Origin of the sequence: Pseudomonas sp. PA-1-6B (genome assembly GCF_021609545.1) — a bacterium.
Classification (GTDB): domain Bacteria; phylum Pseudomonadota; class Gammaproteobacteria; order Pseudomonadales; family Pseudomonadaceae; genus Aquipseudomonas; species Aquipseudomonas fluorescens_BV.
This window is the reverse complement of sequence record NZ_WJZM01000012.1, coordinates 57,672-108,971: the sequence shown is the minus strand read 5'-3', so window position 1 is coordinate 108,971 and position 51,300 is coordinate 57,672. Positions and strand designations below refer to the sequence as shown.

The 51,300-nt window shown below is 60.6% G+C and carries 53 protein-coding genes (1 of these 53 cut by a window edge); 23 read left to right on the top strand and 30 right to left on the bottom strand.

Features of this window, described 5'->3' with window-relative positions:
* Positions 1 to 243: 243 nt before the first annotated feature.
* The 9 genes from aceA to GIV35_RS08795 form a co-directional block, all read right to left on the bottom strand.
* Positions 244 to 1,569, bottom strand: coding sequence for an isocitrate lyase (gene aceA, locus GIV35_RS08835; RefSeq protein WP_003174717.1), 1,326 nt, complete (start codon positions 1,567 to 1,569; stop codon positions 244 to 246).
* A 493-nt stretch (positions 1,570 to 2,062) separates the two neighbouring features.
* Complete coding sequence (locus GIV35_RS08830; protein WP_014718909.1) at positions 2,063 to 2,800, bottom strand: secretin N-terminal domain-containing protein; 738 nt, start codon at positions 2,798 to 2,800, stop codon at positions 2,063 to 2,065.
* 142 nt (positions 2,801 to 2,942) lie between these two features.
* On the bottom strand, positions 2,943 to 3,365 hold the full coding sequence (locus tag GIV35_RS08825) for a GNAT family N-acetyltransferase (RefSeq protein ID WP_003192105.1): 423 nt from the start codon (positions 3,363 to 3,365) through the stop codon (positions 2,943 to 2,945).
* Positions 3,358 to 4,524 (bottom strand): ribosomal protein uL16 3-hydroxylase, encoded by a 1,167-nt coding sequence (locus tag GIV35_RS08820; RefSeq protein ID WP_014718907.1) that lies wholly within the window; start codon positions 4,522 to 4,524, stop codon positions 3,358 to 3,360. The genes GIV35_RS08825 and GIV35_RS08820 overlap by 8 nt, the downstream gene beginning before the upstream one ends.
* 84 nt (positions 4,525 to 4,608) lie before the next feature.
* Entirely contained in the window at positions 4,609 to 5,979 is a 1,371-nt protein-coding gene (gene purB, locus GIV35_RS08815; RefSeq protein WP_223023839.1) for an adenylosuccinate lyase, read from the bottom strand.
* Positions 5,980 to 6,104: 125 nt separating this feature from the next.
* On the bottom strand, positions 6,105 to 6,728 hold the full coding sequence (hflD, locus tag GIV35_RS08810) for a high frequency lysogenization protein HflD (RefSeq protein ID WP_003192101.1): 624 nt from the start codon (positions 6,726 to 6,728) through the stop codon (positions 6,105 to 6,107).
* The gene (gene mnmA / locus GIV35_RS08805; protein ID WP_054917266.1) at positions 6,725 to 7,849 is read right to left on the bottom strand and encodes a tRNA 2-thiouridine(34) synthase MnmA; all 1,125 of its coding nucleotides are present in this window, start codon (positions 7,847 to 7,849) and stop codon (positions 6,725 to 6,727) included. The genes hflD and mnmA overlap by 4 nt, the downstream gene beginning before the upstream one ends.
* Positions 7,850 to 7,908: 59 nt before the next feature.
* The gene (locus GIV35_RS08800) at positions 7,909 to 8,355 is read right to left on the bottom strand and encodes an NUDIX hydrolase (protein WP_223023840.1); all 447 of its coding nucleotides are present in this window, start codon (positions 8,353 to 8,355) and stop codon (positions 7,909 to 7,911) included.
* 204 nt (positions 8,356 to 8,559) lie between these two features.
* On the bottom strand, positions 8,560 to 10,785 hold the full coding sequence (locus GIV35_RS08795) for an NADP-dependent isocitrate dehydrogenase (RefSeq protein WP_223023841.1): 2,226 nt from the start codon (positions 10,783 to 10,785) through the stop codon (positions 8,560 to 8,562).
* A gap of 483 nt (positions 10,786 to 11,268) precedes the next feature.
* On the opposite strand from GIV35_RS08795, the gene icd reads away from it, so the two are divergent.
* Complete coding sequence (icd, locus tag GIV35_RS08790) at positions 11,269 to 12,525, top strand: NADP-dependent isocitrate dehydrogenase (RefSeq protein ID WP_005789095.1); 1,257 nt, start codon at positions 11,269 to 11,271, stop codon at positions 12,523 to 12,525.
* A 74-nt stretch (positions 12,526 to 12,599) separates the two neighbouring features.
* On the opposite strand, the gene cspD is transcribed toward icd, so the two are convergent.
* On the bottom strand, positions 12,600 to 12,875 hold the full coding sequence (gene cspD / locus GIV35_RS08785) for a cold shock domain-containing protein CspD (protein ID WP_213153758.1): 276 nt from the start codon (positions 12,873 to 12,875) through the stop codon (positions 12,600 to 12,602).
* Between the two features lie 225 nt (positions 12,876 to 13,100).
* Here cspD and clpS point away from each other — a divergent pair, with 225 nt between their 5' ends.
* Both clpS and clpA read left to right on the top strand, forming a co-directional pair.
* The gene (gene clpS / locus GIV35_RS08780) at positions 13,101 to 13,469 is read left to right on the top strand and encodes an ATP-dependent Clp protease adapter ClpS (RefSeq protein ID WP_005789091.1); all 369 of its coding nucleotides are present in this window, start codon (positions 13,101 to 13,103) and stop codon (positions 13,467 to 13,469) included.
* Between the two features lie 29 nt (positions 13,470 to 13,498).
* On the top strand, positions 13,499 to 15,769 hold the full coding sequence (clpA, locus tag GIV35_RS08775; RefSeq protein ID WP_003192090.1) for an ATP-dependent Clp protease ATP-binding subunit ClpA: 2,271 nt from the start codon (positions 13,499 to 13,501) through the stop codon (positions 15,767 to 15,769).
* Positions 15,770 to 16,013: 244 nt separating this feature from the next.
* On the opposite strand, the gene infA is transcribed toward clpA, so the two are convergent.
* The 3 genes from infA to aat all read right to left on the bottom strand — a co-directional run bounded on the left by infA (position 16,014) and on the right by aat (position 17,777).
* Positions 16,014 to 16,232, bottom strand: a complete 219-nt coding sequence (infA, locus tag GIV35_RS08770; RefSeq protein ID WP_002553999.1) for a translation initiation factor IF-1 — start codon at positions 16,230 to 16,232, stop codon at positions 16,014 to 16,016.
* Between the two features lie 100 nt (positions 16,233 to 16,332).
* Positions 16,333 to 17,040 (bottom strand): arginyltransferase, encoded by a 708-nt coding sequence (locus GIV35_RS08765; protein ID WP_236264901.1) that lies wholly within the window; start codon positions 17,038 to 17,040, stop codon positions 16,333 to 16,335.
* Between the two features lie 56 nt (positions 17,041 to 17,096).
* Entirely contained in the window at positions 17,097 to 17,777 is a 681-nt protein-coding gene (gene aat / locus GIV35_RS08760) for a leucyl/phenylalanyl-tRNA--protein transferase (RefSeq protein WP_034127879.1), read from the bottom strand.
* A 476-nt stretch (positions 17,778 to 18,253) separates the two neighbouring features.
* On the opposite strand from aat, the gene ftsK reads away from it, so the two are divergent.
* From ftsK to cysG, 6 genes are read left to right on the top strand one after another with little or no spacing between them, the layout of a single operon-like run.
* A complete protein-coding gene (gene ftsK, locus GIV35_RS08755) occupies positions 18,254 to 20,662 on the top strand; it encodes a DNA translocase FtsK (protein WP_032896677.1) in 2,409 nt (802 codons plus the stop codon).
* Between the two features lie 54 nt (positions 20,663 to 20,716).
* Entirely contained in the window at positions 20,717 to 21,340 is a 624-nt protein-coding gene (gene lolA, locus GIV35_RS08750) for an outer membrane lipoprotein chaperone LolA (RefSeq protein WP_003174700.1), read from the top strand.
* A gap of 27 nt (positions 21,341 to 21,367) precedes the next feature.
* Positions 21,368 to 22,693: a replication-associated recombination protein A gene (locus GIV35_RS08745; RefSeq protein WP_105227158.1), complete on the top strand. Its 1,326-nt coding sequence runs from the start codon at positions 21,368 to 21,370 to the stop codon at positions 22,691 to 22,693.
* Positions 22,690 to 23,064 (top strand): fluoride efflux transporter CrcB, encoded by a 375-nt coding sequence (gene crcB / locus GIV35_RS08740; RefSeq protein ID WP_236264899.1) that lies wholly within the window; start codon positions 22,690 to 22,692, stop codon positions 23,062 to 23,064. The genes GIV35_RS08745 and crcB overlap by 4 nt, the downstream gene beginning before the upstream one ends.
* Before the next feature lie 15 nt (positions 23,065 to 23,079).
* On the top strand, positions 23,080 to 24,360 hold the full coding sequence (serS, locus tag GIV35_RS08735) for a serine--tRNA ligase (protein ID WP_032896683.1): 1,281 nt from the start codon (positions 23,080 to 23,082) through the stop codon (positions 24,358 to 24,360).
* Complete coding sequence (gene cysG, locus GIV35_RS08730) at positions 24,361 to 25,755, top strand: siroheme synthase CysG (protein ID WP_054898296.1); 1,395 nt, start codon at positions 24,361 to 24,363, stop codon at positions 25,753 to 25,755.
* A 110-nt stretch (positions 25,756 to 25,865) separates the two neighbouring features.
* Here the strand turns inward: cysG and GIV35_RS08725 are convergent, their stop codons facing one another.
* The 6 genes from GIV35_RS08725 to tusD form a co-directional block, all read right to left on the bottom strand.
* A complete protein-coding gene (locus GIV35_RS08725) occupies positions 25,866 to 26,861 on the bottom strand; it encodes a glutathione S-transferase family protein (RefSeq protein ID WP_236265837.1) in 996 nt (331 codons plus the stop codon).
* Positions 26,862 to 26,949: 88 nt separating this feature from the next.
* Positions 26,950 to 27,951 carry a glycosyl transferase family protein gene (locus GIV35_RS08720; protein ID WP_236265838.1) on the bottom strand — a complete coding sequence of 334 codons (1,002 nt, stop codon included), beginning with the start codon at positions 27,949 to 27,951 and terminating at the stop codon, positions 26,950 to 26,952.
* Positions 27,948 to 28,283, bottom strand: coding sequence for a TusE/DsrC/DsvC family sulfur relay protein (locus tag GIV35_RS08715; protein ID WP_014718893.1), 336 nt, complete (start codon positions 28,281 to 28,283; stop codon positions 27,948 to 27,950). The genes GIV35_RS08720 and GIV35_RS08715 overlap by 4 nt, the downstream gene beginning before the upstream one ends.
* Positions 28,280 to 28,558 (bottom strand): sulfurtransferase complex subunit TusB, encoded by a 279-nt coding sequence (gene tusB, locus GIV35_RS08710; RefSeq protein WP_054898293.1) that lies wholly within the window; start codon positions 28,556 to 28,558, stop codon positions 28,280 to 28,282. Before tusB ends, GIV35_RS08715 begins: the two co-directional genes overlap by 4 nt.
* Positions 28,558 to 28,908, bottom strand: a complete 351-nt coding sequence (gene tusC, locus GIV35_RS08705) for a sulfurtransferase complex subunit TusC (protein ID WP_105227154.1) — start codon at positions 28,906 to 28,908, stop codon at positions 28,558 to 28,560. Before tusC ends, tusB begins: the two co-directional genes overlap by 1 nt.
* Position 28,909: 1 nt before the next feature.
* Complete coding sequence (tusD, locus tag GIV35_RS08700) at positions 28,910 to 29,302, bottom strand: sulfurtransferase complex subunit TusD (RefSeq protein ID WP_236265839.1); 393 nt, start codon at positions 29,300 to 29,302, stop codon at positions 28,910 to 28,912.
* Positions 29,303 to 29,459: 157 nt separating this feature from the next.
* On the opposite strand from tusD, the gene GIV35_RS08695 reads away from it, so the two are divergent.
* On the top strand, positions 29,460 to 30,635 hold the full coding sequence (locus GIV35_RS08695; protein WP_236265840.1) for a CaiB/BaiF CoA transferase family protein: 1,176 nt from the start codon (positions 29,460 to 29,462) through the stop codon (positions 30,633 to 30,635).
* 93 nt (positions 30,636 to 30,728) lie between these two features.
* On the opposite strand, the gene GIV35_RS08690 is transcribed toward GIV35_RS08695, so the two are convergent.
* Together GIV35_RS08690 and GIV35_RS08685 are read right to left on the bottom strand one after the other, a co-directional pair.
* Entirely contained in the window at positions 30,729 to 31,223 is a 495-nt protein-coding gene (locus GIV35_RS08690) for a SprT family zinc-dependent metalloprotease (RefSeq protein WP_003192067.1), read from the bottom strand.
* A gap of 128 nt (positions 31,224 to 31,351) precedes the next feature.
* Complete coding sequence (locus GIV35_RS08685; protein ID WP_236265804.1) at positions 31,352 to 31,954, bottom strand: Yip1 family protein; 603 nt, start codon at positions 31,952 to 31,954, stop codon at positions 31,352 to 31,354.
* 281 nt (positions 31,955 to 32,235) lie between these two features.
* Here GIV35_RS08685 and ttcA point away from each other — a divergent pair, with 281 nt between their 5' ends.
* Entirely contained in the window at positions 32,236 to 33,060 is an 825-nt protein-coding gene (ttcA, locus tag GIV35_RS08680) for a tRNA 2-thiocytidine(32) synthetase TtcA (protein WP_014718888.1), read from the top strand.
* A 67-nt stretch (positions 33,061 to 33,127) separates the two neighbouring features.
* Positions 33,128 to 33,799, top strand: coding sequence for a DNA-3-methyladenine glycosylase I (locus tag GIV35_RS08675; protein WP_034127867.1), 672 nt, complete (start codon positions 33,128 to 33,130; stop codon positions 33,797 to 33,799).
* A 94-nt stretch (positions 33,800 to 33,893) separates the two neighbouring features.
* Here the strand turns inward: GIV35_RS08675 and GIV35_RS08670 are convergent, their stop codons facing one another.
* From GIV35_RS08670 to arsC, 3 genes are read right to left on the bottom strand one after another with little or no spacing between them, the layout of a single operon-like run.
* Positions 33,894 to 34,313 carry a DUF2069 domain-containing protein gene (locus GIV35_RS08670; protein WP_198716324.1) on the bottom strand — a complete coding sequence of 140 codons (420 nt, stop codon included), beginning with the start codon at positions 34,311 to 34,313 and terminating at the stop codon, positions 33,894 to 33,896.
* Complete coding sequence (gene wrbA / locus GIV35_RS08665; protein WP_014718885.1) at positions 34,297 to 34,911, bottom strand: NAD(P)H:quinone oxidoreductase; 615 nt, start codon at positions 34,909 to 34,911, stop codon at positions 34,297 to 34,299. The genes GIV35_RS08670 and wrbA overlap by 17 nt, the downstream gene beginning before the upstream one ends.
* Complete coding sequence (gene arsC, locus GIV35_RS08660) at positions 34,908 to 35,261, bottom strand: arsenate reductase (glutaredoxin) (protein WP_198716323.1); 354 nt, start codon at positions 35,259 to 35,261, stop codon at positions 34,908 to 34,910. Before arsC ends, wrbA begins: the two co-directional genes overlap by 4 nt.
* Positions 35,262 to 35,376: 115 nt before the next feature.
* Between arsC and GIV35_RS08655 the strand changes: the two genes are divergently transcribed.
* A complete protein-coding gene (locus GIV35_RS08655; protein WP_003192057.1) occupies positions 35,377 to 35,838 on the top strand; it encodes a TlpA disulfide reductase family protein in 462 nt (153 codons plus the stop codon).
* Positions 35,839 to 36,500: 662 nt separating this feature from the next.
* On the opposite strand, the gene GIV35_RS08650 is transcribed toward GIV35_RS08655, so the two are convergent.
* From GIV35_RS08650 to GIV35_RS08635, 4 genes are all read right to left on the bottom strand, one after another.
* On the bottom strand, positions 36,501 to 36,905 hold the full coding sequence (locus GIV35_RS08650; RefSeq protein ID WP_202692000.1) for an META domain-containing protein: 405 nt from the start codon (positions 36,903 to 36,905) through the stop codon (positions 36,501 to 36,503).
* The gene (locus GIV35_RS08645; RefSeq protein ID WP_003192054.1) at positions 36,902 to 37,342 is read right to left on the bottom strand and encodes a hypothetical protein; all 441 of its coding nucleotides are present in this window, start codon (positions 37,340 to 37,342) and stop codon (positions 36,902 to 36,904) included. Before GIV35_RS08645 ends, GIV35_RS08650 begins: the two co-directional genes overlap by 4 nt.
* Before the next feature lie 71 nt (positions 37,343 to 37,413).
* Entirely contained in the window at positions 37,414 to 38,403 is a 990-nt protein-coding gene (locus GIV35_RS08640) for a 2-hydroxyacid dehydrogenase (protein ID WP_236265337.1), read from the bottom strand.
* A gap of 100 nt (positions 38,404 to 38,503) precedes the next feature.
* A complete protein-coding gene (locus GIV35_RS08635) occupies positions 38,504 to 41,257 on the bottom strand; it encodes a response regulator (protein WP_197881729.1) in 2,754 nt (917 codons plus the stop codon).
* 205 nt (positions 41,258 to 41,462) lie between these two features.
* On the opposite strand from GIV35_RS08635, the gene GIV35_RS08630 reads away from it, so the two are divergent.
* Both GIV35_RS08630 and GIV35_RS08625 read left to right on the top strand, forming a co-directional pair.
* A complete protein-coding gene (locus tag GIV35_RS08630; RefSeq protein ID WP_213153755.1) occupies positions 41,463 to 42,191 on the top strand; it encodes a response regulator transcription factor in 729 nt (242 codons plus the stop codon).
* On the top strand, positions 42,178 to 43,536 hold the full coding sequence (locus GIV35_RS08625; RefSeq protein WP_236265336.1) for a sensor histidine kinase: 1,359 nt from the start codon (positions 42,178 to 42,180) through the stop codon (positions 43,534 to 43,536). The genes GIV35_RS08630 and GIV35_RS08625 overlap by 14 nt, the downstream gene beginning before the upstream one ends.
* A 3-nt stretch (positions 43,537 to 43,539) precedes the next feature.
* Here GIV35_RS08625 and GIV35_RS08620 read toward each other — a convergent pair whose 3' ends face one another.
* Positions 43,540 to 44,055, bottom strand: a complete 516-nt coding sequence (locus tag GIV35_RS08620; RefSeq protein ID WP_003192045.1) for a DUF2062 domain-containing protein — start codon at positions 44,053 to 44,055, stop codon at positions 43,540 to 43,542.
* Between the two features lie 135 nt (positions 44,056 to 44,190).
* Between GIV35_RS08620 and GIV35_RS08615 the strand changes: the two genes are divergently transcribed.
* The 8 genes from GIV35_RS08615 (at position 44,191) to murB (ending at position 51,046) form a co-directional block, all read left to right on the top strand.
* Complete coding sequence (locus tag GIV35_RS08615; RefSeq protein WP_236304381.1) at positions 44,191 to 46,416, top strand: DNA internalization-related competence protein ComEC/Rec2; 2,226 nt, start codon at positions 44,191 to 44,193, stop codon at positions 46,414 to 46,416.
* Positions 46,417 to 46,524: 108 nt separating this feature from the next.
* On the top strand, positions 46,525 to 47,160 hold the full coding sequence (locus GIV35_RS08610; protein ID WP_034128146.1) for a MotA/TolQ/ExbB proton channel family protein: 636 nt from the start codon (positions 46,525 to 46,527) through the stop codon (positions 47,158 to 47,160).
* Entirely contained in the window at positions 47,157 to 47,585 is a 429-nt protein-coding gene (locus GIV35_RS08605) for an ExbD/TolR family protein (RefSeq protein ID WP_014718877.1), read from the top strand. The genes GIV35_RS08610 and GIV35_RS08605 overlap by 4 nt, the downstream gene beginning before the upstream one ends.
* A complete protein-coding gene (gene lpxK, locus GIV35_RS08600) occupies positions 47,585 to 48,595 on the top strand; it encodes a tetraacyldisaccharide 4'-kinase (protein WP_105227142.1) in 1,011 nt (336 codons plus the stop codon). The genes GIV35_RS08605 and lpxK overlap by 1 nt, the downstream gene beginning before the upstream one ends.
* A 24-nt stretch (positions 48,596 to 48,619) precedes the next feature.
* Positions 48,620 to 48,805, top strand: a complete 186-nt coding sequence (locus GIV35_RS08595; RefSeq protein ID WP_003174668.1) for a Trm112 family protein — start codon at positions 48,620 to 48,622, stop codon at positions 48,803 to 48,805.
* A complete protein-coding gene (kdsB, locus tag GIV35_RS08590; protein ID WP_105227141.1) occupies positions 48,802 to 49,566 on the top strand; it encodes a 3-deoxy-manno-octulosonate cytidylyltransferase in 765 nt (254 codons plus the stop codon). Before GIV35_RS08595 ends, kdsB begins: the two co-directional genes overlap by 4 nt.
* Positions 49,566 to 50,030 (top strand): low molecular weight protein-tyrosine-phosphatase, encoded by a 465-nt coding sequence (locus tag GIV35_RS08585; protein WP_054917236.1) that lies wholly within the window; start codon positions 49,566 to 49,568, stop codon positions 50,028 to 50,030. The genes kdsB and GIV35_RS08585 overlap by 1 nt, the downstream gene beginning before the upstream one ends.
* Complete coding sequence (gene murB, locus GIV35_RS08580; protein ID WP_105227140.1) at positions 50,027 to 51,046, top strand: UDP-N-acetylmuramate dehydrogenase; 1,020 nt, start codon at positions 50,027 to 50,029, stop codon at positions 51,044 to 51,046. Before GIV35_RS08585 ends, murB begins: the two co-directional genes overlap by 4 nt.
* A gap of 71 nt (positions 51,047 to 51,117) precedes the next feature.
* Here murB and GIV35_RS08575 read toward each other — a convergent pair whose 3' ends face one another.
* Positions 51,118 to 51,300, bottom strand: the final stretch of a protein-coding gene (locus GIV35_RS08575; protein WP_003192030.1) for a Bax inhibitor-1/YccA family protein. The gene runs 489 nt beyond the window's last position; only the last 183 of its 672 coding nucleotides appear in the window; its start codon lies beyond the right edge, outside the window; the stop codon is at positions 51,118 to 51,120.

The window sequence follows — 51,300 nt, the reverse complement described above, 5'->3', positions numbered from 1 at the left end:
GTTTAACGGGGCGCCTAAGATCAAAAGCAGATCAAGATCAAGAGCGGCTCGCTTCGCATCGTGGTTACCGTTGAGCTAACAGAGTTATGTAGATACCTATGGCCATCGCAGGCAAGCCAGCTCCCACCATTGATTTTCGGTGATTCCCAGGCAAAAAAACGCCCCGAACCAGTCGGGGCGTGATTGTTGCGCGGCACTGCGGTTAGGTCTTCCGTGGGGCCGCAGTGGCCGTGTACGCGGTGCTTAGTGGAACTGCTCTTCTTCGGTCGAACCGGTCAGCGCGGTCACGGACGAGGTGCCGCCCTGGATCACGGTGGTCATGTCGTCGAAGTAGCCGGTGCCCACTTCCTGCTGGTGCGCCACAAAGGTGTAGCCTTTGGCGGCGTCAGCGAATTCCTGCTCCTGCAGCTTCACGTAGGCCGTCATGTCGTTGCGGGCGTAGTCGTGCGCCAGGTTGAACATGCTGTGCCACATGTTGTGGATGCCGGCCAGGGTGATGAACTGGTGCTTGTAGCCCATGGCTGACAGTTCGCGCTGGAACTTGGCGATGGTCGCGTCGTCCAGGTTCTTCTTCCAGTTGAAAGAAGGCGAGCAGTTGTAGGACAGCAGTTGGTCCGGGTATTCCTTTTTGATCGCCTCGGCGAAACGACGGGCTTCGTCCAGGTCCGGCTTGGCGGTTTCGCACCAGATCAGGTCGGCGTACGGCGCGTAGGCCAGGCCACGGGCGATTGCCTGGTCGAGGCCGGCGCGCACTTTATAGAAGCCTTCCTGGGTGCGCTCGCCGGTAACGAATGGTTGGTCGTACGGGTCGCAGTCCGAGGTCAGCAAGTCTGCCGCGTTGGCGTCGGTACGGGCCAGGATGATGGTCGGTGTGCCGGCAACGTCAGCGGCCAGGCGGGCAGCGGTCAGCTTCTGCACGGCTTCCTGGGTCGGTACCAGTACCTTGCCGCCCATGTGGCCGCATTTTTTCACCGAAGCCAGCTGGTCTTCGAAGTGCACGCCGGCAGCGCCTGCCTCGATCATGCTCTTCATCAGCTCGTAGGCGTTGAGTACGCCGCCGAAACCGGCCTCGGCATCAGCCACGATTGGCGCGAAGTAGTCGATGTAGCCTTCATCGCCTGGGTTCTTGCCGGCTTTCCACTGGATCTGGTCGGCACGACGGAACGAGTTGTTGATGCGCTTGACCACGGTTGGCACCGAGTCCACCGGGTACAGCGATTGGTCGGGGTACATGGATTCAGCGGAGTTGTTGTCCGCTGCCACTTGCCAGCCGGACAGGTAGATCGCCTGGATACCGGCTTTTACCTGCTGGACTGCCTGGCCGCCAGTGAGGGCGCCCATGCAGTTGACGAAATCTTTGTCGGGACGGAAAGAAGGCTTGGCACCTTGGGTGACCAGGTTCCACAGCTTCTCGGCGCCGAGTTTTGCAAAGGTGTGCTCAGGTTGGACCGAGCCACGCAGGCGGACGACGTCAGCAGCGGAATAAGCGCGGGTCACGCCTTTCCAGCGTGGGTTTTCAGCCCAGTCTTTTTCAAGGGCTGCAATTTGCTGTTCGCGTGTCAGTGCCATGGGGAAAAACCTCGTCGCGTCTTATTTGAAGTATCCGTTTGCCAGCCCGGCATTCGTTGCCTGGGTAGGGTTGCTCGCTGACCAGAAGCTTTGGTGTTCAAGTCAAATCTGACGGAGGTAGGCGACGGGATGAACGATGGGGCTCAAGGGAGAGTTGAGCAGGTAAGGGCAAACTGCGAACGGTCTTCGGGCGTCGTGGGCCTTTGTACGATCCATCAGTGTGTAGCCGGGTTACCTGGTTGGCTTCCGTCCCTCGGGACAACTTCGTTCCAGTCGCAACCAACGTCAAACACACCTTGTGGGCGGTACAGACACGAATCGGCTCAGGTGGGTAGCTTAGAGCGGCGATCCGAAGGCCCTTGCCAGGGCCCCTGATTAGCGGGAGCGAGGCCATCATGCCCATGCTTTTTTGGCTCGTCAAATGTTTTGTAGTGCTTTTTTTTAGGCACTACATCTTTAGTCTAATGCGACTTGCCAGTCAGTTTTCGGTGCTTCAGTTCAGGGTGTCGACCTTGACCCGTAAAGTCAGGTCATCGCGGCCCTGAGTAGAGTAGCTGCGGGTTGTAGAGGATTTGTCCGCCTGGGTTTCACGATTGATGCCGGCTAGGGGGATCCACTCGCCCAAGCGGCCGCTGACGGTTGTGTCGGTGCTTTGCACGTTCACTACATCGGGACGTTCCTGGCTCATGCGGTCACGGTTGGTACTGATGGCCAGGTGCACGGTCTCGCCAGTGACGCTGGCGGTCACGTAAAAGCCTTGGGTGACGTTGCGATACTGGGTCTGGTTTTGCAGGCGGCCATAGCTGTCCTGCTGCGTGGTGGTCAGCGGCACGCTCTGGCCGACCTGTATGAGCGCGGGCACGCCTTCGCTGGCCTGAATCTGCTGCACGCCACCGTCGCGGCTGGCAGTGCCGTAGCTGATGATGCGGGTCTGGCTGTCGCCGCTGTTCTGCTGGTTGTTCTCGTTGGTATCGACGGTGATCAGCAAGCGTTTGGCCGGTGTATCCAATTGGCCGAGCAGTGCGCGCAAGCCCTCGATCCTGGCGGGCTCGGCGTTAACGATAAGCTGGTTGCCGTAGGCGCTGACGGTGCCGTCCTTGCCAATGAAGTTCTGCGCCACGGGCAGCAGGTCGGCACTGGTGCGGTTGTTCAGGTTGACGACTTCAGTGGCGGCCATGGCGCAAGCGCTGACGGTCATCACGAGGGCGGTGAGCAGGGTGCGTAGGGACATGTCCGTTATCTCTGCGAGTCATTTGCTTGATAGTGCCAGTTTGTCGGCCTGGTGGGGCGCAAGTTGAATCGTAGACAGCAAAATGCCCTGGCAGGCAGGGCATTTGTGGTGTTCCTGAGATAGTCTTCGCGAGCAAGCCCGCTCAGCCCTCGCGCACCATATCCACATGCGGAATCCCGACCTCAAGAAACTCATCGCTGACGATCTTGAATCCCAGTCGCTCATAGAACGGTGCCGCATACACCTGCGCACTCAGGAATTGCCGGGTCTGGCCGCGTTTCACGGCCTCGCCAATCACTGCTTCCATCAGCTTGTCGCCGACTTTCAGTCCGCGCCAGTCCTTGAGCACCGATACCCGACCGATCTCGCCGCTGGGCAGCAATCGAGCGGTGCCAATCGGGAAGTCGCCTTCGTATGCAAGAAAATGCATGGCGCCGGCATCGTCCGCGTCCCACTCCAATTCAGGCGGGACCGATTGTTCAGCGATGAATACCGCTTCACGAATGCGCCGAATCTCGTCGATATCCTTTCGCCAGTCCGCGACACTTACGTGAATTTTATTCATCCGCGAACCCCAGGCTGCCTTGCTTGACCAGTTCGCACAGCAGGTCGCGACCGTCTTCGTCGGCCAGCCACTCGCCCAGGTTTTCGCTGTGCAGTGCATCGGCCGAGCACACCAGCTTCAACAGTTCACGCAGTTTGCCCGGCAGGTAACGGCTCTGGCCGCTGGCGAACAGCAGTACGTCGTCATCCACTTCGGACCAGGCCAGGCGTGCGCTCGGGTTGCGCACCAGGATCGCGCCGTCTTGCAGGCTGTTGATGAAGTCTTCTTCGCCCAACTCTTCGCCGGCCACCAGTTCCGGGTAGCGTGGCTCGGTCATGAACTGGCCGAACCAGGTCAGCAGCATGCGCTCATCGCTCATGTGCTCGGCGAGCAGGCCCTTGAGGCGGTCCAGTGCGTCGCCCTGGATCTGGTGCGGGTCGCTGACCGGCTGGGCGTCGGCGTCGGTGTAGCGCTCTTCGTCGGTCAGGTACTGGCTGAGGAAGTCGGTGAAGTGGGTCAGCACTTCAGCGGCGCTCGGTGCACGGAAACCTACGGAATAGGTCATGCAGTCGTCTTCAGCAATACCGAAATGGGCCAGGCGCGGCGGCAGGTAGAGCATGTCGCCCGGCTCGAGCACCCATTCGGCGCTTTCTTCGAATTCGGCGAGGATGCGCAGGTCGGCGTGTTGCAGCAACGGGCTTTCGGAATTGCACATCTGGCCGATCTTCCAGTTGCGCTTACCCTGGGCTTGCAGCAGGAACACATCGTAGTTATCGAAATGTGGACCGACGCTGCCACCCGGCGCGGCGAAGCTGATCATCACATCATCGATACGCCAGCTCGGCAGGAAGCGGAAGTGCTCCAGCAGCTCAGCCACCTCCGGCACGAACTGGTCGACTGCCTGCACCAGCAGGGTCCACTCGCGCTCGGGCAGGGTGCTGAAAGCGTCTTCGGCGAACGGGCCGCGACGCAGTTCCCACGGGCGCTCGCCGTGTTCGATCACCAGGCGCGACTCGACTTCTTCTTCCAGGGCCAGGCCTGCCAGTTCGTCGGCGTCGATCGGGCTTTCGAAGTCAGGGATGGCCTGGCGGATCAGCAGCGGTTTTTTCTGCCAGTAGTCGCGCAGGAATTCCCGTGCCGTGATGCCGCCCAGAAGTTGAAGAGGGATATCAGGATTCATGTGTAACCTATTGAAAAAAAGCACTTTTAAGACAGGAATAAAAACGCCCGGCGCGGCCGGGCGTCTCAAAGGAGCTTGCTTGGATCAGATGCGCTTGGCTTGTTCTACAGCGTTGCCGATGTAGTTGGCCGGGGTGAGCAGTTTCAGCTGGGCCTTGGCTGCGGCTGGCATGTCCAGGCCGTCGATGAAAGTTTGCAGCGCTTCGGGGCTGATGCCCTTGCCGCGCGTCAATTCTTTCAGCTTCTCGTAGGGGTTTTCGATGTTGTAGCGGCGCATCACAGTCTGGATCGGCTCGGCCAATACTTCCCAGCACGCGTCCAGGTCAGCGGCAATCTTCTGCTCGTTGAGCTCCAGCTTGCTGATGCCTTTGAGGCTGGCTTCGTACGCGATCACGCTGTGGGCAAAACCGACGCCGAGGTTACGCAGTACGGTGGAGTCGGTCAGGTCGCGCTGCCAGCGGGAGATCGGCAACTTGCTGGCCAGGTGCTGGAACAGGGCGTTGGCGATACCCAGGTTGCCTTCGGAGTTTTCGAAGTCGATCGGGTTGACCTTGTGCGGCATGGTCGACGAACCGATTTCGCCTGCAATAGTGCGCTGCTTGAAGTAGCCCAGGGAGATGTAGCCCCAGATATCGCGATCGAAATCGATCAGGATGGTGTTGAAGCGTGCAATCGCGTCGAACAGCTCGGCGATGTAGTCGTGGGGTTCGATCTGCGTGGTGTAGGGGTTGAAGCCCAGGCCCAATTCGTCTTCGATGAAGGCGCGGGCGTTGGCTTCCCAGTCGATCTCAGGGTAGGCCGACAGGTGGGCGTTGTAGTTGCCTACGGCGCCGTTGATCTTACCCAGCAATGGCACGGCGGCGACTTGGGCGATCTGGCGCTCCAGGCGGTACACCACGTTGGCCAGTTCTTTGCCCAGGGTGGTCGGCGAGGCCGGCTGGCCGTGGGTGCGCGACAGCATCGGCACGGCAGCGAAACGGATCGCCAGCTCGCGGATGGCTTCGGCGGTCTGGCGCATCAGCGGCAGCATCACGTCATCACGGCCTTCGCGCAGCATCAGGGCGTGGGACAGGTTGTTGATGTCCTCGCTGGTGCAGGCAAAGTGGATGAACTCGCTGACCTGGGCCAGTTCCGGCAGTTGGGCCGCTTGCTCTTTGAGCAGGTATTCGATGGCTTTGACGTCGTGGTTGGTGGTGCGCTCGATCTCTTTCACACGCTCGGCGTGCTCCAGCGAGAAGTTTTCCGCCAGGGTGTTCAATACAGCGTTGGCCTCGGCGGAAAACGCCGGCACTTCGCTGATGGCGGGGTGAGTGGCCAGGCGCTGGAGCCAGCGCACTTCAACCAGGACACGGGCACGGATCAGGCCGTACTCGCTGAAAATAGGGCGCAGGGCCTGGGTTTTGCCGGCGTAGCGGCCGTCAACAGGGGAAACCGCAGTGAGCGAAGAGAGCTGCATGGGGTGTTCTCGGACAGTCGGGCAACGAAATGGGGCGCGTATCATACATGAAAAAATCCGCCGGTCCGTCGCCAACTGACCGGCGTATTACGCGTAATGGCTTGAAAACAGCCTGCTGGTGCGACTTATTCGTTGCGCATCAACGGGTAAAGCTCTTTGAGTAATTTGCGTCGGCTGATTACCAACTGCCAGCGATGACCGCCCAGTTGGCGCCACAAGCGTGCCGAACGAATACCGGCCAGAAGCAGGGCGCGGATTTTCGACGCGTTGTTGGGTTGCTGCAGGTTGCGCATGTCGCCATGCACCTGGATGCGCTGGCGCAGGGTGCTCAAGGTGTCCTGGTACAGCGCACCACAGGCGGCGATCACGTTTTCGTGGGCCGGGCCGAAGTGTTCTACCTGGGACTGGATCTGCGGCAAGCGCTTGCCGATGGTGTCCAGCAGGTCGTCGCGCTTGGCCAACTGGCGCTCAAGGCCGAGCATCGACAGGGCATAACGCAACGGCTCGCGCTGCAAAGTACTTGGGTCGCGCTCCAGGGCGCCGATCAGGGCGCGATAGCCTTCACGCAGGGCCAGGTCGTCGCCGCCGTAAACCTCAAGGGTGTCCTTGGGGTCGCGGATCAGCAGGCTGCCGAGCATGCAGGTCAGGCCGGCTTCAGTGACCTGGCCGGTCTTGGCGATCTTGTCCACCAGTACCGCAGCGAGAAAGACACCGCCAAGGGCTGTCAACTGCTCCTGGGTCGGGCTCATGCCGGGTTGCTCCAGGCTTGCGCGACTTCAATCACGCCGCCGCCCAGGCAGATCTCGCCGTCATAGAACACCACGGACTGGCCAGGGGTGACCGCGCGTTGCGGGTCATCGAAGGTGGCACGGTAGCCGGTGGCGGTCTTTTCCAGGGTGCAGGGCTGGTCGCTCTGGCGATAACGCACTTTGGCGGTCAGGCGGCGCGGGGTGCTCAGGTCGATAGGGTTGACCCAATAAATCTCGGAAGCGAGCAGGGCGCCGGAGAACAGCAGCGGGTGCTCGTTGCCCTGTCCGACCACCAGCACGTTGTTTTCCAGGTCTTTGACCAGCACGTACCACGGCTCAACACCTGCGTCTTTCAAGCCGCCGATGCCCAGGCCCTGGCGCTGGCCGATGGTGTGGTACATCAGGCCGTGGTGGCGGCCGATCACTTCACCCTCGGTGGTCTTGATCTCGCCCGGTTGCGCCGGCAGGTATTGCTTGAGGAAGTCGCTGAAGCGCCGCTCGCCGATAAAGCAGATACCGGTGGAGTCTTTCTTCTTGGCGGTGGCCAGGCCGTGTTTCTCGGCAATCTTGCGCACTTCGGGTTTTTCCAGCTCGCCGACCGGGAACAGAGTCTTGGCGATCTGTTCACCGCCCACGGCGTGCAGGAAGTAGCTCTGGTCCTTGTTCGGGTCCAGGCCCTTGAGCAGTTCGGTGCGGCCATCGATATCGCGACGGCGCACGTAGTGGCCGGTAGCTATCAGGTCGGCGCCGAGCATCATGGCGTAGTCGAGGAAGGCCTTGAACTTGATTTCGCGGTTACACAGGATGTCCGGGTTGGGCGTTCGGCCGGCCTTGTATTCGGCCAGGAAGTGCTCGAACACGTTGTCCCAGTACTCGGCGGCGAAGTTGGCGGTGTGCAGCTTGATGCCGATCTTGTCGCACACGGCCTGGGCGTCCGCGAGGTCGTCCATGGCGGTGCAGTATTCGGTTCCATCGTCTTCTTCCCAGTTCTTCATGAACAGGCCTTCCACCTCATAACCCTGCTCCATGAGCAGAACGGCGGAAACGGAAGAATCCACGCCGCCGGACATGCCGACGATGACGCGCTTCTTTTGTGTGTCAGAAGGGGCTGGATCACGCATAGGGTTTCAACGGGTGTCTTGAAAAAGGACGCGATTCTAGCAGGCCTGGGCCCGCAAGGCTAAAGAGAAGGGCGGATCAATTCGAGACTGTGGCGTTGGCCGGCCAGATAATCATCGATGCAACGGATAATCAGCTCGCTGCGCCAGTCGTCGCGCACGGCCATTAGCTCGTCACGGGTCAGCCAGCGGGCGCGCAGGATGCCTTCGTCAAGTTGATAGTCCGGGTGGTGTTTCAGTGCCTTGGCGATAAAGCAGACGCGTTGATAGGTAACCCCATTGCTGGGTGCAGTGTAGAGGTAGATGCCGACAATACCGCTGGCCTCGACATCCCAGCCGGTTTCTTCAAGGGTTTCACGCACGGCGGCTTCGGTCAGGGTTTCGTTCGGGTCCAGATGGCCGGCGGGCTGGTTGAGCACGGCGCGGCCGCCCTTGAGTTCTTCGACCATCAGGAAGCGGCCGTTGTCTTCGACGATGGTGGCGACGGTGATGTGGGGGAGCCAGGTCATTGCGAACCTCGGTATCTGGAAGGTGGCATGCTCAATGTGGGAGCTGGCTTGCCTGCGATGGCGGTGGGTCAGCTACGCCTGTATGAACTGACAGGCTGCAATCGCAGGCAAGCCAGCTCCCACATTGGATTGGGTTTCTTCAATGAAATCCCTACAAGCAGAAACCCCGGCACTTGGCCGGGGCTTCTTTGCATCCTTACAACCTTACTTCAACTTGGCAATCGCCGCATTGAGGGTGTTGCTCGGGCGCATGGCTTTGCTGGTCAGCTCAGGGTTCGGCGCGTAGTAGCCGCCGATGTCCACTGGCTTGCCCTGTACGGCGTTGAGTTCGGCAACGATGGTTGCTTCGTTCTCGGCCAGGGTTTTGGCCAGTTCGCCAAACTGCGCTTGCAGTGCAGTGTCTTCAGTCTGGGCGGCCAGGGCTTGTGCCCAGTACAGCGCCAGGTAGAAGTGGCTGCCGCGGTTGTCGATGTTGCCGACCTTGCGCGATGGCGACTTGTTGTTGTCCAGGAACTGGCCGGTGGCCTGGTCCAGGGTCTTGGACAGTACCAGGGCTTTCGGGTTGTTGTACGTCACACCCAAATGCTCAAGGGACGCGGCCAGGGCCAGGAACTCGCCCAGGGAATCCCAGCGCAGGAAGTTTTCTTCCAGCAGTTGCTGCACGTGCTTTGGAGCCGAACCGCCAGCGCCGGTTTCGAACAGGCCACCGCCATTCATCAGCGGCACGATCGACAGCATCTTGGCGCTGGTGCCCAGTTCCATGATCGGGAACAGGTCGGTCAGGTAGTCGCGCAGTACGTTGCCGGTCACCGAGATGGTGTCCAGGCCCTTGCGGGTGCGCTCCAGGGTGAACTTCATCGCATCGACCGGGGCCATGATGCGGATGTCCAGGCCTTCGGTGTTGTGGTCTTTCAGGTAAGCCTGAACTTTCTCGACCACTACGCCATCGTGGGCGCGCTTGGGGTCCAGCCAGAAAATGGCCGGGGTGTTGCTGGCGCGGGCACGGTTGACGGCGAGCTTGACCCAGTCCTGGATCGGCGCGTCTTTGGTCTGGCACATGCGGAAGATGTCGCCAGCTTCGACGTTCTGTTCCATCAGCAGGTTGCCCTGGCTGTCGGTGACGCGGACAACGCCGTCAGCCTTGATCTGGAAGGTCTTGTCGTGGGAGCCGTATTCTTCGGCTTTCTTCGCCATCAGGCCAACGTTTGGCACGCTGCCCATGGTGGTTGGGTCGAAGGCGCCATTGGCCTTGCAGTCTTCGATGACCGCCTGGTAGATGGTGGCGTAGCAGCGATCCGGGATCACAGCCTTGGTGTCGTGCAACTGGCCGTCGGTGCCCCACATCTTGCCGGAGTCACGGATCATCGCTGGCATCGAGGCGTCGACGATGACGTCGCTTGGCACGTGCAGGTTGGTGATGCCTTTGTCGGAGTTGACCATCGCCAGGGCAGGGCGAGCAGCGTAGACCGCCTGGATGTCGGCTTCGATCTGCGCTTGCTGGTCGGCCGGCAGGGCCTTGATGCGGGCGTACAGGTCGCCGATGCCGTTGTTCAGGTTGAAGCCGATCTGTTCCAGCACGGCCGCGTGCTTGGTCAGGGCGTCTTTATAGAACTCGGCAACGATCTGGCCGAACATGATCGGGTCGGAGACCTTCATCATGGTGGCTTTCAAGTGAACCGACAGCAGCACGCCTTGCTTCTTGGCGTCTTCGATTTCAGCGGCAATGAAGCTGCGCAGGGCTTTCTTGCTCAGCACGGCGGTGTCGATGATTTCGCCGGCCTGAACGCTGGTTTTTTCCTTCAGGACGGTGGTGGTGCCGTCCTTTGCAACCAGCGCAATTTTGACCGCGTCAGCGGTTTCGATCTGCACGGCTTTTTCGCTGCCGTAGAAGTCGCCGTTGTTCATGTGGGCAATGTGCGACTTGGAGTCGGCAGCCCAGGCGCCCATCTTGTGCGGGTGCTTGCGTGCATAGTTCTTGACCGACAGCGGTGCGCGACGGTCGGAGTTGCCTTCGCGCAGTACCGGGTTCACGGCGCTGCCCTTGACCTTGTCGTAACGTGCACGGGTTTCTTTTTCCGCGTCGGTGGTTACGGTTTCAGGGTAGTCCGGCAGGGCGTAGCCCTGGGCCTGCAGTTCCTTGATCGCGGCTTGCAGCTGCGGGGTCGAGGCGCTGATGTTGGGAAGCTTGATGATGTTGGCTTCAGGCGTGACGGCCAGGTCGCCCAGTTCGGCGAGGTGGTCCGGGATGGCCTTGGTGCCCAGTTGCTCGGGGAAGCTTGCGAGGATGCGCCCGGCGAGGGAAATGTCGCGGGTTTCCACGGCAATATCAGCGGAAGCGGTGAAGGCCTCTACGATAGGCAGCAGTGAATAGGTGGCGAGGGCTGGGGCTTCGTCGGTGAAGGTGTAGATGATCTTCGAGCGGGTGGGCATATTCGGATTAACTCTCTTCTTTGCTGAAAGCGTGCGCAGAAACTCGAGATGCGCCGGGTAGAGCGCGTTCGTTCAAAGTCATCCATGAGCGAAATGTCGAGGTTTCTTCGCGGTGATGTTGGTTTGCATCAGTCGAGCGTCAAGCGGGTGGGCTATGGTAATAGTCCGGCTTTCTGGCGAAAGGCTACGTTCTAGAGCGGTCCGCCGTCGTGACTCTTTGGTCAGCGGCGGCATTATACATAGGTCGCTATGCTTACGCTGAGCCTTCATACAAAAGGGGGCTCGTCCATTGGTCTAAAGGTCGCAGGTGCGTGGGGTGGTGAGATGTGCTCAAGATTGGCGCTTTTCCCTTTGCTTTCAGGCTTGTAGGCCACCAAATGTGCTGTTTTCGATGCAAATGAGCATGGCGTGAGGTTTCAGTCGCCATTTATCTGGAGTAGGCTCGAACGCAGCCAGATGTTCAATCCATAGATGGAGTTCAGCATGGGATACAAGAAGATTCAGGTTCCGGCAGTCGGCGACAAAATCACCGTCAATGCAGACCATTCTCTCAATGTTCCTGACCAACCGATCATCCCCTACATCGAAGGAGACGGTATTGGCGTCGACATCAGCCCGGTGATGATCAAGGTGGTCGATGCCGCTGTTGAAAAGGCTTACGGCGGCAAGCGCAAAATCTCCTGGATGGAGGTGTACGCTGGTGAAAAGGCCACGCAAGTCTACGACCAGGACACCTGGCTGCCCCAGGAAACCCTGGATGCGGTCAAGGATTACGTGGTTTCCATCAAGGGCCCGCTGACAACGCCAGTCGGTGGCGGTATCCGTTCGCTGAACGTGGCCCTGCGCCAGCAGCTCGACCTGTATGTGTGCCTGCGCCCTGTGCGCTGGTTCGAAGGCGTGCCCAGCCCGGTGAAAAAACCAGGCGACGTGGACATGACCATTTTCCGTGAGAACTCCGAGGATATTTACGCGGGCATCGAGTGGAAGGCCGGTTCGCCGGAAGCGATCAAGGTGATCAAGTTCCTCAAGGAAGAAATGGGCGTTACCAAGATCCGTTTCGACCAGGATTGCGGGATTGGCGTCAAGCCGGTCTCCAAAGAGGGTACCAAGCGCCTGGCGCGCAAGGCCCTGCAATATGTGGTGGATAACGATCGCGACTCGCTGACCATCGTGCACAAAGGCAACATCATGAAGTTCACCGAGGGTGCCTTCAAGGAGTGGGCCTATGAGGTGGCGGCTGAAGAGTTCGGTGCGACTTTGCTCGATGGCGGGCCGTGGATGCAGTTCAAGAACCCCAAGACCGGCAAGAATGTGGTGGTCAAAGATGCTATTGCCGACGCCATGCTCCAGCAGATCCTGCTGCGCCCGGCCGAATATGACGTGATCGCCACGCTCAACCTCAATGGTGATTACCTGTCCGACGCCCTGGCGGCTGAAGTGGGCGGTATTGGTATTGCGCCGGGGGCCAACCTGTCGGACACCGTGGCAATGTTTGAAGCCACCCACGGCACTGCGCCTAAATATGCGGGCAAGGATCAGGTCAACCCTGGGTCATTGATCCTGTCTGCGGAAATGATGCTGCGGCATATGGGGTGGGTCGAGGCAGCGGATCTGATCATCAAGGGCACCAATGGCGCGATTTCAGCCAAGACCGTGACCTATGACTTCGAGCGCCTGATGGATGGCGCTACGTTGGTGTCGTCGTCGGGCTTTGGTGATGCGTTGATCAAGCATATGTAAACAGGCACACAAAATCGGCCGCCCTGGTGATTCGGGGTGGCCGGTTTGCTTTCAGTGCTTTGTTCTGTGACTGGTCAGGCCTGCTGCTTTTCTTGTCGTGATTTCTGGCCGGGCGCCGCAACGTTTTCAACGGCAGGGCTACTAGCGGTGATTCCTTCGATCTTCACCGCATGCAAGCCCTTTGGGCCCTGGGTAATCTCAAAGGAGACCACTTGACCCGCTTTCAGCGTTTTGTACCCATCCATATTGATCGCTGAGAAATGCGCAAAGAGGTCTTCACTCTTTCCGTCTTCATTAATGAAGCCGTAACCCTTGGCATTGTTGAACCACTTGACCTTACCACTAGCCATTCCCTTATCCCTCTGCACCAGACTCCATCACTGGAGTATCATCCTGTCTATCCGTCCTAACCCGAATAAATAAGGTTGACTGCGCGGACCTTTTTTACCCACTGTGGGCTCTATTTGTTGTAACACCGATTCGCCGATAGTCAAGGTGACCCAAGAGTCAGAGTTGAAATTCTGACAGGTCGCCCCCACCACTGTAATTGAACCACTGACGAACCTTTCTTTCCCATGCATGCAAACAGCCAGATTCGACTAACATTCAATCAGGATCGCCCGGATCAGGAACATGACGACGACGGTTCTGCAGGCATTGCTGTTCAGGAGGCCAAGCCTGCTTTACAGGCGCCGCCGATGTACAAGGTGGTTTTGTTCAATGATGACTACACACCGATGGATTTCGTCGTCGAAGTGCTCGAGGTGTTTTTTAACCTGAACCGCGAGTTGGCGACCAAGGTAATGCTGGCCGTTCACACAGAAGGACGGGCAGTATGTGGAGTGTTTACCCGCGACATCGCCGAGACAAAGGCCATGCAGGTCAACCAGTACGCCAGGGAAAGCCAGCATCCGCTACTCTGTGAAATCGAGAAGGACGGTTAACGCCGACCACTTGGGTATGAGGTGAAGCTATGTTAAACCGCGAGCTCGAAGTCACCCTCAATCTTGCCTTCAAGGAGGCTCGTTCGAAGCGTCATGAATTCATGACCGTCGAACACCTGCTGCTGGCACTTTTGGATAACGAAGCTGCCGCCACCGTTCTACGTGCGTGCGGCGCCAACCTCGACAAGCTCAAGCATGACCTGCAGGAGTTTATCGACTCCACCACGCCACTGATCCCCGTGCATGACGAGGACCGCGAAACCCAGCCAACCCTGGGGTTCCAGCGGGTATTGCAGCGTGCTGTGTTCCACGTACAGAGCTCCGGTAAGCGTGAAGTCACGGGCGCGAATGTGCTTGTGGCAATTTTCAGCGAACAGGAAAGCCAGGCCGTGTTCCTGCTCAAGCAGCAGAGCGTTGCCCGTATTGATGTAGTCAATTACATCGCCCACGGTATCTCTAAAGTGCCTGGGCACGGCGATCATTCCGAGGGTGAGCAGGATATGCAGGACGAGGAGGGCGGTGAGTCTTCTTCTTCAAGCAATCCGCTGGATGCCTATGCCAGCAACCTCAATGAAATGGCGCGCCAGGGGCGGATCGATCCGCTGGTGGGGCGTGAGCATGAGGTTGAACGTGTAGCGCAGATACTTGCGCGTCGTCGCAAGAACAACCCGTTGCTGGTGGGCGAGGCGGGCGTGGGTAAGACCGCGATTGCCGAAGGCCTGGCCAAGCGCATTGTCGACAACCAGGTGCCAGACCTGCTGGCCAGCAGTGTCGTCTATTCCCTTGACCTGGGCGCGTTGCTCGCCGGGACCAAGTACCGTGGCGATTTCGAGAAACGCTTCAAGGCGTTGCTCGGTGAGTTGAAAAAGCGTCCACAGGCCATCCTGTTCATCGACGAGATCCATACCATCATTGGCGCCGGTGCAGCTTCCGGTGGGGTGATGGACGCTTCCAACCTGCTCAAGCCACTGCTGTCCTCGGGTGATATCCGTTGCATTGGCTCGACCACGTTCCAGGAATTCCGCGGCATCTTCGAAAAAGACCGTGCCCTGGCGCGTCGCTTCCAGAAAGTCGACGTGTCCGAGCCGTCGGTTGAAGACACCATCGGTATCCTGCGCGGGCTCAAGGGGCGTTTTGAAGCGCACCATGGCATCGAATACACCGATGAGGCCTTGCGTGCGGCGGCTGAGCTGGCGTCGCGCTACATCAATGACCGGCATATGCCTGACAAGGCCATCGATGTGATCGACGAAGCGGGTGCCTACCAGCGCCTGCAGCCGGTCGAGAAGCGCGTGAAGCGCATCGACGTGCCTCAAGTCGAGGACATCGTGGCCAAGATCGCGCGGATTCCGCCAAAACACGTCACCAGTTCCGACAAGGAGTTGCTGCGTAACCTGGAGCGCGACCTCAAGCTCACTGTGTTTGGCCAGGATGCGGCCATCGACTCGCTGTCCACGGCGATCAAGTTGTCGCGTGCTGGCCTCAAGTCGCCGGACAAGCCAGTCGGTTCGTTCCTGTTTGCAGGCCCGACTGGCGTCGGCAAGACCGAGGCGGCTCGCCAGCTGGCCAAGGCCATGGGCATCGAACTGGTCCGTTTCGACATGTCCGAGTACATGGAGCGCCACACTGTGTCGCGCTTGATCGGTGCGCCTCCGGGCTATGTCGGCTTCGACCAGGGCGGCCTGTTGACCGAGGCGATCACCAAGCAGCCACATTGCGTATTGCTGCTCGATGAAATCGAAAAGGCTCACCCGGAAGTCTTCAACCTGCTATTGCAGGTCATGGACCACGGGACCCTGACCGACAACAACGGGCGCAAGGCGGACTTCCGCAACGTGATCGTGATCATGACCACCAACGCCGGTGCCGAAACAGCGGCGCGGGCTTCGATCGGCTTTACGCATCAGGATCACTCCTCCGATGCCATGGAAGTCATCAAGAAGAGCTTCACGCCGGAGTTCCGCAACCGCCTGGACACCATTATCCAGTTTGGTCGCCTCAGCCATGAGGTCATCAAAAGCGTGGTGGACAAGTTCCTCACCGAGCTTCAAGCGCAGTTGGAAGACAAGCGCGTGCAGCTGGATGTGACGGAAGCGGCTCGCAGTTGGATCGCAGAGGGCGGCTACGATGCGGCAATGGGCGCACGCCCAATGGCGCGTCTGATCCAGGACAAGATCAAGCGGCCGCTGGCCGAAGAGATCCTGTTCGGCGAACTCTCCGACCATGGTGGGGTGGTACACATCGACCTGAAGGACGGCGAGCTGACCTTCGAGTTCGAGACCACGGCTGAAATGGCCTGATCGTTAGCTGCAACATTGCAAGAGGCGCCGAAAGGCGCCTTTTTGCTGTCTGAAATACGGTTACGAGACAATGACGGTCAACTGTGGGAGCTGGCTTGCCTGCGATAGCGGCGGGTCAGATATAGATGTGCTATTGAAGGGCCGCCATCGCAGGCAAGCCAGCTCCCACGCAGTCAAGTGGTGACTGTTAAATCCTGCGCGCACAAAAACGCCCGGCATAACCGGGCGTTTTGTATTGACTTGCTTAGCGAGCGCGGTAAGTGATGCGCCCTTTGCTCAAGTCATAGGGCGTCAGCTCGACGCGCACTTTGTCACCGGTAAGAATACGAATGTAGTTCTTGCGCATCTTGCCGGAGATATGCGCGGTTACGACGTGCCCATTTTCCAACTCCACACGAAACATGGTGTTGGGCAGGGTGTCGACGACAGTGCCTTCCATTTCGAAGCTGTCTTCTTTCGACATGCAGTAAAGCCCTCGGTATCCAGTGAATGGCCCGGTGCAACTGCGCCAGGCAAAAGCGGCGTGCATTGTGCCCGAAAAAGGGTGTTCAAGCCAAGGGGTTCTAGTTAAGCGTGACCCATCTTTGATTAATCAGCAGTTCAATGGGCCGATATTGGGTCTTGTAGTTCATCTTTTTGCAGTTCTTGATCCAGTATCCGAGGTACACCGCGTCCAGCTCCAGGCGCAGCGCTTCGCCTATTTGCCAGAGGATGGCGAAGCGCCCGAGGCTGCGGCGTTCTTCGGTCGGTTCATAGAAGGTGTACACCGCCGAGAGGCCGTTGGGCAGTAGGTCGGTCACCGCCACGGCCAGCAGGCGGCCGTCGAGGCGGAACTCGTAGAAACGCGAAAAAGGCAAGTCACGCACCAGGAATGTGGAGAACTGGTCGCGGCTGGGCGGATACATATCGCCGTCGGCATGACGCTGCTCGATATAGCGTTGGTAGAGATCGAAATATTCTTCGCTGTATTGGGGTTTGGTGGCTTGTACTGTCAGGTCAGCGTTGCGCTTTAGAATGCGTTTCTGATTACGGTCGGGCGAAAACTGCGCAACCGGGATACGCGCAGGCACGCACGCGTTGCAGTTCTGGCAATGGGGGCGATACAGGTGATCGCCGCTGCGCCGGAAGCCCATCTCGGACAGGTCGGCATACACATGCACGTCCATGGGCTGGCTGGGATCGAGGAACAGCGTGGTGGCCTGCTCGTCGGGCAGATAGCTGCATGAGTGGGCTTGAGTGGCATAGAACTTCAAGCGCGCCAGCTCGGTCATGATCAACCCTCGGGATAAGCTTTGAAATAAGTGTAAGCCACGTGCGCGAAAGTCGCCTAGGAAACCCACGGCCCAGCGTTGGGTTGGTCCAGATGTTTATGCAGGAAGTCAGCGAAGACGCTGCGGGGTATGCCGCGGGCACCCAGGCTGTGCAAGTGATCGTTGGGCATCTGGCAATCGATCAGCACAAATCCCCAGGCTTGCAGTTGCCGGGTCAATGTGGCGAAACCGAATTTGGAGGCGTTGTCGGCGCGGCTGAACATGGACTCGCCAAAAAACAACTGGCCCATCGCCAGGCCATACAGGCCACCCACCAGTTCGCCCTGGTCCCAGACCTCGACGGAATGCGCGTAGCCGCGCTGGTGCAGCTCCAGATAAGCCTTCTGGATACCTTCGGTGATCCAGGTGCCATCGGCGTAGGCACGGGGCGCTGCGCAGGCTTGGATGACGGCGGCGAAATCCTGGTCGAAGGTCACGGTATAGCGCTGCTGGCGCAATAATTTGCCCAGGCTGCGGGAAACATGCAGCTCGTCGGGGAATATCACTGTGCGAGGGTCGGGTGACCACCAGAGGATAGGCTGGCCTTCGGAGAACCAGGGGAAGCAGCCATGGCGATAGGCCTGGATCAGTCGTTCTGCCGACAGGTCGCCACCGGCGGCGAGCAGGCCGTTGGGTTCGCGCATGGCCTTGGCCAAGGGAGGGAACGTCAGGGTGTCGCGTTGTAACCAGGTCAGCATGGCATCCAGGCTTACGGAAGGGGAGGGGAGTGGCAGGTCATGCACCTGCGCCGCAAGCGTTGATTATTGACGACCCTGCGCCATGGAGCCAGCCCGAATAGGCGATTGACGAGGATTAGCATGAACGGGTGTTTCTGCAACTCTGTACACAGGGTGTGGTCGTAATCGGGTCTGGTGCATGCCGGCCATTTGCCAAGCTTGCCTGGATTGCTAAATACAGCTCATAAGCCTTTGTCAGCAAAGGCAATGCATGCTCAAATTGTCCGTGCAGTCAGGTGAAGGGCAAGTGTGTGGCATCGCGCACGCAAACCCGTACAATGCGGCCATTGTGGCGTTATCGCCATTTCACCTATCCGTCACCGGGTGTTAAAAGTAGATTCAGCAACATTCGTTCATTTTTCAACTGTTCCGGATAGAACAGTCGTGTGTAGTCATTCAACAGATGGACGCGCTAAAGGCGCAGGAATAGACCCGTTTTGAAGAAATCCGCCGCAGCACCTAAAGCAGCAGTCGTACCGGCCTGGCGCCAGCACCTGCATTACCGACTCAAGGAAGGCGCACTGATTGCCATCGGTGCGCTGTGCCTGTTCCTGATGATGGCCTTGCTGACCTATGGCAAGGACGATCCGGGCTGGAGCCATAACAGCAAGATCGATGACGTGCAGAATTTCGGCGGCCCTGTAGGTTCCTACAGCGCCGATATCCTCTTCATGATCCTGGGTTACTTTGCCTACATTTTCCCGCTGTTGCTGGCGATCAAGACCTGGCAGATCTTCCGCCAGCGTCACGAGCCGTGGCAGTGGAGCGGCTGGCTGTTCTCCTGGCGCCTGATCGGCCTGGTGTTCCTGGTATTGTCGGGCGCTGCGCTGGCGCATATTCACTTCCATGCCCCGACCGGTCTGCCGGCGGGCGCGGGCGGGGCCCTGGGCGAAAGCCTTGGCGACCTGGCGCGCAGGACCCTGAATATCCAGGGCAGCACCCTGATGTTCATCGCGCTGTTCCTGTTCGGCCTCACGGTATTCACCGACCTGTCATGGTTCAAGGTGATGGACGTGACCGGCAAGATCACCCTCGACCTGTTCGAATTGTTCCAGGGCGCCGCCAACCGTTGGTGGGCCGCCCGTGTCGAGCGCAAGCAAATGGTTGCGCAGCTGCGTGAGGTCGACACCCGTGTCAACGAGGTGGTGGCCCCAAGCACGCCGGATCGGCGCGAGCAAGCCAAGGTCAAGGAGCGCTTGATCGAGCGCGAGCAGGCCCTGAGCAAGCACATGTCGGACCGTGAAAAGCAGGTGCCGCCCGTGATCGCCCCGGCACCGCCCAAGGCGCCGGAGCCGAGCCATCGCGTGCAAAAAGAGAAGCAGGCACCGCTGTTCATCGACAGCGCCGTCGAAGGCACCTTGCCGCCGATCTCGATTCTGGACCCGGCCGAAAAGAAACAACTCAACTATTCCCCCGAATCCCTGGCGGCCGTCGGCCACCTGCTGGAAATCAAGCTCAAGGAATTCGGCGTCGAAGTGTCGGTGGACTCGATCCATCCGGGCCCGGTGATTACCCGTTACGAAATCCAACCGGCCGCCGGGGTAAAAGTCAGCCGCATTTCCAACCTGGCCAAAGACTTGGCACGTTCCCTGGCCGTGACCAGCGTGCGTGTGGTGGAAGTGATCCCGGGCAAGACCACCGTGGGTATCGAGATTCCCAACGAAGACCGCCAGATCGTGCGCTTCTCCGAAGTGCTGTCGACGCCGGAATACGACAACTTCAAATCACCGGTCACCCTGGCGCTCGGCCATGACATCGGCGGCAAGCCGGTGATTACCGACCTGGCGAAAATGCCGCACCTGCTGGTAGCCGGTACCACCGGTTCCGGTAAATCGGTGGGTGTGAACGCCATGATCCTGTCGATCCTGTTCAAGTCCGGGCCGGATGACGCCAAGCTGATCATGATCGACCCGAAGATGCTGGAACTGTCGATCTACGAAGGCATCCCGCACCTGCTGTGCCCGGTGGTCACCGACATGAAGGACGCCGCCAACGCCCTGCGCTGGAGCGTTGCCGAGATGGAGCGCCGCTACAAGCTGATGGCGAAGATGGGCGTGCGGAACCTGTCGGGCTTCAATGCCAAGGTCAAGGAAGCCCAGGACGCCGGCACACCGCTGACCGACCCGCTGTACAAGCGCGAAAGCATTCACGATGAAGCACCACTGCTGACCAAGTTGCCGACCATCGTGGTGGTGGTCGATGAATTTGCCGACATGATGATGATCGTCGGCAAGAAGGTTGAGGAGCTGATCGCCCGTATCGCCCAGAAGGCGCGGGCGGCGGGTATCCACTTGATCCTCGCGACACAGCGGCCGTCGGTGGACGTGATCACCGGCCTGATCAAGGCCAACATTCCGACGCGCATGGCGTTCCAGGTCTCCAGCAAGATCGACTCGCGCACTATCATTGACCAGGGTGGCGCCGAGCAACTGCTGGGCCACGGTGACATGCTCTACATGCCGCCGGGCACCAGCCTGCCGATCCGCGTTCACGGCGCCTTTGTTTCCGATGACGAAGTCCACCGTGTGGTCGAAGCCTGGAAACTGCGCGGCGCGCCCGAGTACAACGACGACATCCTCAACGGCGTCGAAGAAGCCGGCAGCGGCTTTGAAAATGGCGGCGGTGGCGGTGATGACGATGCCGAGACCGACGCTTTGTATGACGAAGCCGTGGCCTTCGTACTGGAAAGCCGCCGTGCCTCGATTTCGGCGGTGCAGCGCAAGCTTAAAATCGGCTACAACCGCGCCGCCCGCATGATCGAAGCCATGGAAATGGCCGGCGTGGTGACCGCAATGAACACCAATGGCTCGCGTGAAGTCATCGCCCCCGGGCAGATGCGCGACTGATTCCGCGCCGCGTGGCAACACGCAGCGTGCCCTGACTACTCAATGAGGACTCCCATGCGCTTTATCCGCATGCTGTTGTTGCCAGCCCTGGCCTTGACCGCTGTTTCGGCTCACGCTGACCCGGCTTCCGTCGCCAGCCTGAAGAACCTGTTGGACAAATCCCAGACCCTCACCGCGCGCTTCTCCCAGCTGACCCTGGATGCCGGCGGCACCCAGTTGCAGGAAACAGCCGGTGAAATGGCCGTGCAGCGCCCAGGGCTGTTCTACTGGCATACCGAAGGCAAGGCGGAGCAGACCATCGTTTCCGACGGCCAGAAAGTCACGCTGTGGGACCCGGACCTGGAACAGGCGACCATCAAGAAGCTCGATCCGCGCCTGAACCAGACCCCGGCACTGCTGCTGTCGGGTGATGTGTCGAAAATCAACGACAGCTTCGACATCACCTCCAAGCAGACCAGCAACGTCATCGAGTTCACCCTCAAGCCAAAATCCAAGGATACGCTGTTTGACACGCTGTCCCTGTCGTTCGGCAACGGCGTGATCAACAACATGCGCTTGGTCGACAGCGTCGGCCAGCGCACCGATATCCTGTTCTCCGGGGTCAAGGCCAACCAGCCGGTGCCCGCGTCCAAGTTCAAGTTCGACATCCCCAAGGGTGCCGACGTGATCCAGGAATAAACTGCCCAGAGGTTTCAAACGCTGCCCATGGATCTGTTTCGAAGTGACCCGATTGCCCAGCCGTTGGCCGCGCGCTTGCGTTCGACCAACCTGGATGAGTACGTCGGTCAGGAACACCTGCTCGCTCGGGGCAAGCCCTTGCGCGAAGCTCTGGAGCAGGGTGCGCTGCATTCGATGATTTTCTGGGGCCCGCCGGGCGTGGGCAAGACCACTTTGGCGCGGTTGTTGGCGAAAGTCTCGGACGCGCACTTTGAAACGGTCTCGGCGGTGCTCGCCGGGGTCAAGGAGATCCGCCAGGCGGTGGAAGTCGCCAAGCAGCAGGCCGGGCAATACGGCAAGCGCACTATCCTGTTCGTCGACGAAGTGCATCGCTTCAACAAGTCGCAGCAGGATGCGTTCCTGCCTTATGTCGAGGACGGTACGCTGATCTTTATCGGCGCCACCACCGAAAACCCTTCCTTTGAATTGAACAACGCCTTGTTGTCACGGGCGCGGGTCTATGTGCTCAAGAGCCTGGATGAAGCGGCGATGCAAAAGCTGCTGCACCGTGCCTTGAGCGAAGACAAGGGGCTGGGCAAGCGCCAGCTGAGCCTCAGCGATGAAGGCTTCAAGATTTTGCTGACCGCCGCCGATGGTGACGGGCGCCGCTTTCTCAACCTGCTGGAGAATGCTTCCGACCTGGCCGAAGACGGCGGCGAGATTGGCGTCGACCTGTTGCAAAGCTTGCTCGGTGATACACGCCGTCGTTTCGACAAGGGCGGCGAAGCCTTCTACGACCAGATTTCCGCGCTGCACAAATCCGTACGCGGTTCCAACCCTGATGGCGCGCTGTATTGGTTTGCGCGCATGATCGATGGCGGTTGCGACCCGCTGTACCTGGCGCGTCGTGTGGTGCGCATGGCCAGCGAAGACATCGGCAATGCCGACCCGCGGGCCCTGAGCCTGTGCCTGGCCGCCTGGGAGGTGCAGGAGCGCCTCGGCAGTCCGGAAGGCGAGCTGGCGGTGGCCCAGGCCATCACTTACCTGGCCTGCGCGCCCAAAAGCAACGCGGTATACATGGGCTTCAAGTCGGCCCTGCGTGCGGCCGCCGAGCATGGTTCCCTCGAAGTGCCGCTGCACCTGCGCAACGCGCCGACCAAGCTGATGAAGCAGCTGGGGTATGGCGACGAATACCGTTATGCCCACGATGAGCCGGACGCCTACGCGGCCGGCGAAGACTACTTCCCGGATGAGCTGGAGCCGCAGCCGTTCTACCAGCCAGTGCCCCGTGGCCTGGAACTGAAGATCGGCGAGAAGCTCAACCACCTGGCCACCCTTGACCGTCTGAGCCCCAGGCAGCGGAGAAAAACATGATTCCTTTAGTGGTCGCCGTCTCGGCGGGAGGTATCGCCGGTACACTGCTGCGCTTCGCCACCGGCAATTGGATCAACGCCAATTGGCCGAAACACTTCTATACGGCGACGCTCGCCGTTAATATCGTGGGCTGCCTGTTGATCGGCTTGTTATACGGCCTGTTTTTGTTACGCCCGGAAGTGCCTGTCGAGGTACGTGCCGGCCTGATGGTTGGCTTTCTTGGCGGCCTGACGACTTTTTCATCCTTTTCACTGGATACCGTGCGCCTGCTGGAAAGCGGGCAAGTGCCGCTGGCGATTGGCTATGCGGCCATCAGCGTATTCGGCGGGCTGCTCGCCACCTGGGCTGGCCTGTCCTTGACCAAACTTTGATAACGAGAGACCGACATGCTCGATTCCAAACTGTTACGTAGCAACCTTCAGGACGTAGCGGACCGCCTGGCATCCCGTGGCTTTGCCTTGGATGTTGCGCGCATCGAAGCGCTGGAAGAACAGCGCAAGACCGTCCAGACCCGCACCGAAGCACTGCAGGCTGAACGTAATGCGCGCTCCAAGTCCATCGGCCAGGCCAAGCAGCGCGGTGAAGACATCGCGCCGTTGATGGCGGATGTCGAGCGCATGGGCACTGAGCTGTCCGACGGCAAAATCGAGCTGGAAGGCATTCAGACCCAATTGGATTCGATCCTGCTGGGCATTCCGAACCTGCCCCACGAATCTGTGCCGGTCGGCGAAGATGAAGACGGCAACGTCGAAGTGCGCCGCTGGGGCACGCCGAAAGCCTTCGATTTCGAGATCAAGGACCACGTCGCCCTGGGCGAATTGACCGGTGGCCTGGATTTTGAAACCGCGGCAAAAATGTCCGGCGCACGCTTTGCCTTGCTGCGCGGCCCGATTGCGCGCATGCACCGTGCACTGGCGCAGTTCATGATCAACCTGCACACCGGCGAACACGGTTACGAAGAAGCCTACACCCCGTACCTGGTTCAGGCGCCGGCGTTGATGGGCACCAGCCAACTGCCGAAATTCGAAGAAGACCTGTTCAAGATCAGCCGCGACGGCGAAGCCGACCTGTACCTGATCCCGACGGCCGAAGTGTCGCTGACCAATATCGTCGCCGGCGAAATCCTCGACGCCAAGCAACTGCCGTTGAAGCTGGTTGCTCACAGCCCGTGCTTCCGTAGCGAAGCCGGCGCGTCGGGTCGCGACACCCGTGGCATGATCCGCCAGCATCAGTTCGACAAGGTTGAAATGGTCCAGGTAGTAGAGCCGTCGACCTCCATGGAAGCCCTGGAAGGCCTGACTGCCAACGCCGAGCGTGTGCTGCAGTTGCTGGAGCTGCCTTACCGCGTACTGGCCCTGTGCACGGGCGACATGGGCTTCAGCGCCGTGAAAACCTACGACCTGGAAGTGTGGGTGCCGAGCCAGGACAAATACCGCGAGATTTCGTCGTGCTCCAACTGCGGTGACTTCCAGGCCCGTCGCATGCAGGCGCGTTTCCGCAACCCGGAAACCGGCAAGCCGGAGCTGGTGCACACCCTCAACGGTTCGGGCCTGGCCGTAGGCCGTACCCTGGTGGCCGTGCTGGAAAACTACCAGCAGGCGGACGGTTCGATCCGTGTACCTGAGGTGCTCAAGCCTTACATGGCGGGCGTTGAGGTCATCCGCTAAATGGAATTTCTGCCGCTGTTTCATAACCTGCGCGGCAGTCGTGTGTTGGTCGTCGGTGGTGGGGAGATTGCCTTGCGCAAATCCCGGCTGCTGGCCGACGCCGGCGCGGTGTTGCGGGTGGTTGCTCCCCAGATCGAAAGCCAGCTGCGTGAGCTGGTGCTGGGCAGTGGCGGGGAACTGATGTTGCGCGGTTATCAGGAGGCCGACCTGGACGGTTGCACCCTGATTATCGCGGCCACCGACGATGAGCCACTGAATGCGCAAGTATCCAGTGATGCCAAGCGCCGCTGCGTGCCGGTCAATGTGGTGGACGCGCCAGCGTTGTGCAGCGTGATCTTCCCGGCGATTGTCGACCGTTCACCCTTGGTGATTGCCGTCTCCAGCGGCGGTGATGCGCCGGTACTGGCACGGCTGATCCGCGCCAAGCTGGAAACCTGGATTCCCTCGACCTACGGTCAATTGGCTGGGCTGGCCGCGCGTTTTCGGGCTCAGGTCAAAGGTTTGTACCCGGATGTGCAGCAACGCCGGGCGTTCTGGGAAGAAGTGTTCCAGGGCCCGATTGCCGACCGCCAGTTGGCCGGGCAGGGCGAGGAGGCCGAGCGCCTGTTGATCGAAAAGGTCAACGGCGCACCGCCTTACGCGCCCGGTGAGGTTTACCTGGTAGGTGCGGGCCCAGGCGACCCGGATTTGCTGACCTTTCGCGCATTGCGCCTGATGCAGCAAGCCGACGTGGTGCTGTACGACCGTTTGGTTGCGCCGGCGATTTTGGAACTGTGCCGTCGTGATGCCGAGCGCGTGTACGTCGGCAAGCGTCGCGCCGATCACGCGGTGCCCCAGGATCAGATCAACCAGCAACTGGTAGACCTGGCCAAGCAAGGCAAGCGCGTGCTGCGCCTCAAGGGGGGGGACCCGTTCATCTTTGGTCGTGGTGGCGAAGAGATCGAAGAGTTGGCGGCCCACGGCATCCCGTTCCAGGTGGTGCCGGGTATTACGGCAGCCAGTGGTTGTGCGGCTTATGCCGGGATTCCGCTGACTCACCGCGACTATGCCCAGTCGGTACGGTTTATTACCGGGCACTTGAAGAACGGTACCTCGGACTTGCCTTGGCAAGACCTGGTCGGCCCCTCACAGACCCTGGTGTTCTACATGGGCTTGATTGGCTTGCCGATCATTTGCGAGCAGTTGATCAAGCACGGGCGCGCGTCGGATACCCCAGCGGCGCTGATCCAGCAGGGCACCACGTCCAACCAGCGCGTGTTCACCGGCACCCTGGCCGACCTGCCGCGCATGGTGGCGGAGCATGAAGTGCATGCGCCGACATTGGTGATCGTGGGTGAGGTGGTGGTGTTGCGTGAGAAGCTCAAGTGGTTCGAGGGCGCTCAGTCCCAAGTCTGAACCGGCTCCTGTGGCGAGGGAGCTTGCTCCCGTTGGAGTGCGAAGCGCTCCCAAGATTTTGGGGCCGCTACGCAGCCCAGCGGGAGCAAGCTCCCTCGCCACAAGAGTTATCAGCCAAAGACACCTTTACCCGGCAGCCGCACCCGATCATGCTCCGTATCAAACCCCTGCAACGGCCCCTTCGGCACAATCCCCGTCGGGTTGATCGTGCGATGGCTGGCATAGTAATGCCCCTTGATATGCTCGAAATCCACCGTCTCGGCCACGCCTGGCCACTGATACATCTCCCGCAGCCAGTTTGACAAGTTCGCATAATCGGCAATTCGCCGCAGGTTGCATTTGAAGTGGCTGTAGTACACCGCATCAAAACGAATCAGCGTGGTGAACAGCCGCACATCGGCTTCGGTCAGGTACTCGCCGGCCAGATAGCGATGGCTGCTCAGGTGCTGTTCCAAATGATCCAGCTCGGCAAACACATCATCAAACGCACTTTCATACGCCTGTTGTGAGGTCGCGAAACCTGCGCGGTACACACCGTTGTTCACAGCGGGGTAGATGCGTTCGTTGAGGCTGTCGATGGTCGAATGCAGGGCTTGGGGGTAGAAATCCAGGGTATTGCCGGTCAGCGCATTGAACGCACTGTTGAACATGCGGATGATCTCCGCCGACTCATTGCTGACCATGCGCTTGAGCTTTTTGTCCCACAGCACCGGTACGGTCACGCGCCCGGTATAGTCGGCGGTATCGGCGGTGTAGCGTTGGTGCATGAAGTTGAAACCGTCCAGTTTGTCGCCGCTGGAGCCGTGGGCCTTGTCGAAGGTCCAGCCGTTTTCCAGCATCAGCCAACTGACCACCGAGACGTCGATCAGGCTTTCCAGGCCCTTGAGCTTGCGCAGGATCAAGGTGCGGTGCGCCCACGGGCAGGCGAGGGATACATAGAGGTGATAGCGACCGGCCTCGGCCTTGAAGCCGCCTTCACCACTCGGGCCTGGCGCGCCATCGGCGGTCACCCAGTTGCGGCGTTGTGCCTGTTCCCGTTGGAAAGCGCCATCGGCGCTACTTTCGTACCACTGGTCTTTCCACTGTCCTTCGATCAATAAACCCATGACTGGCTCCTTGGCTGATAAGCGTTGGAGCCCAGTCTAAAGGGATGAGTTCGAACTAAAAGCGCAAAGAACCGGCGTGAATGATCGATTAAATCGATTTATCCCGTACGTCCCAGTACTGCTGGGCCAACTCGAACGCCTGTTGTCGCGGGTGACCAAGGCCGCGCAGGGCCAACGCCATGGTGGCGATCAACGCCAGTTGCGGGTAGCTGTCCTCAACGTCGCCGCGCCACAGCGCTTTGAGGTGCTCGGGCTCAAGCGTTGCTGGCTTGACGTGGCGCTGGACGGAAAGGGCGGGCCACTCTTCGTCCCAGCTCTGGGCGCCAGTGGTGCCATACAGATGACTGACGGTATCGGGGTTGATTTCGATCTCGCCGCCGTCGCCCTTGACCACAATCACGTTGTCACCCAGCAAGCCACTGGCATCACGATGCACGCCCTGGTAACCGGGGTGGAAAATGCTTTGCAGGCCACAGCGCGCATTCAGCGGGTTGAGCAGGCGCGCCAGCGAATGGATAGGCGAACGCAGGCCCAAGGTGTTGCGCAGATCGATCATGCGTTGCAGCTGTGGCGCCCAATCACCCAATGGGATAAATGCCAGGTCGCCGTGGGCAAAGGCGCTCTCGACCTGTTGCCAGTCGCGGCACAGCGGGATCTGCAAGCCGTCCAGCAATTGCTCGGTGTACAAGCGCCCCGCAGTGTGGGCGCCGCCGCCGTGCATCAGGATGCGCACGCCGTTCTGTGCCAGGCATTTGGCTGCCAGCAGGAACCACGGCAGGTGGCGCTTTTTACCGGCATAGGTCGGCCAGTCGATATCGACGTTCAGCGCTGGCGCGTGCAGGCGCTCACGTACGGCTTCGGTGAAGCCCGCGAGTTCTTCCGGGCTTTCTTCCTTGTGGCGCAGCAGCATCAGGAAGGCGCCGAGCTGGGTGTCCTCGACCTTTTCGTCGAGCAGCATGCCCATGGCTTCCCGCGCTTCCTCGCGGGTGAGGTTGCGCGCGCCACGCTTGCCTTTGCCGAGGATGCGCACGAACTGCGCAAAGGGGTGCTCTTGGGGTGTTACGAGAGTCAGGGGGGCAAAGTCGGTCATAAGCAATTCGTCGGCCTGGGCAGGCCCGCCAGCTTGGCGGCGAGTTTGGCGGGAGTGCCGTTGAACAGTTTGTTGAGGTGCAGGCTGTTGCCCTTTTCCGGGCCCAGCTTCAAGGCGGTGTACTTGATCAGCGGGCGCGTGGCGGGGGACAGCTGGAACTCGGTGTAGAACTGGCGCAGCAGGGTGAGGATTTCCCAGTGTGCCGGGGTCAGCTCCAAGGCTTCGGCAGCGGCCAGGGCATTCGCCACTTCATCGGACCAGTCGTTGAGGTCGACGAGGTAGCCGTCCTTATCGAGTTCCAGGGTGCGTGCGCCGACGGTCAAGGTGTTCATAGCCAGGTGTTGACCTTGTCGTAGTCGATCGACAGTTGCACGAAGCCTGGGTAATCGACGCTGTCAGCCCAGTCGGGCAGCGGCAGGTTGCGTGCCTGCATGTCTTCGGCCAGCACAAACACCTTTACGCCTTTGGTTTGCAGGGCGGGCGTGTGCAGGCCGTAGGCTCCGTCACCACACAAGAGGATTGCGTCCTCGGCGCCACAGATGCGCAGGCAGCTGTCGAGGCGGCTGTCAGTAAACGGGGAATGAGACACCACATGTAGAGTCGACATCAGAGGGTAATCACCTGGTCGTAACGGTCAATCAGCTGGGAAATGGCTTGGCTGTCGAGCGCCTGCGCGTGGGCGGGCGGCGGCAGCCCGCGTGCGGACAGGCTATGGCTGCACGCGAACACGTCATCAATGCCGAACAGGCCCAGGGCCTGCAGGTTGGCACTCAGGTCTTTCTGTTGCACGGCCTTGGCGGCTTGGTTCGGCGCCAGTTGGAACACACCGTCATCCAGGAACAACAGGCCAATGGGCAGATCGAACGCGCCGCCGGCCAGCACGATATCCAGTGCTTCCCGCGCACTCGGCCCGGACCACGGGGCCTGGCGGCTGATCACCAACAAGGATCTGGACATGTCACGGCCCTCCAAAACAGATCAGGCGGTCGGCGTCCTGGATCGCGTCATGCAATTGACCCAGGCCCGACAACGCCCAGGGTGCTTCCAGGTTGATCGCGCTGCGTTGGTAACGCGCAGCTTCCTCGGCATTAAGCACACCCCGGCGCAGCGCGGCGGCGATGCACACCACGCCGTCGAGCTGGTGCTGGCTGACAAACTCGCGCCATTGGCGCGCAATGTCTTGCTCATCCTGGGGGGCGACGATGTTATTGGACGCGCTGTACACGCCGTTCTGGTAGAAAAACAGCCGCACGATCTCATGCCCGCCGGCCAGCGCCGCCTGTGCGAACAACAGGGCGCGGCGCGAGGAGGGCGCGTGGGCGGCGCTATACAGTGCAATCGCGAACTTCATGGAAGACTCTGCCAACAAACGTCGGCCAATGATAAAGCCGCCGCCGCGAAAAAGCCCGCCGTGATCAAAACGGTCACTGTGGTTGATCGTTCTGACGATTGCCGGCAGGCGCCCGTCTGCCTAGTCTGTGAGTATTCGCAACCCAACTGGAGTCCCCATGTCAGGTCCCTTGGCGTCCCTTAAAGTGTTGGATTTTTCCACCTTGCTGCCCGGCCCGTTTGCCTCCCTGATGCTGGCGGACATGGGCGCCGAGGTGCTGCGTATCGAATCGCACACGCGGACGGACCTGTTGCGTGTGTTGCCGCCCCATGATCGTGGCACCTCGGCCAGCCACGCCTACCTCAATCGCAACAAGCGCAGTTTGGCCCTGGACCTCAAGCAGGCCGAGGCGCTGGAGATTGTGCGTGAGTTGGTCAAGGGCCATGACATCCTGCTCGAGCAGTTCCGCCCCGGTGTCATGGAGCGCTTGGGCCTGGGCTATGAGGCGCTGAAGGCGATCAACCCGCGGCTGATCTATGTGTCGATCACCGGCTACGGCCAGACCGGCCCCTATAAGGACCGCGCCGGGCACGATATTAACTACCTGGCATTGGCCGGCGTCGCCAGCCATACCGGGCGCCAGGACACCGGGCCGTTACCCCTGGGCGTACAACTGGCGGATGTGGCGGGCGGTTCGCTGCATGCCGTGGTGGGCTTGCTGGCGGCGGTGATTGCCAGACAGCAAAGCGGGGTGGGGCAATACCTGGATGTAAGCATGACCGACTGCTCGTTCAGCCTGAACGCCATGGCTGGGGCCGGTTACCTGGCTTGCGGGGTCGAGCCTGGGTGGGAGAACCATGTGCTCAATGGCGGGAGTTTCTATGACTACTACCGCACACGCGATGGGCGCTGGATGTCGGTGGGCAGTTTGGAGCCGGGGTTTATGCAGCAGTTGTGCGCGGCCTTGGGGCGCCCGGAACTGGCGGCGCACAGCGTGACGCCCGAGCGGCAAGGCGTGCTCAAGCAGGCGTTGCAGGTGGAGTTCGAGAAGCGCAGTTTTGACCAGTTGTGTGAGTTGTTTGTCGGGGTGGATGCCTGTGTTGAGCCGGTATTGAGTTTGAGCGAAGCGGTGGAGCATCCCCAGTTGAAGGCGCGGGAGCTGGTCAGCCAGGTGCCCCGGGGTGATGGCTCGACACAAGCGCAATTGGCCTGCCCGCTGAAATTCTCCGAGGGGTTGCCGGCGCCCAGGCATATTGGAGTGGCGGTGGGGGCGCACAGTGATGAGGTGCTGGCGGAGTTGGGGTTCGGTATTGAGCGGATAGAGCAATTGCGGCAGGCCAAGGTTGTAGGTTGACTGAGCCGACGCTTTCGCAGGCAAGCCAGCTCCCACATTTTGATTGCGTTCACAGATCCAGATGTGGGAGCTGGCTGGCCTGCGAAGAGGCCCTCATTCCACCCGAGTTTCCCCAGTGAACACCAGCGTCTGCCGACACCGCCGACACAAATATCGCCGCCCCTGATTCACCAACCCATGGCGCTGCGGTGAAAACGGAAAATCACTGTCCGCACACGGGCAGCGGTAGATATAACGAGTCACCTGTCGGCGCTTGACCTCGTAGGTATGGCAACGGTCGGGCGGCAGTTCGTAAACCCCGCGCATGATCAACTGCCATTCCTCGCCATGGGGCTGGATACGCTCGCCAAACAACTGGTGGGCAATCAGGTGCGCCACTTCGTGGGCCACGGTTTGCTTGAGAAAGTGTTGGCTGTTTTCACGGTACAACTGAGGGTTGAAGCGCAGCAGGTTCTCGTGCAAATGCGCGACACCGGCTTTCTGGCCCCGCAGCTTGAGGCTGACCTGGGGGCGTTTGAAGCTTCGTTTGAAAAAGGATTCGGCTTGCAGGAAACAATCTTCGACGCGGGTATTGAGTTGCTCGGGCATGCTGTACATATCTCCAGAGACGCCCAGTATGCCGCAAAGCTGGGTGTTTCCGAATCTGTCAGGCGCCGAATGGTCATGCATAACGCACAAAGCCACCTTGCGGTGGCCTTGCCTGCGGGGTTTTTCGTTCAACTGGTGTAGATCGGCCCGACGCCCAGGCCCCAGACGATCACGGTAAAGGCCATGATCGCTACCAGCACCACCAGGCCGACGGCCAATACCGAGCTGGAAAAAAGGAAACCTTCATCCGGGTCGATACTCATGAAGGTCGGCAGCCCCACATACAGCAGGTACACCGTGTAGCAGATCGCCGCCGTGCCCACGACCATGCCCAGCCACATATGCGGGTAGAGCGCCGCCAGCCCGCCGATAAACAAGGGTGTGGCGGTATAAGTGGCAAACGCCACGCAGCGGGCCCTGCTTGGGCTGGCGTCGTAGGTGCGGGCCATCCAGTGAATGAACGCGCCCATCACCGCCACGCCGCACAGCATGGCCGCGTAGGACATGAGAGTCATCCACAGCGCGCTTTCCTGGGTCAGCATCACCGGGGCACGGTTGCCGATGACCCAGCCGACTTGAGTGGTGCCAATAAAGGCGGAAATGGCGGGGATCGCCGCGAGAATCAGGGTATGAGTGAGGTACATGTGGCTGATGCTTTCTTCTTTATCGCCACGAATTTCCCGCCATTCCTGGTCGGGATGGGTAAACAGCCCCACGACGTGATGGATCATGCCAGTCACTCCTGTCGTTATTACCATCGCCCCCCATCGGAGCGCCCACGGGCCATATGGCCTGAAAGGTCTGGATAGATGTGCGACCTCAAGTTGCAGTATAGAAAGGGATGACCGGAATAACCGTAGGGCCTTTAGAGCAAATTGCGCTGTAAACAGGGGTGCTAATCGCGGTGTGGTCTGTCTGGACTCATGCCATCCAACTCCCACATTGGATCTGCGCCAGTCTTGCCGGTAAAATGCTGCGCTTTTCGTCACACACCTTTGCGGATCCAAGCGCCATGGGCACTCTTACAGTCAACCAGAACAAACTGCAAAAACGCCTGCGTCGCCTGGCCGGTGAAGCGGTCGCCGATTTCAACATGATCGAGGACGGCGACAAGGTCATGGTCTGCCTCTCCGGCGGCAAAGACAGCTACACCATGCTCGACGTGTTGCTGCACCTGCAAAAGGTCGCGCCAATCAAGTTCGAGATCGTGGCGGTCAACATGGACCAGAAGCAACCCGGTTTCCCTGAGCATGTGCTGCCGGCCTATCTGAAAGAACTGGGCGTCGAGTACCACATCGTCGAGAAAGACACCTACTCGGTGGTCAAGGAATTGATCCCGGAAGGCAAGACTACCTGCTCGCTGTGCTCGCGCCTGCGCCGTGGCACGCTCTATACCTTTGCCGATGAGATCGGCGCGACCAAGATGGCCCTGGGTCATCACCGCGATGACATCGTCGAAACCTTCTTCCTCAATATGTTCTTCAACGGCTCGCTCAAGGCCATGCCGCCCAAGCTGCGTGCCGATGATGGGCGCAACGTAGTGATCCGCCCGCTGGCGTATTGCAACGAGAAGGACATCCAGGCTTATTCCGACTTCAAGCAATTCCCTATCATCCCGTGCAACCTGTGCGGCTCCCAGGAAAACCTGCAGCGCCAGGTGGTCAAGGAGATGCTGGTGGACTGGGAGCGCAAGACCCCTGGGCGTACCGAAAGTATCTTCCGCAGCCTGCAAAACGTGATCCCGTCGCAATTGGCCGACCGCAACCTGTTCGACTTCACCAGCTTGAAAATCGATGAGACCGCCGCATCGCGTTTCGTCAATGTAGTGAACCTCTGAGTCTTCCCGAGGCTCTAGTACACGGCGCTTGCGGGCGCCGTTTTCAATTCGACTGACAGGAGAGGGCATGCGCGATTACAAGTGGCTGCACGAATATTGTCTGAACCGCTTCGGTTCGGCGGCCAAGCTGGAAGCCCATCTGCCGGTGCCCAAGACCCCGGCGCAATTGCGCAAGATAACGGATGACCGTTACCTGTCGACCTTGGCGCTGCGAGTATTCCGCGCCGGTTTGAAGCACAGCGTGGTCGATGCCAAATGGCCGGCGTTCGAGCAGGTGTTCTTTGGCTTCGACCCGGAAAAAGTCGTGCTGATGGGTGCCGAGCACCTGGAACGACTGATGCAGGACACCCGCATCATCCGCCACCTGGGCAAGCTCAAGAGTGTGCCGCGCAACGCGCAGATGATCCTGGATATCGAGCAGGAGAAAGGCAGCTTCGGCGCGTTTATCGCTGATTGGCCGGTGACCGATATCGTCGGGCTCTGGAAGTACCTGAGCAAGCACGGCCACCAGTTGGGCGGCCTGTCGGCGCCGCGCTTCCTGCGGATGGTCGGCAAGGACACCTTTGTACCGAGCGATGACGTGGTGGCAGCGTTGAATGCGCAGAAGATCGTCGACAAGGCCCCGACCAGCCTGCGCGATTTGGCGACGGTGCAGGGTGCCTTCAACCAGTGGCATGCCGAGAGTGGGCGGCCGATGTGTCAGCTGTCGATGATGTTGGCCTACACGGTGAATCATTGAGACCGCGGTGATGCCATCGCAGGTGAGCCAGCTCCCACCTTTAGACCGCGCCGCTTATCAAATGTGGGAGCTGGCTTGCCTGCGATAGCGGGCTTCAGGTCTGGTTTAAATCAGCAGCCAGTCGCCGGTTCAACTGATGCCGCCAACGCACATACAGCAACGCCGTGCAAAACACCGCCAGACTCGCCAGCATCTCCAGCACACCAAACCACTGGCGGTTCGGGTCATACGCCGCCAGCGCGCCCTTGATGAAATACAGGTTCACCGCAAAGCACATCCACGAATGCCCGCGTGCGCTGCCCATCAGCATGCCTGGCGCAAGTATCAGCAGCGGCACCAGTTCGATCAGCAGGATGACCCACGGGCGCGCCCCATGCAGGTCGGCGACAAACAGGTAGTACGCGCACAACAAGCCCACCAGGCCCAAAAACGCCAGCAGGCTCAGCGCGCGTGCCACCTTGACCCGCGGCTCCAGCCACTCCCGTGGCGGCAGGACCTTAGGCTTCCTGGCCACGGCCGTTCTCCAACAGCGTGGCGGTCTTGGCCAGGCGCAGGCCCAAGGCCCGGCACAAGGTGATTTCATGTTGATCGAGCATACGCTTGCCGTCTGGCCCGGAATGGTGGCTGGCGCCATACGGCGTACCGCCGCCCTGGGTGTCGAGCAGCGCCTGCTCGCTGTAGGGCAGGCCGGTGATCAGCATGCCGTGGTGCAGCAGCGGCAGCAGCATCGACATCAGCGTGGTTTCCTGGCCGCCATGCAGGCTGGCGGTGGAGGTGAACACGCCGGCCGGCTTGCCGACCAGAGCGCCGGTGAGCCACAGGTTGCTGGTGCCATCGAGGAAGTACTTGAGCGGCGCGGCCATGTTGCCGAACCGGGTCGGGCTGCCCAGGGCCAGGCCCGAGCAGTGCTTCAGGTCGTCCAGGCTGGCATACAGCGCGCCTTCGTCGGGAATGCTCGGCGCCACCGCTTCGCACTCGGTGGAAATCGCCGGCACGGTGCGCAACCGCGCTTCCATGCCGCCTTGCTCGATACCGCGGGCAATCTGCCGGGCCATCTCGCTCACCGAGCCGTTACGGCTGTAATACAACACCAGCACATAGGGCGTAGTCACGGCAGGATCTCCAGCACGTTCTCGGGTGGGCGGCCAATGATGGCTTTGTCGGCGGTTTCCAGGATCGGGCGTTCCATCAGCTTGGGATGGGCGGCGATGGCGGCGATCAGTTGGGTGTCGCTGAGGCTGGCGTCGGCCAGGTTCAGGGTTTTGTATTCGTCTTCGCCGGTGCGCAGCAGTTGGCGTGCGCTGATCCCCAGTTTTTTCAGCAGGGCCTCGATTTGCGCGGCATCCAGCGGGGTTTCCAGGTAGCGCACGACGGTCGGGTTGAGGCCGCGGGCTTCCAGCAGTTCCAGCGCACCGCGGGATTTCGAGCAGCGCGGGTTGTGATAAAGCGTCAGATCGGTCATGTGCGGGTCGCATCTTGCGTAAGGTGGCAGGTATTCTACCTGCGCTGGCGCCTGTCCTTAAACCGTAAGAGGCGATAGGCCGCAGCCAACGTTCATTTTTGCGAAGGAATACCCCATGACAAGGCGACTGATCGGTGCATTGGCGATCATCACAACCCTGCTGCTCAGCGGCTGCGGTAACGATTACGGCGTTGACCAATATGGCCAGAAAGTGGCGGCCGAACGCCTGGACAAACAGTGGCTGGTGGTCAACTACTGGGCCGAATGGTGTGGCCCGTGCCGCACGGAAATCCCCGAGCTCAATGCCCTGGCAGAACAGTTGAAAGGCCAGAATGTCGGGGTGTTCGGCGTCAACTTCGACAATGTGCAGGGTGAGGAACTGAAGGCCGCCAGCGACAAGCTGGGGATCAAGTTCACGGTACTGGCCCAGAACCCGGACGGGATCTTCGAGATTCCGCGCAGCGAGGCATTGCCGGTGACCTACATCATCGACGACAAGGGCAAGGTGCGTGAGCAGTTGATGGGTGAGCAGACAGCGGAAGGGGTGTTGGCCAAGCTCAAGGCCCTGAAAGGCTAAAACTGTGGGAGCTGGCTTGTCTGCGATGGCCATGGGTATCTACACAATTTTGGAGTGACGCTGGACCTGTGGCGAGGGAGCTTGCTCCCGTGACGGCTTGACAGCCGACGCTGATCTAACTGAGGCACGGTGATCCAAATGTGGGAGCTGGCTTGCCTGCGAAGGCGGCCTGCCAGCCGACCGGGATATTGGATTTGACCGAGTACATATCCATTATTTAGGTAACGGCCACCGATGGTTCCGCTCTGACAGCGGCTCACTTTTGAAAAAAAAGCGCAAAAGTAAGCAAAACGCTCTTGCCCCACCACTCGGCACCTCGCTTAGGCTCGGTGTGCCCGTAATCCGCCAGTGATTTGGGGGCCGCCGCCACGCGCCATCCATGGCGCGGGGCGGCTAAACCGGCATCCCTGCCGGTTTACCCCCCAAATCCCTGTCGAATTCCGGCCAGCGTGGTTTGACGGGGCGCCTGAGATCAAGATCAAGAGCGACTCGCTTCGCATCGTGGTTACCGTCTGCTGTTACAACCCACAAAGTTGTGTAGATACCTATGCTGCGATGGCATCGCTGCGGTGTACCTGATACACCGCGTCGTCCGCATCGCAGGCAAGCCAGCTCCCACAGAGCCAGACGACACCGCGTTAATACAGGAGAGTGCGCCTAGGTCAGCCTTCTTCGAGCCACAAACGGATCGGCTTGCCTTCGGCCGGCCAGAACCGCGTCTGCTCGAGCGGCGAGATGTCCCAGCGCTGCACGCCTTGCAGGGCTTGGAAGAAGCGATGCTCTTGCTCCATCAGGGCCTCGGCGCACATTTTTCGGGTGCTGCCGACCGGGCCGAAGCTGAGCTTGTCGCCTTCGACGGTGTACGGTGCAAACCAGTGGTTGCAGCCGCCATTGCCATAGGCGCGGCCATCGGTGCCTAGGGTGACGGTAAGGTGCGCGTAGTCCATCAGCGGCCGCTCACCGATCCATTCCACGACGTAGCTGTGGTCGCGCTCGAGCTTGGCGCCATCGGCGGCGCAGCCTGCCAGGCCCAGGCCGATTGCGGCGAGCAGCAGCCGGCCTTTCATTGCGCGGCCTGCTGGCATTTCGGGCAGCGGTGCTTATCGCCTTCGCTGGCCCAGCCCAGTTCTTTGATACGTGCGTTGGCAGCCGGTTGCAGCGGCGCTTTGGTCAGCTTGGTTTCCACCGCGAATTCAAACTCCAGCACGGCGTCGCAGCTGTCGCAATTGACCTTCCAGGTATGAATCTCCAGTTCGCCGAACTTCGGCCCTTGGGCCATGGCGACCCACTGGCCCGCCGGGCGGATGGAGTAGCGTGCGTCACCTTCGACGGTGAGTCGCATCGACAGGGTTTTACTGCCGCGCAGGCTGACGATCAGGACGTCGCCATGTTTGATCGAACCACCGTTGCCGGTGACCTGGTAACGGCCCGGCACCAGGGCACGGCATTCGATCAGGGTGTGTTGCGGGCTCAGCAAGCTGAAGCGGAAATCGTGTTCGGCCATGGATCCTCCAAATAGGCGCGGCATCCTATCACGGGTGCCGGCCTATCATGAGCCTGGTATGTGACCGCTGATCATCCCTCGACCAGGTTCTGTGCGCGGCCATCGGCCCACGCGGCAATGTTGGCCAATGTGGTGCCGGCAATCGCCGCCAGGGCTTCACGGGTGAGGAAGGCCTGGTGCGCGGTGATGATCACGTTGGGGAAGGTCAGCAGGCGGGCAAGCACGTCATCCTGCAGGGGCAGGTCCGAGCGGTCCTCGAAAAACAATTGGGCTTCTTCTTCGTAGACGTCCAACCCCAGATAGCCCAACTGGCCCAGCTTGAGCGCTTCGATCAGTGCCGGCGTATCGACCAGGCCACCACGTCCGGTGTTGATCAGCATCGCACCGGTTTGCATCTGCGCGAGCGAGCGGGCATTGATCAGGTGTTTGCTGTCGGCGGTCAGCGGGCAGTGCAGGCTGATGATTTGCGCCTCGGCCAACAGTTCAGGCAGGCTCACGTAGCGTGCCCCGAGGTCCTGCACCTGTGGGTTGGGGAAGGGATCGTAGGCCAGCAACTGGCAGCCGAAGCCGGCCATGATCTTGGCGAAGGTCGCGCCGATCTGACCGGTGCCGACCACGCCGACCGTTTTGCCGACCAGATCAAAACCGGTCAGCCCGTGCAGGCTGAAATCACCGTCGCGGGTACGATTGTAGGCCCGGTGCAGGCGACGGTTGAGGGCCAGGATCAGGGCGACGGCATGCTCGGCCACCGCGTGGGGCGAATAGGCGGGCACGCGCACGATAGTCAGGCCCAGGCGCTGGGCGGCGGGTAAGTCGACATGGTTGTAGCCCGCCGAGCGCAGGGCAATCAGGCGTGTGCCGCCCTTGGCCAGTTGCTCCAGCACGGGGGCGCTGAGGTCGTCGTTGATAAAGGCGCAGACCAACTCGTGGTGTTCGGCCAGGGCCACGGTATCGAGGTTGAGGCGGGCGGGTTGGAATTGCAGTTCCAGGCCAGCCGGCAGCGGTTCGCCGAGGAAACTCTCGCGGTCGTAGGTTTGGCTGCTGAAGAGAATGACGCGCATTAAGAAGGCTCCCTGCAATTTACACATTGGAATGCTGACTGAATGTGGGAGGGGGCTTGCCCCCTCCCACATTGTTGATTCGTTGCCCATGAAAACAGGGTCAGGCACTCACTCTGGCTTCACTGGCCAACCGCGCAATTGCCATGTCGAGTTCGTCCAGCGCGGCCATGGCCTTGGCGTCATCCTGCTTGAGCAGGGTTTCGGCGCGTTGGCAGGCTGCTCGTAATTGCGGAACACCACAGTAGCGGGTGGCGCCGTGCAAACGGTGCACGCGCTCGATCAAGGCGTGGTTGTCATTGGCTTCGCGGGCGTGGGTAATTGCCAGGCGATCAGCCTCCAGGGAGGCCAGTAGCATGGCGAGCATATCAGCGGCCAAGTCGGCCTTGTTGGCGGCCAGGCGCAGGCCTTCTTCGTGATCGAGTACCAAGAGTTGCACGCCCTGGGCCGCGCCTTCGTGGGTACGCTCCGGGCCTTGGTTACGCAGCGCCAGGCCGGTCCATTTCAATACCACCTGGGCCAACTGCCGTTCGCTGATGGGTTTGGTCAAGTAGTCGTCCATGCCGCTTTGCAGCAGAGCGCGTTTTTCGTTGGCCATGGCGTGGGCCGTGAGGGCCACCACCGGCAGCGGCGTGCCGTGGCGCTCGCTTTCCCACTGGCGGATCGCCTCGGTGCTCTGGCGGCCATCCATGCCGGGCATTTGCACGTCCATCAACACCAAATCGAAAGTTTCCTGCTTCACGGCGTCGACGGCCGCGTAACCGCTCTCCACCGCCTGCACCTTGGCGCCCATGTCTTCCAACAGGGTTTGCACCAGCAACAGGTTGGCCGGGTTGTCGTCCACGCACAGTACTCGAGGCGCACGGCTGGACAACGGCTCACCGGGTTCGCTGCGTGAAGGGCGCGGGCTGATCAGGTCGGCCAGGGAGCGGCGCAGCTTGCGGGTACAGGCAGGCTTGGCCTGCAATTGGCTGTTGGGGTTGGGCACCGATTGGTTGAACAGCATCTGTTCGGTGGTCGGGCACAGCACCAGCACCTTGCAGCCCAGGTGTTCCAGGTCCCACAGGTGTTGATTGAGGCGTTCGGGCGGAATGTCGTTGGCGGTGACGCCGAGCACCGCCAGGCTGATGGCCTGTTCGGTCTGGTGGGCACTGGTGATGCCGTTGGTCAGGCTTTCCAGGGTATTGAAAGGCGTGACTTCCAGGCCGCAGTCTTCCAATTGATGTTGCAGGGCCTGGCGCGCCAGTTCGTGGTTTTCCAGCACGGCCACACGCCGCCCCAGCAGCGGCGCGGCGGGCAGGTCTTCGACGTCGTCACGGGTTTTGGGCAGGTTCAGGCTGATCCAGAATTCCGAACCTTCACCCGGCGTGCTGTCGACGCCGATTTCGCCGCCCATCTGCTCGATCAACCGCTTGGAAATCACCAGGCCCAAACCGGTGCCGCCGGGCTGGCGCGACAGCGAGTTGTCAGCCTGGCTGAATGCCTGGAACAGGGCGCGCACATCCTGGTTGGACAGGCCAATGCCGGTGTCTTGCACACTGATGCGCAATTGCACGCTGTCTTCCTGCTCGTCCTCGATCATTGCCCGGGCCACAATGGTGCCTTCGCGGGTGAACTTGATCGCATTGCTGATCAGGTTGGTCAGGATCTGCTTGAGCCGCAGCGGGTCGCCCACCAATGCCAGGGGCGTGTCGCGGTATACCAGGCTCACCAGTTCGAGCTGCTTGGCATGGGCGGCGGGGGCGAGGATGGTCAAGGTGTCTTGCAGCAAGTCGCGCAGGTTGAAAGGCACGCTGTCGAGCACCAGTTTGCCGGCTTCAATCTTCGAGAAATCGAGGATTTCGTTGATGATGCCCAGCAGGTTATCCGCAGATTTTTCGATAGTGCCCAGGTAATCCAGCTGGCGCGGCGACAATTCGCTTTTTTGCAGCAAGTGAGTAAAACCGAGGATGCCGTTGAGCGGTGTGCGGATCTCATGGCTCATGTTGGCCAGGAACTCCGACTTGATACGGCTGGCTTCCAGGGCTTCCTTGCGTGCCAGGTCCAGCTCGATGTTCTGGATCTCAATGGTTTCCAGGTTCTGGCGCACGTCTTCGGTGGCCTGGTCGATGCTGTGTTGCAGCTCTTCCTGGGCATTTTGCAGGGTTTCGGCCATGCGGTTGATGCCAGACGCGAGCTGGTCCAATTCCTGGCTGCCCAAGGGTGGCAAGCGTGTTTCCAGGTTGCCGTCCTTGAGCTGCGCCACCGCTTGCTTGATCTGGCCAATCGGCGAATTGATGGTACGGCTGATACGCAGGGCGAGGGCGGCGGTGCACATCAGGCCGATGGCGATCAGCAGAAGGCTGGCGAACAGGCTGCGATAGCCGCGCAACAGCATGCCATTGTGGGACAGCTCGACTTCCACCCAACCTAGCAGACGGTCGGCCTCATCGGGAATCAACTCGCCCGCCAGGTTGCGATGGCGGCCAAACACCGGCAGTAGATAGCGGGTGGCGTCATTGCCGGAACGCTGTAACAGTTGCGAGCTGTTGCCGGTGGGCGGCTGGTTAAGCATGGTCGGGCCGGCGTGGGCCAGGGACGAGCGGTCTGGCGCCAGGAACGACACGGCGCGCACATCCGGCTGTTCCAGGGACTGTGTGGCGATACGCTCCAGCAGGTCGGTGTCCTTGTGGCCCATGGCTGGGGCCACCAGCGGTGCCAATTGCTCGGCGATCATTTCGCCGCGTTGCAGTAGCTGGGTCTGCAACTCCGACAGCTGCATCCAGGTGAAATAGCCGCCCAACAACAGCGCCATCAGGCTGGTCGGTAATAAGGTCAGCAACAGTACGCGGCCTTTTATCCCCATTCTTCTAAGCACGCCACTCTCCTGCTACCACGTTGTTATCAATCATCCACGCCGGCATCCGGCCAGCGCCACCTGCGCAGTGTAGCCATTTGCGCGGCCTGGAATCTTGCAAATTAATGACATGCGGCAATCTTCGGGCCATTCGGCGCCGGGTGGCGATTGCCTGTGAACGTTTAATCTTGAATAATCAGTGATTGAGAATGACTTGCAGACGCTAATGACTCCCGCAGCAGTTGGCCTACCCAGTATCCTGACCATCGAAGATGACCCTGTGTTGGGCGCCTACGTGCACGAGCAACTGGGCCGCAGTGGTTTCCAGGTGACCTGGTGCCAGAACGGCCAGCAGGGCCTGCAACTGGCCCGCGCCCAGGCCTTCGACCTGGTGCTGATGGATATTCTGCTGCCGGGGCTGGACGGTTTGTCGATCCTCACTCATTTGCGCCAGAGCCACGCCATGCCCGTGATCCTGATGTCAGCCCTGGGCGCTGAAGCCGACCGTATCAGCGGTTTTCGCCTGGGCGCGGACGACTATTTGCCCAAGCCGTTCAGCATGGTTGAACTGTGCGTGCGTATTGAAGCGATCCTGCGCCGCGTTGCCCTGGATCGCCGGCCCGAGCCGACGCGCGCCCCGGCACTTGAAGATGCCCGGGTGCTGCACTTTGATGATGAACGCTGCGATGTGTCCTGCCAGGACCAGTGGGCCGCGCTCACGCGCAGCGAATACCGCCTGCTGGAAACCCTGCACCGCAATGCCGAAGAAGTCCTCAGCAAAGCCTTCCTGTATCAGCAGGTGTTGCAGCGCGGTTATGCGCCCCACGACCGCAGCCTCGACATGCATGTCAGCCAGATCCGCCGCAAGCTCAAGGCCATCGGTTACAGCGAGCGTGAAGTGCGCACCGTATGGGGCAAGGGCTATGTGCTGAGCGGTCACGATGAAGGGCTTTGAGCGACTGCCCGGCAAGCACTCGTTGTTCTGGAAGCTGGCCAGCCTGTTGATCGCCTTCTGTTTGTTGATGATTTGGCTCAGTTGGTCGTGGGGCCGTTACATGGAACAGCAGAGCGCTTACCTGTCCGACAAGTCGCGGGAGATTCTCAATGGCTATGCCGCGGGTGCCGAACTGGCGTGGAGCACGCAAGGCAGCGCGGGCGTAGATGCCTGGTTGCAGCGGATGGCAGAGCGCGAAAGCACTTGGGTAGGGGTGATCGGTAACGACCTGCAGTCCCTGGGCAGCACGCCCTTGAGTGACAAGGAAAGCCAGCGCCTGACGTTTTTGCGTGGATTGGATTGGCCGGTCAGCCGGCATGTCATCGGCTTGCCCTGGATGAAGGTGCCGTTTCCGGTCGACCCTGGCGCGGGGTCGCTGGTGATCGAGCTGCCGCAGCGCTTTATGCCTGGGCGCTATCAACTGTTCTGGCGGGTGGTCACCAATGGTGTGATTCCAGGTCTGTTTACCCTCTTGCTGTGTATCGGCCTTTACCGGCTGTTGATCATGCCCCTCAATCAATTGCGCGAGCAGGCCAATGCCTGGCGTGCGGACCAACTCAATACGCGGATGTCCCTGGATGCCACCAGCCGCCAGGATGAACTGGGCGAGCTGGGCCGCGCCTTTGACCATATGTCCGAACGCTTGCAGGGCACGGTGCGTTTGCAGCAGCAGTTGCTGCGCGATATGTCCCATGAACTGCGCACACCCTTGAGCCGCCTGCGGGTAGCCTGCGACAGCGAGCAAGACCTGGCCAAGCTGCGCGAGCGCCTGGGTCGGGAAATCGACGCCATGCAGCGCCTGGTGGAAGACAGCCTGCAACTGGCCTGGCTCGACAGCGAAACTACACCGTTGCCCCAGGAAGATATTCAGCTCCAGGCCTTGTGGGACATATTGCGCAAGAATGCCTGTTTTGAAAGCGGTTGGTCCGCATCGCGCTTGCCGTGCCTGTTACCCGCGGACAGTTGGGTGCGTGGCAACCTCAATGCACTGGCCCAGGCCTTGGAAAATATCCTGCGCAACGCCATACGCCACTCGCCCCACGAGGGCTGCGTGCAACTCGACGGATGTCGTGAGGGGGAGTATTGGCATATCTGGCTGCAGGACCAGGGGGCTGGGATTGCTGAGGATGATCTGGAGCGCATCTTCGCGCCCTTTACCCGCCTGGACGGCTCGCGCCCCGGCGATGGCGGTTTCGGCCTGGGCCTGAGCATTGCCCGCAACGCCGTGCAGCGCCAGGGCGGTCGCTTATGGGCGGAAAATACCGGGCTGGGTCTGCGGGTGCATTTGCGTTTGCTGGCCCGTTAGCGCTCAGCGCCGGCGCAGTTTGCGTTTTTTCCACTGGTGCGCCACCCACCAGCGCCAGTACGCCATGGTCAGGCAATAAGCCAAGGCGCCCAATACCACCCCCAATACCACCGAACCCAGCAGGAATGGCTGCCAAAGAGTGCTCAACTGGCCGCTGATCCATTCCCACGTAAGGTTATCGGGCAAGCTGCGTGGCGGCACATTCATCAGCCAGGCGCCGGTCATATAAGTACAGATGAACACCACCGGCATGGTGATGGGGTTGGTCAACCACACGAGGCTGATGGCGATAGGCATATTGCCGCGCACTGAAATCGCCAGGACCGCGGCAAGCAACATCTGCAATGGAATCGGGATAAACGCCGCAAATAAACCCACCGCCATGGCGCGAGCCACTGAGTGCCGGTTCAGGTGCCAGAGGTTGGGGTCATGCAGCAGCGTGCCAAGAAACTGTAATGACTTGTGTTCCCTGATACTGCTGGGATCGGGCATGTACCGTTTGAATAAGCGCCGGGGCATAAGGGGTCCAAGTCAATTCGAGGGGCAAGTATGCCCGGATTCTATAAACAGAAAATTCAGACTTTGTGACAAAACATCATAGGCGCTGTCGTTCAGCCGGCTAAGACTGAGTGGATCACTGGAAAAGGATGATCCATGAAGACAGGGATGTTGGCGTTGGCGCTGGGGTTGCTGGCGTTGCGGTGGTTACCGGTGTTGCCGCCTGGCGCCGGGTTGTTGGCAATGCTGGTGCTGGCCTTGATGCTGTTGCCTTTTCGGTCCTATCCCGTGGCGTTCTTTCTGGTGGGCTTGAGTTGGGCCTGTCTCAGCGCGCAGCGGGCGCTGGATGATCGGCTGCAGCCGGCCCTGGACGGGCAGACTCGCTGGGTGGAGGGGCGTGTGGTGGGCTTGCCTCAGCAGACGGGTACGGGCGTGCGCTTTGAACTGGCCGACGGCCGGTCGCGCAAGGTTCGGCTGCCCAAACGTATCCGCGTGTCCTGGCACGGCGGGCCAGTGGTGAACAGCGGTGAACGCTGGCGTCTGGCGTTGACACTCAAGCGGCCTGCGGGCCTGCTCAATTTCCATGGGGTCGACCATGAAGCCTGGCTGCTGGCCCAGCGTATCGGTGCCACTGCAACGGTAAAAGACGGTGAGCGTCTCGCACCGGCCCGCAATGCCTGGCGCGATGCTGTGCGCCAGCGCCTGATGGCGGTGGATGCCCAAGGCCGCGAGGCGGGCTTGGCGGCGCTGGTATTGGGCGACGGTTCCGGCCTGGCGCCTGAGGATTGGCAGGTGTTGCAGGACACGGGCACGGTACATCTGCTGGTGATTTCCGGGCAGCACATCGGCTTGCTGGCGGGGTTGATCTACGGCTTGGTCGCGATGCTGGCGCGTTATGGTTGCTGGCCCCGAACCTGGCCGTGGCTGCCGTGGGCGTGCGGTCTGGCATTTGGTGCGGCGTTGGGTTATGGGCTGCTGGCCGGGTTCGGCGTGCCGGTGCAACGGGCCTGCATGATGGTCGGCCTGGTGCTGCTGTGGCGTCTGCGTTTGCGCCATTTGGGCGTGTGGTGGCCGTTGCTGCTGGCACTGAACGGCGTGCTGGTACTGGAGCCCTTGGCCAGCCTGCAGGTAGGGTTCTGGTTGTCGTTTGCGGCGGTCGCGGTGTTGCTGTTGGCGTTCGGCGGGCGCCTGGGGCCGTGGAGCGCCTGGCAGGTGTGGACCCGGCCCCAGTGGCTGATTGCCATTGGTTTGTTTCCAGTGTTGCTGGTGCTGGGGTTGCCCATCAGCCTCAGCGCACCTGTGGCCAATCTCCTTGCCGTGCCTTGGATCAGCCTGGTAGTGCTGCCTTTGGCGCTGCTGGGCACGGCGTTGCTGTGGGTGCCGCTGGCTGGGGAGGGGCTGCTGTGGCTGGCCGGCGGTGCGCTGGACGGATTGTTTAAAGGCCTGGGGTTGCTGGCCGCGCAATTGCCGGCCTGGGTACCCGCCGAGGTACCTTTGGGGTATTGGTTGGTTAGCCTGGCTGGCGCGGTGATTTTGTTGCTGCCCAAGGGGTTGCCGTTCCGGGTGCTGGGCTGGCCCATGCTGTTGATGGCTGTATTTGCGCCCAGGGAGTGGGTGCCCCACGGGCAGGTAGATGTGGTGCAACTGGACGTCGGCCAGGGGCAGGCACTGATCCTGCGCACCCGTCATCATACGTTGCTCTACGATGCCGGGCCGCGCTCGGGGCCTGTCGACCTGGGCGCGCGCGTCGTGTTGCCGTCGTTGAAAAAGCTCGGGGTAGCCCAGTTGGACATGATGCTGCTCAGCCATGCTGATGCTGATCACGCGGGGGGTGCGGCGGCGGTGGCTCGGGGGTTGCCCGTCAAGCGTGTGGTGGGCGGTGAAACCGAAGGTTTGCCAGACTTTCTTGCCACCCAACCCTGTACCAGCGGCGAACGATGGGAATGGGAGGGTGTGTCATTTCAATTGTGGCAGTGGGCTGATGGACTTGATGGCAATCCTAGATCTTGTGTGTTGCAGGTTGAGGCCAGTGGAGAACGCCTGCTGCTCACCGGTGACATTGATCGCGCCGCCGAACAGGCTTTTCTGGCCTCTTCGCTGGCGGTTCAGACCGACTGGCTGCAAGCCCCGCACCATGGCAGCCGCAGTTCTTCATCCTGGCCGTTCCTGCAACGGTTGGCGCCCACATCGGTGTTGATTTCCCGCGGGCGCAGCAATACGTTCGGTCATCCCCATCCGCAGGTCCTGGAGCGCTACCACGTGCTGGGCAGCCGGGTTTACGACAGCGCCGAGCAGGGTGCCGTACGCTTGCGCCTGGGGGCGTTTCTGCCACCGATGGTTGCGCGCAGTCAACGCCGTTTTTGGCGCGAACCGTTACCGTAATCGCGTGTTACCAAAGACCCGAGCCGCAACAGGCGGGTGTGTAGCCGACGAACCCCGCTGTCGAACCTATATGATAAAGTGGCGCACTTTTTCGAGGGGGCATTCACTGTGTGGGAATTGGTCAAATCCGGCGGCTGGATGATGTTGCCGATCATTCTGAGTTCCATCGCTGCACTCGGCATCGTTGCCGAACGCCTGTGGACCCTGCGCGCCAGTCGCGTCACCCCCGAGCATCTGCTGGGGCAGGTCTGGGGCTGGATCAAGAACAAGCAGCTCGACAAGCAAAAACTCAAGGAGCTGCGCGCCAATTCGCCGCTGGGTGAAATCCTAGCCGCCGGTCTGGCCAATTCCAAGCATGGTCGCGAGATCATGAAGGAGTGCATCGAAGAGGCGGCCGCCCGGGTCATCCATGAACTGGAACGCTACATCAACGCCCTTGGCACCATCGCCGCCATGGCGCCGCTGCTTGGTTTGCTCGGCACAGTACTCGGCATGATCGATATCTTCAGCTCGTTCACAGGCTCGGGCATGACCACCAACGCAGCGGTCCTGGCCGGGGGGATCTCCAAGGCGTTGATCACCACCGCAGCCGGCCTGATGGTAGGTATCCCTTCGGTGTTCTTCCACCGTTTCCTGCTGCGTCGCATTGATGAGCTGGTGGTCGGCATGGAGCAGGAAGCCATCAAGCTGGTGGAGGTGGTGCAGGGCGACCGTGATGTAGACCTGGTCGAGGGCAAAGCGTGAAATTTCGCCGCAAGCAACGGGAAAATGTTGATATCAACCTCGCGTCGTTGATCGATGTGGTGTTCATCCTGCTGCTGTTTTTTGTCGTGACCACTACCTTCACTCGGGAAACCCAGTTGCGTGTCGACCTGCCTGAAGCGGTGAGTGGCTCGCCTGCCGAAGACCAGCAAGTCAAGCAACTGGACATCGCTATCAGCGCCGAAGGGGTGTTTTCAGTGAATAACCAGTTGCTGGAGAAAAATGACCTTGCCAGCCTGATGGAGGCGTTGCAGAAGGAGTCTGGTGGCGACACCCAGTTGCCGTTGTCCATCAGCGCTGATGGCAAAACCCCGCACCAGGCCGTGATCACCGCCATGGACGCTGCCGGCAAGCTCGGTTTCAGCCATTTGCGCATGACCACCGTCGAGGCGGCGAGCCCGCCCTGATGGCCATCTCCGACCGTTTACTCAAGGCATGGTACGAAGGTCATCCAGCACTAATGTTGCTGCGACCGCTGGAGTCGCTGTATCGCTGCGTGGTTCAACGTAAGCGTGCGCGCTTCGTGGCGGGCGAGGGCGAGATTTATCAGTCGTCTGTGCCAGTGATCGTGGTGGGCAATATTACAGTGGGAGGCACCGGCAAGACGCCTTTGATCCTGTGGTTGATCGAGCACTGCCGACGCAGCGGCTTGCGCGTAGGAGTGGTCAGTCGAGGCTACGGTGCCAAGCCGCCGCAGTTGCCGTGGCGGGTCGAGGCCGGCCACAGTGCCGAGGTGGCCGGTGATGAACCCTTGCTGATCGTGCAGCGCAGCGGTGTACCACTGATGATCGATCCTGACCGCAGTCGTGCGGTAAAGGCCCTGCTGGCCTGCGAGCCCCTGGACCTGATCCTATCCGATGACGGCCTGCAGCATTATCGTCTGGCCCGCGATCTTGAACTGGTGCTGATTGATGCCGCCCGTGGCCTCGGTAACCGCCGGTGCCTGCCTGCCGGGCCGTTGCGCGAACCGGTGGAGCGCCTGCAGAGTGTGGACGGGGTGCTTTATAACGGTGCCCTTTCAGACCGTGAAGATGGCTTTGCCTTCCGCCTGCAGCCCACAGCGCTGGTCAACCTGCACAGCGGCGAGCGCCAGCCGGTCACCTATTTTCCGAAGGGGCAGCAGGTGCATGCGGTGGCCGGCATAGGCAATCCGCAACGTTTCTTCAATACCCTTGAAACGCTACACTGGCAGGCGCTACCCCATGCTTTTGCCGATCACGCGCCCTACAGCGCCGAGGTCTTGAATTTTACCCCGTCATTGCCGCTGGTCATGACCGAAAAGGACGCGGTGAAGTGCCGCGCCTTTGCCCAGCCCGACTGGTGGTACCTTGCGGTGGATGCGGTACCGTCGCCGGCGTTCGTCGCCTGGTTCGACACGCAGCTGATGCGTCTGTTGCCCAACCGTCTTTTGCCTTAAAACGCTTTTTTCCAGGAAACACTCATGGACACCAAACTGCTCGATATCCTTGCTTGCCCGATCTGCAAAGGCCCGCTCAAGCTCAGCGCCGACAAAACCGAGCTGATCAGCAAAGGTGCCGGCCTGGCTTACCCTATCCGCGATGGCATCCCGGTCATGCTCGAAAGCGAAGCCCGCACCCTGACCACCGATGAGCGCCTGGATAAATGACCACCGCCTTTACCGTTGTCATTCCCTCGCGCTATGCCTCGACCCGCCTGCCGGGCAAACCGCTGCAAATGATTGGCACCAAGCCGATGATCCAGCTGGTATGGGAACAAGCGTGCAAGAGCAGCGCCGAGCGCGTGGTGGTGGCCACCGATGACCCGCGTATCATCGAGGCGTGCAAAGGTTTTGGAGCCGAAGCGGTCCTGACCCGCGAAGACCATAACTCCGGCACTGATCGCCTGGCCGAAGTCGCCACTCAGCTGGGTCTCGCACCCGACGCGATCGTAGTGAACGTGCAGGGTGACGAGCCATTGATACCGCCGGGTGTCATCGATCAGGTCGCTGCCAACCTCGCGGCCCATGGCGAGGCGCGTATGGCGACTCTGGCCGAACCGATCGAAGACATCGAGACGCTGTTCAACCCGAACGTGGTGAAAGTGGTCAGCGACATCAACGGCCTGGCACTGACGTTCAGTCGCTCCACCTTGCCGTGGGCGCGGGATGCCTTTGCCAGGAATCGCGACGTGTTGCCGGAGGGCGTGCCATATCGCCGCCATATCGGCATCTATGCCTACCGCGCCGGTTTCCTGCACGACTTCGTCAGTTGGGGCCCGTGCTGGCTCGAGAATACCGAGTCCCTGGAACAACTGCGCGCCCTCTGGCACGGCGTGCGTATCCACGTGGGCGATGCGTTGGAAGCACCGCCAGCCGGTGTCGACACCCAGGAAGACCTCGAACGCGTCCGTCGCCTGCTGGGCGCCTGATGGAAGTTCTGTTTGTATGCCTGGGCAATATCTGCCGCTCGCCAACCGCCGAAGGCATCTTGCGCCATAAGTTGCGTGAAGCAGGCTTGGCTGGCCAGGTTGAGGTGGCGTCTGCTGGCACCGGAGAATGGCATATCGGCAACCCGCCGGACCAGCGCAGCCAGCGTGCGGCGCTGGCGCGCGGCTATGACTTGTCGGGCCAGCGTGCCCAGCAGGTTTCCCGTGCTGATTTTGCCCGTTATGACCTGATCCTGGCCATGGACAACAGTAACCTGCGCAACCTTAAAGCCATGCAGCCAGGGCAGGGCAAGGCGGAGCTGGATTTGTTCCTGCGTCGCTTTGATGGCGAAGTGGACGAGGTGCCAGACCCTTACTATGAAGGTGAGCAAGGTTTCGAACGGGTCCTTGACCTGATCGAACGCGCCTGTGACTTATTGGTGATCGAATTGAAGGGGCGGTTATGACCTTGCAAGTGCGTGCGCAGGTATCGCTCAAGCCATTCAACAGCTTTGGCATTGATGTGAGCGCGCAATTATTTGCCGAGGCCCACAGTGATGCTGACGTGCGCGAGGCCATCGCCTATGCCGCCGCACATGCGGTGCCGTTGCTGGTGATCGGTGGCGGCAGCAATTTGCTGCTGACCCAGGACGTTCCGGCGCTGGTGTTGCGTATGGCGACCCAAGGCATTCGTGTGCTGAGCGATGATGGCACGCACGTGGTGGTCGAAGCCGAAGCGGGAGAAGCCTGGCATCCGTTCGTGTTGTGGACGCTTGAACACGGCTTTTGCGGCCTGGAAAACCTCAGCCTGATCCCCGGCACTGTCGGTGCCGCGCCGATGCAGAACATCGGTGCCTATGGCGTAGAGATCAAGGATGTCTTCGCCGGCCTCACTGCCCTGGATCGCCAGACGGGCGAACTGCGGGAATTCAGCCTCGATGAATGCAAGTTCGCCTACCGTGACAGCCTGTTCAAGCACGAAGTCGGGCGTTGGCTGATCCTGCGGGTACGCTTTTCCCTCAGCCGTGCCACTCACCTGAAACTCGACTACGGTCCGGTGCAACAGCGCCTGGTCGCGCAGGGCATCGCCCACGCCACGCCAAGCGATGTGAGCCGTGCGATCTGCAGCATTCGCCGCGAGAAACTGCCAGACCCGGCAGAGCTGGGCAATGCGGGCAGCTTCTTCAAGAACCCACTGGTGTCCCAGGCCCTGGCGGTTGAACTGCAAAGCCAGTATCCGGATCTGGTAGCCTACCCTCAGGCCGACGGCCAAATGAAACTCGCCGCCGGCTGGCTGATCGAGAAGGCAGGTTGGAAGGGTTTCCGGGAGGGCGATGCAGGCGTGCACAAGCTGCAAGCGCTGGTGCTGGTCAACTACGGCTCCGCCACCGGGCAGGAGATCGCCCAGCTGGCGCTACGCATCCAGCAAGATATCTTCAAGCGCTTCAAGGTCGAGTTGGAAATGGAGCCTAATCAGTACTGAGCTTTATCGGGTCTGAAAATGAAAATGCCCCGTATCTTGCGATACGGGGCATTTTTTATAGCGCTTGCTGATCAGTCATCGCGGCTCATGATGCCGAAGATCTGCAACAGGCTGATGAACAGGTTGTAGATCGACACATACAGGCTGATGGTCGCCATGATGTAGTTACGCTCACCGCCGTGGATGATGGCGCTGGTCTGGAACAGGATGCACACCGAGGAAAACAGCACAAAACCCGCGCTGATCGCCAGTTG

Excerpts from the sequence above, each read along its gene's own strand:
- GIV35_RS08820 (WP_014718907.1), bottom strand. The coding sequence starts at position 4,524 with ATGAATCCTGATATCCCTCTTCAACTTCTGGGCGGCATCACGGCACGG.
- murB (WP_105227140.1), top strand. The coding sequence starts at position 50,027 with ATGACCTTGCAAGTGCGTGCGCAGGTATCGCTCAAGCCATTCAACAGC.
- GIV35_RS08695 (WP_236265840.1), top strand. The coding sequence starts at position 29,460 with ATGTCAGGTCCCTTGGCGTCCCTTAAAGTGTTGGATTTTTCCACCTTG.
- clpA (WP_003192090.1), top strand. The coding sequence starts at position 13,499 with ATGTTAAACCGCGAGCTCGAAGTCACCCTCAATCTTGCCTTCAAGGAG.
- aat (WP_034127879.1), bottom strand. The coding sequence starts at position 17,777 with ATGCTGACCTGGTTACAACGCGACACCCTGACGTTCCCTCCCTTGGCC.
- GIV35_RS08725 (WP_236265837.1), bottom strand. The coding sequence starts at position 26,861 with ATGGGTTTATTGATCGAAGGACAGTGGAAAGACCAGTGGTACGAAAGT.
- purB (WP_223023839.1), bottom strand. The coding sequence starts at position 5,979 with ATGCAGCTCTCTTCGCTCACTGCGGTTTCCCCTGTTGACGGCCGCTAC.
- icd (WP_005789095.1), top strand. The coding sequence starts at position 11,269 with ATGGGATACAAGAAGATTCAGGTTCCGGCAGTCGGCGACAAAATCACC.
- clpS (WP_005789091.1), top strand. The coding sequence starts at position 13,101 with ATGCATGCAAACAGCCAGATTCGACTAACATTCAATCAGGATCGCCCG.
- crcB (WP_236264899.1), top strand. The coding sequence starts at position 22,690 with ATGATTCCTTTAGTGGTCGCCGTCTCGGCGGGAGGTATCGCCGGTACA.
- GIV35_RS08745 (WP_105227158.1), top strand. The coding sequence starts at position 21,368 with ATGGATCTGTTTCGAAGTGACCCGATTGCCCAGCCGTTGGCCGCGCGC.
- mnmA (WP_054917266.1), bottom strand. The coding sequence starts at position 7,849 with ATGCGTGATCCAGCCCCTTCTGACACACAAAAGAAGCGCGTCATCGTC.
- tusD (WP_236265839.1), bottom strand. The coding sequence starts at position 29,302 with ATGAAGTTCGCGATTGCACTGTATAGCGCCGCCCACGCGCCCTCCTCG.
- GIV35_RS08830 (WP_014718909.1), bottom strand. The coding sequence starts at position 2,800 with ATGTCCCTACGCACCCTGCTCACCGCCCTCGTGATGACCGTCAGCGCT.
- cspD (WP_213153758.1), bottom strand. The coding sequence starts at position 12,875 with ATGGCTAGTGGTAAGGTCAAGTGGTTCAACAATGCCAAGGGTTACGGC.
- GIV35_RS08615 (WP_236304381.1), top strand. The coding sequence starts at position 44,191 with ATGAAGACAGGGATGTTGGCGTTGGCGCTGGGGTTGCTGGCGTTGCGG.
- GIV35_RS08795 (WP_223023841.1), bottom strand. The coding sequence starts at position 10,785 with ATGCCCACCCGCTCGAAGATCATCTACACCTTCACCGACGAAGCCCCA.
- GIV35_RS08765 (WP_236264901.1), bottom strand. The coding sequence starts at position 17,040 with ATGACCGAGCTGGCGCGCTTGAAGTTCTATGCCACTCAAGCCCACTCA.
- GIV35_RS08675 (WP_034127867.1), top strand. The coding sequence starts at position 33,128 with ATGCGCGATTACAAGTGGCTGCACGAATATTGTCTGAACCGCTTCGGT.
- GIV35_RS08620 (WP_003192045.1), bottom strand. The coding sequence starts at position 44,055 with ATGCCCCGGCGCTTATTCAAACGGTACATGCCCGATCCCAGCAGTATC.
- aceA (WP_003174717.1), bottom strand. The coding sequence starts at position 1,569 with ATGGCACTGACACGCGAACAGCAAATTGCAGCCCTTGAAAAAGACTGG.
- GIV35_RS08650 (WP_202692000.1), bottom strand. The coding sequence starts at position 36,905 with ATGAAAGGCCGGCTGCTGCTCGCCGCAATCGGCCTGGGCCTGGCAGGC.
- GIV35_RS08655 (WP_003192057.1), top strand. The coding sequence starts at position 35,377 with ATGACAAGGCGACTGATCGGTGCATTGGCGATCATCACAACCCTGCTG.
- GIV35_RS08685 (WP_236265804.1), bottom strand. The coding sequence starts at position 31,954 with ATGATCCATCACGTCGTGGGGCTGTTTACCCATCCCGACCAGGAATGG.
- hflD (WP_003192101.1), bottom strand. The coding sequence starts at position 6,728 with ATGAGCCCGACCCAGGAGCAGTTGACAGCCCTTGGCGGTGTCTTTCTC.
- GIV35_RS08715 (WP_014718893.1), bottom strand. The coding sequence starts at position 28,283 with ATGAACACCTTGACCGTCGGCGCACGCACCCTGGAACTCGATAAGGAC.
- GIV35_RS08720 (WP_236265838.1), bottom strand. The coding sequence starts at position 27,951 with ATGACCGACTTTGCCCCCCTGACTCTCGTAACACCCCAAGAGCACCCC.
- arsC (WP_198716323.1), bottom strand. The coding sequence starts at position 35,261 with ATGACCGATCTGACGCTTTATCACAACCCGCGCTGCTCGAAATCCCGC.
- lolA (WP_003174700.1), top strand. The coding sequence starts at position 20,717 with ATGCGCTTTATCCGCATGCTGTTGTTGCCAGCCCTGGCCTTGACCGCT.
- GIV35_RS08630 (WP_213153755.1), top strand. The coding sequence starts at position 41,463 with ATGACTCCCGCAGCAGTTGGCCTACCCAGTATCCTGACCATCGAAGAT.
- GIV35_RS08640 (WP_236265337.1), bottom strand. The coding sequence starts at position 38,403 with ATGCGCGTCATTCTCTTCAGCAGCCAAACCTACGACCGCGAGAGTTTC.
- GIV35_RS08800 (WP_223023840.1), bottom strand. The coding sequence starts at position 8,355 with ATGACCTGGCTCCCCCACATCACCGTCGCCACCATCGTCGAAGACAAC.
- GIV35_RS08585 (WP_054917236.1), top strand. The coding sequence starts at position 49,566 with ATGGAAGTTCTGTTTGTATGCCTGGGCAATATCTGCCGCTCGCCAACC.
- GIV35_RS08625 (WP_236265336.1), top strand. The coding sequence starts at position 42,178 with ATGAAGGGCTTTGAGCGACTGCCCGGCAAGCACTCGTTGTTCTGGAAG.
- GIV35_RS08595 (WP_003174668.1), top strand. The coding sequence starts at position 48,620 with ATGGACACCAAACTGCTCGATATCCTTGCTTGCCCGATCTGCAAAGGC.
- GIV35_RS08690 (WP_003192067.1), bottom strand. The coding sequence starts at position 31,223 with ATGCCCGAGCAACTCAATACCCGCGTCGAAGATTGTTTCCTGCAAGCC.
- cysG (WP_054898296.1), top strand. The coding sequence starts at position 24,361 with ATGGAATTTCTGCCGCTGTTTCATAACCTGCGCGGCAGTCGTGTGTTG.
- lpxK (WP_105227142.1), top strand. The coding sequence starts at position 47,585 with ATGGCCATCTCCGACCGTTTACTCAAGGCATGGTACGAAGGTCATCCA.
- serS (WP_032896683.1), top strand. The coding sequence starts at position 23,080 with ATGCTCGATTCCAAACTGTTACGTAGCAACCTTCAGGACGTAGCGGAC.
- infA (WP_002553999.1), bottom strand. The coding sequence starts at position 16,232 with ATGTCGAAAGAAGACAGCTTCGAAATGGAAGGCACTGTCGTCGACACC.
- kdsB (WP_105227141.1), top strand. The coding sequence starts at position 48,802 with ATGACCACCGCCTTTACCGTTGTCATTCCCTCGCGCTATGCCTCGACC.
- GIV35_RS08645 (WP_003192054.1), bottom strand. The coding sequence starts at position 37,342 with ATGGCCGAACACGATTTCCGCTTCAGCTTGCTGAGCCCGCAACACACC.
- ttcA (WP_014718888.1), top strand. The coding sequence starts at position 32,236 with ATGGGCACTCTTACAGTCAACCAGAACAAACTGCAAAAACGCCTGCGT.
- GIV35_RS08825 (WP_003192105.1), bottom strand. The coding sequence starts at position 3,365 with ATGAATAAAATTCACGTAAGTGTCGCGGACTGGCGAAAGGATATCGAC.
- tusC (WP_105227154.1), bottom strand. The coding sequence starts at position 28,908 with ATGTCCAGATCCTTGTTGGTGATCAGCCGCCAGGCCCCGTGGTCCGGG.
- tusB (WP_054898293.1), bottom strand. The coding sequence starts at position 28,558 with ATGTCGACTCTACATGTGGTGTCTCATTCCCCGTTTACTGACAGCCGC.